Origin of the sequence: Acetobacter sacchari (assembly GCF_017377715.1) — a bacterium.
Taxonomy (GTDB): Bacteria; Pseudomonadota; Alphaproteobacteria; order Acetobacterales; family Acetobacteraceae; genus Acetobacter; species Acetobacter sacchari.
On sequence record NZ_JAFVMF010000014.1, the window covers coordinates 57,672 to 115,342 of the forward strand.

Genomic DNA, 57,671 nt, shown 5'->3' on the forward strand with positions numbered 1-57,671 from the left:
CCTCCAAGGAGACCGAGATCAACCTGCCGTTCATCACGGCGGACGCATCCGGCCCGAAGCACCTTGTCGTCAAGCTGAGCCGCGCCAAGCTGGAGAGCCTCGTCGACGATCTGATCGTCCGCACGATGGAGCCCTGCAAGGCGGCGCTCAAGGACGCAGGCGTCTCGGCTTCGCAGATCGACGAAGTGATTCTGGTCGGCGGCATGACCCGCATGCCGAAGGTGATCGAGGCGGTTAAGGAGTTCTTCGGCAAGGACCCGGCCCGCAACGTGAACCCTGACGAAGTCGTCGCCATCGGCGCGGCAGTTCAGGGCGCGGTGCTGAAAGGCGACGTCAAGGACGTCCTGCTGCTCGACGTCACTCCCCTGTCTCTGGGCATCGAGACGCTGGGCGGCGTGTTCACACGCCTGATCGACCGCAACACGACGATCCCGACGAAGAAGAGCCAGACCTTCTCGACGGCTGAAGACAACCAGAACGCCGTGACCATCAAGGTCTTCCAGGGCGAGCGTGAGATGGCGGTCGACAACAAGCTGCTGGGCAACTTCGACCTGCAGGGCATCGCCCCGGCGCCGCGCGGCGTGCCGCAGATCGAGGTCACGTTCGACATCGACGCGAACGGCATCGTGTCCGTCTCGGCCAAGGACAAGGCAACGGGCAAGGAGCAACAGATCAAGATCCAGGCCTCTGGCGGTCTGTCGGAAGCCGACATCGACAAGATGGTCAAGGACGCCGAAGCCAACGCCTCGGCCGACAAGGCCAAACGCGAGCGGGTCGAGGCGCGTAACAACGCCGAAGGTCTGATCAATCAGGTCGAGAAGTCCCTCTCCGAAGCTGGCGACAAGGTTCCCGCCGCCGACCGCGCCGATGCGGAGAGCGCCGTGGCCGCCGTGAAGTCGGCTCTGGAAGGCTCGGACGACGAGGCCCTGAAGTCCGCTACCGAGCGTCTGACCCAGACCGCCATGAAGATCGGCGAGGCTGTCTACAAGGCGGAGCAGGCCGAAACGCAGGGCGCCCCCGGCGGCGCGGCCCCGCATGCCGACGACAAGGTCGTCGACGCGGACTTCGAGGACGTCAGCGACAAGAAGTCCTGAGCGGGTTCGTCTTGATATCGACCGGGTTTCGGCCCGGTCGGCCGCCCCAGCCGACGTTCTCCGACGGCATGGTTCAAGGCGTCCGCTCCGGTCGGGGCGGACGCTTCTTTTTTATCCCGTTCAATCCCTCGCCGCCGTATCGAGCCGGAAGAGGGAGGACCCCACGAGGATCCTATGGCCACTAAACTGGATTATTACGCCGTTCTGGAAGTCACCCGAGAGGCGTCCGGGGACGAGCTGAAGAAAGCGTACCGGCGACTGGCCATGAAATACCACCCGGACCGCAACCCCGGGGACGCATCGGCCGAAAACCGCTTCAAGGAAATCAGCGAAGCCTACGACATCCTGAAAGACGACCAGAAGCGTTCGGCCTACGACCGCTATGGCCACGCTGCGTTTGAAGGCGGCGGGGGCGGGTTCGACTTCAACGGCGGCGGTGGATTCGGCGCGGGCGGCCTAGGCGACATCTTCGAGCAGATGTTCGGTGACATGATGGGTGGCGGACGTCGCGCCAAGCGTGCTGGCGCGGACATCCAGACTCAGGTCGAGATCAGCCTCGCCGAAGCGTTCGCTGGCGTGAAAAAGACCGTCACCGTCACGACCCGCGTGGTCTGCGAGGCCTGCGAGGGCACCGGGTCGAAGGACCGCGAAGCGGGTGTCGACACGTGCCCGAGCTGCCACGGCGCGGGCAAGGTTCGCGCTCAGCAGGGTTTCTTCGTTGTCGAGCGCCCCTGCCCGACCTGCCATGGCGCCGGGCGCGTCGTGAAAGACCCCTGCGTTTCCTGCCATGGCGCCGGAACGGTGCAGCGCGCCCGCACGCTTGACGTCGCTATTCCAGCTGGCGTCGAGGACGGCACCCGCATCCGTATGACAGGAGAGGGCGAGTCCGGCGGCAAGGGCGTCGCGCCCGGCGACCTATATGTTCATATCAGCGTAGCCCAGCACGAACTTTTCCAGCGTGACGGCTCAAATATTTATTGCCGCGTGCCGTTGCGCATGGCGCAGGCGGCGCTGGGCTCGGACATAGAGGTCCCGGTGATCGACGGTGGTCGCGCCAACGTGAAAATTCCGGCGGGAACGCAAAATGGCGAGCATTTTCGTCTACGCGGCAAGGGATTTTCGGTGCTTCGCTCGTCGTCACGCGGCGACATGTATATTCAGGTGTCGGTGGAAACGCCGCAAAATCTCACCAAACGCCAACGTGAACTACTTGAGGAGTTCGAGACCGAGGCGGGCGAACATGCGAAGGGTAGCCCCGAGCATGCAGGTTTCTTCAGTCGCGTGAAAGATTTTTTCGACGGAACGAAGGGCTGAATCATAGGGGCTGGAGCACATTTCGGGCGCTCCAGCCCGTATACGGCTGCAATATGCAGCCGATCTTTCAACGAAAGCCAAAAAACTTCTGATCACGGCATTCGCCAAGCAATCAACTGAATCGCGAAAGCGTCGCTACAGATTCAGCTTCAAGCGTCATCCAGGGCAAAAGCCGGTCACGGGTCGGAGGGCGGCCCGTTGCCCAACCTTTCTCGCGCTTCATGACTGGGCGGAATTCCTGCGACCGGATGCATTTCGGCATGCGCCGGATCTTTCGGCGTCCCCACGTTCTCGAGCGTCGGTTTCGCCTCTGTCTTGATCGACGGCGTCTCGGTCGCCACGCCGCCAGACGTTTCAGCCGCTTTCGACATCTGGTCCGACAGCGGATTTCTGTCGAGAACCTGCCGCGCATTCCGGGGGTAGCGGTTCATCAGGCCCAGCAACGTCCCGTTAGTCCACCCAAAGCCGATCTGCATCGGATACTCGCCACCGCCCGCGCCCCCAGTAGGACTGATCTCGGGAGCCATCACGTCGTATTTCTCCAGAAGGACGCCGCTTTTTTCATAAGTTCCGATCACGCGCGCCATCCAGCGGCGGGCGATGTCCTCCGCAAGCGCCTCTTCTCCGTATTGATTAAGCCCCTTTACCGCCATCCATTGCAGCGGCGCCCAACCGTTCGGAGAGTCCCATTGCTGGCCGCTGGTGATATCCGTCGCGACGAGGCCGCCAACCTTCAGCAGTTTCGTCCGTAATGTGTGGGCCACGGCGTGAGCCTGCTCGTCAGTCGCCAGATGCAGAAACAACGGCATAGCGGTCGCAGCTGAAAGAACCTCGGTCCGCTTCCCTTGCTTCCAGTCATAGTCGTAGAAAGCTTCGCGCTCCGGATCCCACAGATATTTCCTGATCGCAGCGACGCGCGCCTTGGCGTCAGCGCCGTAACGGATGGCCTTTCCCTGATCGCCCGCAAGTTCGTAGGCGTGGGCCAGCGTCTGCGCGAGATGCGCCACGGTGCAGTTCATCTCGATGGTCACTAGATCCGTGGTGTGGATCGTGGACAGCGTGTGGTGATCGGCGAGCCAGCGGGCAGAATAATCCCAGCCGGTTTCAGCGCCTGCGCGAAGATCTCGCCACACTTCGTGCGATGGACGAGACGTAGACGCAGCCGTGGCGATGTCTTCGGGGTAACTCTCGTCGCGCGGGGTGTCGAGATCGTCCCACGGCCTCACCATCAACGTGCCGTCAGGCAGGCGAACCGCATGCCGCCAGGCGTGGCCGGGCTCCAACGTAGAAGCTCCGTCTGTCCAGTAATCGTATTCGCGCTGCAGCTCAGGCAGAAAACGCGTGTAAACGACCTGCCCATCGTGGCCTGCCAGCAGATCCAGCATGATGGCGAAGAAAGCCGGCTGCGACCGGCTGAGATAATAGGTTCGGCTGCCGTTCGGGATGTGGCCGTAACGATCAATCAACGAGGCCAGATCTTCAAGGGTCGAGCGCATCAGATCGATCCGGCCGTCCTCGTACAGGCCGATCATCGTGAAGTAGCTGTCCCAGTAATAGATTTCGCTGAAACGCCCCCCCGGCACCACGTATTTCTTCGGCAGCGGCAGTTGGGACGACCACGGAACCTGCCGATCCGGCTCGCGGGTCAGAACGTCCCACATGCCGGAGATGTAATCCCGCACGTTTTCGCCCGGCGTACGCTGATAAGCCGCCGAGGTGAACTCCGGCGTCGTGAAATAGGTCGCGACGAAGGTCTTCAGATCGAAACCCGGCTCATCCCTCTGCTCACGCCATGCTGTCAAAATCTCCGAAGGCGGATGGTTTGGATAAGCGTCTGCGGCGGCCTTGGCGTCGGTGAAAATCCGGGCCTGACCGATCGCGGCGAACAGCCCGTCCAGCGCGATGGACGGCGGACGCAAATCCTGCTGCGCATCGACATGCGTCGTCGATTGCGGAGCGGGGATGATTGTCGGATGTATCAGCAGGACTTCGTCATCCTGAGTGGAAGGCGGCTGATTTCGACTTGAGGGAACTCCGCGAGACGAAAAGTGCGGATACGCGGAGGCAGGACCGTCTCCGGTTGCGCTGTCTTTCTCACGGGTTTGCTCCATGGGCGGCTCAACCTCGGGGGCAGTAAATGTTGTCGGGTTATTTCCCGGCGTCAGCCTGCCGGAAGCATCGTTACCATTTGACGAACGGGGCGTTCCGTTCGGAGCGACCTGTGTTTGAGAAGGGCCTGCGGACGGCGTGGCGGATACGTCGGCGCGAGAGGCGTTCCGGGCGTCGCCAGAGTCGTCTGTCGGCGCGGCGTTCGCGTATACCGATCCCAAGGTGGCGTCCAGCGCAAAAACGCCCCCGGCCAGCAGGCACGCCTGCAGGGTTGCGCGTAGCGCAATGCGGGCGGGGGATACGCATGTTTGTGAGGGAGCTGAACGTCCGAAGAGTCTGACTGTCAAAAGGACTCCTTATTCCGCCAGCCCGAACGAGAACCGAATCTTGCATGGCGAGATCTCGCCGCTCATATGCATGTTACGAAACAATGAGCCGATGATCGTAGAGTTGCATCCAGCGAGCGCCGAAAAGCCGCCGCCGGGTTCGCTTGCGCGTCTAGGAGGCGCTTTCCGCGGCAGGTCTTCCGGGATCGGCGAAAGCGGCTATGATTTGCGTTCGCCCCCCAGCCTCGGACGTCCGACGTGACGTATCGCGGCGTCGGCCAGCAGTTCGGGAGTCTCGCCTATGTCATCCGCATCTTCAAGCCCGAACCCGGATTGCGGTCGCTCCGTGAACCGAACCGACCCTCTCGGCGCGCTGGCTACGACCGACCGTCTGTTCTTCGAACGCACAGGCGCCAGACTTGATCGCTCGGCCGCAGAAGCGCTGACGGCGAGCGCGCTGGAAGGCATGGACGACGGGGAACTCTTCCTCGAATACCGGGAGAGCGAGGGCGTCTCGCTCGAAGATGGCGTCATCCGCACCGCATCCTTCAACACCAGCGCCGGTTTCGGGCTGCGCAGCGTGCTGGGCGAGGAGTCGGGTTTCGCGCATTCCGATGAAATCAGCGAAGAGTCGTTGCTGCGCGCGGGCGAGACGGTCCGCGCGGTGCGTGCAGGCCGCTCCGGCGTCCGTGCCGAGCCGCCCCGCGCCACCAATGCGCGCCTGTACAGCGAGCTCAACCCGCTGCACGACACCGATTTCAGCTTGCGCGCCGCAGTCCTGAGCGAGATCGACGCTTATGCGCGCGGCAAAGACTCCCGGGTCGTGCAGGTCATGGCGTCTCTCAGCGCCGAGTGGCAGGCGGTGCAGATCATCCGCGCCGACGGACAGCGCGTGGCCGACCTGCGGCCTCTGGTTCGGTTGAACGTCTCCGTCGTTGTGGAGAAGGACGGACGGCGCGAGAGCGGCTCCCACGGGCAGGGCGGTCGCTTCGACATCACGCGGATGCTCACGCCCGATGTCTGGCGCGATGCGGTGGACGAAGCGCTGCGGATGGCGCTGGTCAATCTCGACGCGCGTCCGGCGCCGGCCGGGGAAATGGAGATCGTGCTCGGTTCCGGCTGGCCGGGCATCCTGCTGCACGAAGCCGTCGGCCACGGTCTTGAGGGCGACTTCAACCGCAAGGGCACCTCGATGTTCGCCGGACTGGTCGGCAAGCGCGTCGCAAGCCCAGGCGTCACGGTGATCGACGACGGCACGCTGCCGGATCGTCGCGGCAGCCTGACCGTCGATGACGAAGGCACCCCGTCCGGACGCACCGTCATGATCGAGGACGGCATCCTGACCGGCTTCATTCAGGACCGCATGAACGCGCGTCTGATGGGCGTCGCGCCGACCGGCAACGGGCGGAGGCAGTCATACGCCTACTCCCCGATGCCGCGCATGACCAACACGCTGATGCTGGGCGGCGACGCGACGACCGAGGACATGATCCGCTCGGTCAAGCGCGGACTCTACGCCGTCAATTTTGGCGGCGGGCAAGTGGACATCACGTCGGGCAAATTCGTCTTCGCCACGTCCGAGGCATACCTGATCGAAGACGGCAAGGTGACGGCGCCGGTCCGTGGCGCGACGCTGATCGGCAACGGCGCGGACGCGATGACCAAGGTGTCGATGATCGGCTCCGACGTCGCGCTCGATCCCGGGATCGGCACATGCGGCAAGTCCGGGCAGGGCGTACCGGTCGGCGTCGGGCAACCGACGCTGAAGATGACGGGGCTGACCGTCGGCGGCACCGTCGGCTGACAGGCCGGCCGTCTTTCCGGTTTCCTTTCCCCTGCAAACTGTCCTGTCAGACGGGATGGCGTCGCTTCGCCGTCCCGCGTCCGGGAAATTTCTCCGCAGCCGGAGCCAAGTTATCCATGATCCATTCGCTCCCTTTTGCGCCGGATTTCGCGGCTGACAAACGGTCATGAGAGCGACGTTCAGACCAGATCGATCCTCGCCCGGCCCTGTAGCAGTCGGGCTATCGCGGTTACTCGGGGGTATCGCTATTCCAGCGACGATCCTGCTGCCGATCCTGCTGTTCCGCACGCGCGCCCTGTCGGATGCGGTAGTCTCCGTCGTCACCGTTCTTTTCGTACTGCGAAGCGCAGCTTTGCGCGACTGGTCATGGCTGCGGGCTCGCTGGCTGCAATTCGGGCTGGCGCTCTGGGGCGTGATCGTCGTGTCGTCGGTTCTGGCAGGGCCTGCGTCCTCAGCGATTCAGGGCGTCCTGAGCGTCCGGTTCTTTCTGTTCGCCGCAGCAGCCTCCTTCTGGACTCTGGCCGGGCGCAGGGCTCGCGGCGCTGCGGCAGGCGTCTGCGCGGCGCTGGCTGGCTGGACCGTGCTCGAGTGCTGGCAGCAATACCTGACCGGATACAATGCTCTCGGCTACGGCCGCTGGGGCGACGGAGCCCTGACCGGGCCTTTTCTGAAGCCGCGCGCGGGCAACGCTCTGCTGATGGTGATGTTTCCCGGCGCGATGCCGGTGGTGTTGCGGCTTTTGGCCCGTGATACATGGCGATCGAAGCTCGTCGGCCTCACGGGGCTGCTACTGCTCATCGCCAGTATGATCCTGATCGGGCAGCGCATGGCGAACCTGCTGATGGTGGCCGGGCTGCTGCTGACAGCGTTGCTCGTACGTCGCATGCGTCTGCCCGTGATCGCCGCCCTCGGTCTCGGCGTCGTCGTGCTGGCGGCGCTGCCGGTTATCTCCCCACCGACCTATAGTAAGCTGGTCATAAAATTCGCCGATCAGATCAGTCACTTCACAGCCAGCCCCTATGGTCAGATCTATACGCGCGCGGCCGTGATGGTCGCCGAGCACCCCAAGCTGGGCGTCGGGTTCGACGGGTTCCGGTTTCATTGCCTTGACCCGCAGTATTTCCATGGCCTGCCGCAGTTCGACATTCCCTTCGTCGGACCTGCGGAAAACGGCTGCAACATCCATCCGCATAATTACTATCTGCAGGTCGCGACTGCGGCAGGGCTTCCGGGGCTGACGTTGCTCATGGCGATGATCCTGTGCTGGCTGCGCCTGATCGCACGTCCGTTCCTGCCTTCACGCGGCGCAGAGCGCATGTCCAGAATCACGCCCGCCGCCGCCCCGACGCCAGAGAACGCCATGCTGCTCGTGGCATGCGTTGTGACGATCTGGCCGATCGCGAGCACCAGCGCCCTGTTTTCGCTGCCGTCGGGCGGGTGGGTGTTCCTGATCGCGGGGTGGGCGATGGCGGCGACGCGCGGCGAGACGCCGGAGCGGGCGGCGGGGAGAGTTTAGCCAAGGAAATTCGGGATGCCGCAAAAGGAGACGCCTGAGATCGGGGCGCCTGAAACCGGGTCGATGACCGAGCTCATTGCGCGGACGTATTCGCGCAGCCTGTATGTTGATGATTACGCTGTGCCGGTGGCGTTGCGATGACGGGCATATCCGGGCGCATTCGCCGGGCGGCTGAATTCCTGTTGCTGTTCGTCGGAGGGCCGCTGGCGATCCTCGCGCTTCATCGTGCGGGCGTTCTGTTCGGGCTGCTGTGGGCTGCAGCGGCTCTCGCCTGGATCAGCCAGCGCGGCGCAACAGCTCCACAGTCCGGCCAGACGCTTGGCGCCGCGTTACGAACGCCTCTGCTGCGCTTCATCGTCCTCGCGCCGCTCATTATGATCGCCGCGTGGATCTGGTCGCCACAGACCCTGTTCAGCCTCCCGCGTGAAAAGCCCGGCTTCTGGCTCGTGATCGTGGTTCTCTATCCGCTGCTGTCCGTCTGGCCGCAGGAGATGCTGTATCGATCGTTTCTGTTCCGGCGCTACGGCGGGCTGTTCGGCGGCGACAGGGGGACAATCGCCGCCAGCGCCTTGGCGTTCGGCTTCGCCCATATTCTGTTCCTTAACTGGATCGCCATAGCCATGACGACGATCGGCGGCCTGCTGTTCGCAAGAGACTATGCGCGACACCGGGATCTGCGGGTGGCGTGCATCGAGCACAGTCTCTACGGCTGCCTGATCTTCACCATCGGGCTGGGCAGGTTTTTCTATACGGGAGCAGCCTGGAAGCACGGCTGAGCCACGCGCGGCCTTCGTCGACATTTCGCTTGTCTTTGTTCTTATTTTGTTCCAAAAGAGAACAGAAGCGAACGAATAGTTAACGAGGCATGTCGCACGCAGCGGAGGCGGATGAATTCTCGCCGGACGCATTGCGAGGAGGGCTGGGCTTATGAGAGAGTCAGCGGACAGCGCAGTTATGACGCTGGAGGCGCCGAGACTGGCGGCGACGGCGCGGCCCGTCGTCGCGGTCGGGGTTCGAGGAGTGGAAATGGACAAGACGAAGGCCCTGGACGGGGCGCTTAGCCAGATCGAGCGCGCGTTCGGCAAGGGATCGATCATGCGTCTCGGGCAACGCCCGAAGGAAGCAGCCGACGTAATCTCGACCGGCTCCCTTGGCCTCGATATCGCGCTTGGCGTCGGCGGCCTGCCGCGTGGCCGTATTGTCGAGATCTACGGGCCTGAAAGTTCCGGCAAGACCACGCTCGCCCTGCACGCCATCGCCGAGGCGCAGAAGCTTGGGGGCACCTGCGCGTTTATCGACGCGGAACACGCGCTCGACCCGGGATACGCCCGCAAGCTGGGCGTCAATGTCGACGATCTTCTGATCAGCCAGCCGGACGCTGGCGAACAGGCGCTTGAAATCGCAGACACGCTGGTCCGCTCCGGCGCCATCGACGTGCTCGTGGTGGACAGCGTCGCCGCGCTCGTCCCGCGCGCCGAGCTCGAGGGCGACATGGGCGACAGCCATGTCGGCCTGCATGCCCGTCTGATGAGTCAGGCGCTTCGCAAACTCACAGGCACGGTCGCGCGCTCGAACACGCTGCTGATTTTCCTCAATCAGATCCGCCTCAAGATCGGCGTGATGTTCGGAAACCCCGAGACCACGACAGGCGGCAACGCGCTCAAGTTTTACTCCTCCGTCCGGCTGGACATCCGTCGCATCGGCGCGATCAAGGACAAGGACGAGGTCGTCGGCAACCAAACGCGCGTGAAGGTCGTCAAGAACAAGATGGCCCCGCCGTTCCGTCAGGTCGAATTCGACATCATGTATGGCGAAGGCGTCAGCAAGATGGGCGAACTGATCGATCTGGGCGTGAAGGCTGGCGTCGTCGAGAAATCCGGCGCGTGGTTCTCCTATGACAGCCAGCGCATCGGGCAAGGGCGCGAAAACGCCAAGCAGTTCCTGCGCGACCGTCCGGAAATGGCGGCTGACATCGAGCGCAAAGTGCGCGAGCACGCGGGCGTCGTGGCTGAAGCCATGATGACCGGCCCGGATGCAGACAGCGACGAAGACTAAACGCTAAGGCGGCAGGGGCTCGGAGACGTTCCGGGACCTCCGCCTCGACATTCCCTGAACAGGCGCCCTTGACGGAACGAGGCTATGTTGCTCGTTTCGTCATCGCATCATCAGGGGAAGAAGCGTCGATTATGTCTTTCGTTCTCAAGGCCTTTCAGGATCGCGAAAATACGTGGCGGGAACTGTTCCATGAACAGATGCCTGAAATGGAATTCCATAACTGGCCGGAATACGGCGATCCCGAGCAGGTGGAATATGTCGCGCTCTGGAAACCCGAAGCGGACCTGGCCACACGTTTCCCAAATCTGAAACTCGTCTTCTCTCTGGGGGCAGGGGTCGATCAGTTCGACCTGTCCACGCTGCCCGACCATGTCGGTCTGGTGCGCATGATCGAACCCGGCCTGACGCAGGGGATGATCGAATATGTCGTCGCTTTCGTGCTGTCCGCACATCGCGATCTTCCGCTCTATGCACAGCAGCAGCGCGGCCATGTGTGGCGTACGTGGCCAGAGCGGCAGGCTGCGCAAACTCGGGTCGGGATCATGGGACTTGGAACGCTCGGCGTTCCTTGCGCGCAGGCGATCGCAAACCTTGGCTTTCCAACCCTCGGCTGGAATCGTAGTCCGCGCGATATTGACGGAGTTCAGGTCTTTCACGGCGCCGACACCCTCGACGCATTCCTTGCCCAGACCGATATCCTTGTCTGCCTCCTGCCACTGACCGATGAAACCCGCGGCATGTTCAACCGGACTCTGTTCGCGAAACTCCCCGCTGGCGCGACCCTGATCAACGCCGGCCGCGGCCCTCAGGTCGTCGCCGAGGATCTCATCGAGGCGCTTGATTCTGGCCATTTGAAGTGGGCCATCCTTGATGTGACGGACCCGGAGCCCCTGCCCGAGAGCGATCCGCTGTGGGATCACCCGCAAGTCGTCATCACGCCGCATATCGCCAGCAACACCCGCCCGGACACCGGCGTCGCCAGCATCATCGCCAATATCCGCCGCTATCGCTCCGGGCAGCCTCCAGAGGGCCTCGTCGACCGCTCGAAACGGTACTGACCAACATCGTCGAGCGAGGGAGGCGCCATCGCCATTTCGTGGTAAAGGCGGCGATCCACGAAATGGCGGAGGTTCCATGGTCATCGCTTCTGCGGCGCGCGTCACGCCCCCCAACCGGCCCCTGTTTGGGCGCGTCACGCCACCCGGCTCGAAGTCGATCACGAACCGCGCGCTACCTCTGGCCGCATTGTCTGAGGGCGTGAGCCGTCTGACCGGGGCGCTCAAGAGCGACGACACGCGATACATGGCTGCCGCACTACGCCAGATGGGCGTCGACGTGGAAGAACCCGACGACACGACTTTCGTCGTCACCGGAACCGGAAACCTGAAGCGCCCCGACGCTCCGCTGTTTCTGGGCAACGCCGGCACAGCCGTTCGCTTTCTTACCGGCATAGCGCCTTACGTGCCCGGCGTGGTCGTATTGGATGGCGATGCGCATATGCACAAGCGTCCCATTGCGCCACTTATCGCCGCCCTGACTGCACTGGGCGTGGACGCCACGGCGCCAACGGGATGTCCGCCAGTGACCGTGCAGGGCTCGGGACGTCTTTCAGGTGGGCTCGTGAAGATCGACGCCGGACTTTCGAGCCAATACGTGTCTGCGATCCTCATGGCTGCAGGCAAAGCCGATGCGCCGGTCGAAATCCAGTTGCAAGGTTCTGGGCTTGACGCCCGAGGTTACGTAGATCTGACGGTGACCGCCATGCGCGCCTTCGGCGGTGCGGTGAAACAAACCGGGCTTATGAACTGGCGTGTCGAACCAGCACGCTACGTTGCATGTGATCTTGTCATTGAACCCGATGCATCCGCCGCGACTTACCTGTGGGCCGTTGGCACGCTTACGGGAGGCGTCATCGATGTCGGACTGGCGCCCGAAGCATTCTCACAACCAGATGCGCGCGCTTATGAGATGATACGAGCGTTCCCGCATATGCCGTCACAGATCGACGGCTCCCAGATGCAGGACGCAATTCCGACGCTTGCAGTCATGGCTGCGTTCAATGCAACGCCGGTTCGTTTTTGCGGCATTCGGAATCTTCGCGTGAAAGAGTGCGATCGCATCAACGCTCTTTCCACAGAACTGAACCGCATCCGTCAGGGTCTGGCGTCCGAAGAGGGCGACGATCTGATTGTAAACGGAGATCCTTCACTCATAGGGACATCGCTCCCGACGCAAATCGAGACTTACGCGGATCATCGCATCGCCATGGCCTTCGCTCTAGCAGGCTTGATGATCGAAGGAATCGAAATTCTCGATCCATCATGTGTCGGCAAGACCTACCCGGGGTTCTGGGATGCGTTACGCAATCTAGGAATCGATGTCGAGCACTAAGAGGAAACGAATTTCTGTGGAACTGGACCGTCAGAAAATCTCCGGTTCCACTGATGCTTCTTCACGTCTAACAGTGTCGCCCTCGCGCAAGAACGTGGCAATATCGTCAAGCGTGATGCAATCCAGTATCGGAGCCAGACTTAGCGCCATGTGCCGTTCGATAACGGCTGGACACTTGGCAACACGCCCGATGACTCCCGCCAACGCGAACGCCGTCTGGGTAGCGTAATCCAACACCTGAAGTTCAATCGACAACGCGTCGTTGCCCCCAGGAACCTCGATTTTACCCATCACCCCCTGCAAGCTTTCGAGCCTACCCCCAAGAGACGAGGTCAGTTGACTGATTCGCTCCAGCGCTGTACTCAAAGATACGTCAGACTCCATAATCATATATCCGCCTCATGCTCTGGAAACGGAATTTCATTTTTTCCTCTCTGATCCATCATAGTCCCGTCGCCGACGGCGTCCTGCATCCAGGCATGTTGCACCCGACCGCTCACCGGCCAAAATCTTATCCGACGTCCTTTCGACCCACCCAGACTAGACGAAACACGATTAATTCTCTCCGAAGAAAGATATTTTCGAATAGATTCGGAATTTCGGTCCTCAATATCGCGCAACAGTGGCTGTACTGTCGCGCCACCAAATACTTTACACTGCAAGTTGCCCCTGCGGGCTCCACGCAAAAGAAGGCTGTCTACCAAAAACTCCATGACGTGCAAACCAGAAGACGATGTTGCTTGCGACGAAATGAGAGCGAGATTCGGCAAGAGAAAATGATTCATACCGCCTATTTTCGCCCCCGTGTCGAATAAGCAAACAGAAACACAAGATCCCAACAGGGTGACAAGGACGTCCGCAGGATCGGAGGATACCTTGACTTCTCTCAATATGACGTCGACGATCCGACACGACATTGCACTACATGAAAGCGCGTCAGACCGTAATGACACCGAAAACTGCCTCTATTGCGGCTTTCAATTTGCCCACAGTGTAGGGTTTGGCCAACAGATTATTTACGCCGTGCTTTATCGCTTCCTGCACCAAGTCTTTGCTAGCTTCTCCTGTCAAAATAATAAAAGCGACTTTCGTCGTTTTAGGATTCGTTCTTATGTGCTTCAATAAGTCCAAGCCATTCATTTCCGGCATATTGAAATCCGAAATAATGAGGTGGGCCTGATTTTCTGAAAAAAAAATCCAGAGCTTCCTTGCCATTTCTCCGTTCAGAAACCTGGAACACTCCCAATTGGGCAAGACTATTTCTTAATAGAGTACGTATTGATGTCTGATCATCAACGATCAAGACTCGAATTGCCGACGCGGCGGGCATTATCGCACTACTCCCGGCTCAATTGAGCGAAACTCTGCCGCTACCGAAACTATCTCAGATAGAGACATCACCCGCGCCACTGCTCCCTTCTCCGCAGCCACCCGCGGCATACCATAAACGACGCAACTTGCTTCGTCCTGCCCGATGGTTAAAGCTCCAGCTTCACGCATGGCACCCAATCCGGCAGCCCCGTCAGAGCCCATCCCAGTCAAAATAATTCCCAAACTACGTGGACCAAAATTCTCTGCCGCCGAAAGAAACAATTCATCAATGGAAGGACAGTGGCCATTTACAGCCCCCCCCCGGCGCAAGGTCGCAAACAAATTTCCCCGCATTGCGATCGATTCGAAGGTGTCGATCACCTCCCGGCGCGATATAGACCGTGCCCGAACGAAGAACATCCCCTTGCCCGGCCTGCACAACCGAAACATCGCACAATCGATTCAGCCTTGAGGCAAGGCTCGCCGTGAACAGACGCGGCATGTGTTGTGTAACCACTACGGGCAGTGCGTCGACTGTCAGCGCAGGAAGAATCTCCCCTAGCGCCTCCACTCCACCGGTAGACGCGCCAATGAAAATAGCTTCTATCTCGGATCTCATAATGTTGGGTGAAGTTTCATCGCGCATTTTGGGCGCCGCGAGCGGATTTCGCCGTCGTGGTACACCAAAGGCTGCCGCCTGCTTTACGATCGGGACCAACCGGGCGTAACCAACGATACCCTCCCCCGCCAAAGGTTTCGGGAAGCAATCGAAGGCGCCCAGCCGTAACGCCTCTATCGAAAGATCAGCCCCTCTCTGGGTAAAACCCGAAACCATTACAACAGGGATGGGACGAAGACGCATGATTTTCTCGAGAAATTGCAGACCGTTCATCGTTGGCATTTCGACATCCAGCGTGATCACATCGGGCTGATCAGCGATGATCATATCCCGCGCTTCGATCGGGTCATTCGCCATCCCCGCGATTGTCACGGCTGGGTCACTCCGAAGAGCAGAAGCGATTAACGCTCTGCCCGTACGTGAGTCATCAACGACTAAAACGCGAATCGGCCTGTTCATTGTATCCTCTTGTAATAAGTATTCGGGCAGGAATCGCTCAACGCCATGGGAATCAAATGCTCTGGAATTTTTTCAGAGTGCCCAAGATATAAATATCCGCCCGGAGAGAGGCAGGGGAAAAGTCTACTCAATATCAAATTCCTTTGACCCTCCTCAAAGTATATTGTGACATTTCTACAAAATATGACTAAAAAATCTCGACTAAATGGCCAATTCGACAGGAGATTGAGACGTCGAAAAGTGACCATACTTTTCACTTGTTCCACGACAGAAAAATGATCATTCACAGGGAAAAACCATTGACTCTTCGTATCGTCTGATAACTTTTCTACTTTGTATCTAGAATATATTCCAGATTTCGCGATATCAATCATTTCCGCGCTTATATCCGTTGCCAGCACTTTTATATCCCAACTGAGAGCCTCGGGAAATGAACTCAGTATCGTCATAGCAATCGAATATGCCTCTTCGCCCGATGAGCACGCCGAGGACCATATCCTGACCGGAGCACCCCGCCGAGCGCGGGAAATTAGCTCGGGCATTATTACACGGCTCATATGCTTGAAGTGATGATTTTCCCGAAAAAAACTCGTAACATTTGTCGTGAGCACGTCAATCATTCGATCGAATTCATCAGTTCCTAGCGAGCTCGTAACAAATTTTATGTAGGTCGAGAAATTTGAAAAATTGCAAACTCGAACGCGTCTAGAAACTCGCGAATATACCAAGGTTCTATTCAATCTCTCTCTGGAATATCCACATTTTTCACAAACTATATCCTGTATATTTCTTATATCATCTGGGCAGTACGGCACATCAGAAAATTCATCTTTGAATCCAACACCGTGCCTCACGTCACCGAATCCAATATCGTCGCAGCGACCACATCCAGATTTAGAACACCCACCATTCGGTCGTTGATCGCGATGAGGCCCGACACAAAGCCTTTGTCCTTATCGGCTGCGACATTTGGAACCCCCTGAACCATAGACTTTTTAACATCGATTATATCAGAAACACTATTTACTAAAAATCCGAAAATTTTTTCTGAAATTTCAACTACCATAACAACGTCACGCCCACCGTCCTTATCTACAGAGTTACCTAGCAGATGACGCATGTTTATAACAGGAAGCACAATTCCTCTAAGATTGATCACTCCACTAACAAAATCTGGAGCGAATGGAATCGGAGTCGCTCCTAACCAACCGCGAATTTCTTTCACTTTCAATATATCAACACAATATTCTTGTTTTCCCACTTGAAAGGAGATAACTTTTTCTGACCCATCGTCAGTTTCTTGTCGTAGAAAATCTGTCATGTCGTCCACTCCGACGAGCGTTGCACGACGTTTGCGAATTCGTTCGGGTATGGTAATTTACACATGTTTTCCGAGCCTATGTGAATTATAGACGACGTGTCCAAAACCAACGCGACATTTCCGTTTCCCAAAATAGTTGCTGCTGAAATACCGCGAGTCGCACGAAAATTCTTTTCTACATTTTTGCTTACAACCTGCATCTGCCCATCTATACCGTCGGCTAACAACGCCACTCTATTTCCGTCGTCATCTTCAACAACCAGAATAACTTCACGGCCCTGGACGTTTTCACCCACTGAAAATCCTAAAACAACGCCTATATCGAGTAACGGCATAAACACGCCGCGTATGGAAAGCGCGGGAATGCCGTCTCCCATCAAAAATACATCTTCGCAATTGAACAACATCGTTTCAACTATGCATGAAACTGGGAGAATAAACGTTTGCCCACAAGAGGTGATCGCCATTCCCTCGATTACCGCGAGCGTTAATGGTAAACTCAAAAGAAATGTGGAACCGACACTTTTTTTTGAAAAAATTGCCACACGCCCCCCAACATCAAGTATCGCTCTTTTCACGACATCCATACCCACCCCTCTCCCGGACAAATCGCTGACTGTAGATGATGTCGAAAATCCTGGGAAAAATATTAGATTATCTATTTCATTCTCACTCAAATTAGCTTGAGAGTTAATAATTCCTTTCTCAACCGCGATTGACCTTACGCGCTCCCTGTTAATTCCGCCGCCGTCATCTGCCACTGTAATTATAATTCTCCCCGACTTTTGACTCGCAGATAAGCGAATTGCTCCTTCGGCGCTTTTTCCATTTTTCAACCGATCTTCCGCCGACTCTATCCCATGATCAACCGCATTTCGCAGCATATGCGTGAGAGGGTCTGTTAGCCTTTCGATCAAACTTCGATCGATTTCTGTGTCCTCACCTTCCATCGTTAGCTGAATCGATTTTCCGGTTGCGTGAGCCGCTTCACGCACAACTCTTTGCATTCTCTGAAAAACTGTGCGCAGCGGTTGTGCTCTGACAGCCATTACTGCATCTTGGATATTTCTCGTGAGTTGATCGATATCGCCTAAGGCGTTTTCTATGGATACTGGTTCTGTTCCCTCCCGATGGTTTTTCTCATACTTTTCTCGCAATGTTGCTTGGCCGATTACCAACTCGCCGACCAGATCGACAAGTTTGTCTATTCTTTCCAAATCAACTCTAATAGTTACGGAATTATTTTGAGAATTTACTTTGAGCGCGGTCGCAGCGCCTTCCGCTTTTACATTTCCTATTTTGTTATCTAAACTTACCTCAGAAAAATTTTTCGACTTTTCACTTTCTTCGCACGATGAATTGTCCTCGATAGCCTCGAATATTTCAAACCCAACGTCAAATTCGTCGCCTATTACATTATCAATTTCTGACAACTCCATGGAAACTGGAGAAAACAACGGTGCGTTTCCTCGCTCTTCGTCAGTTTCTTCTGCATCATCGTTTCGATTTTGGGTTGTATTTTTTTTTAACGAATCATCGCAATCAAGAGAATTGAGTTCTTTAATACTTTGATCCTGCTTTTCAAGCGGCTGAGCTAATCCCTCACGCTCCGCTCTTACTGAATCGCTGAGAACGTCAGTAGCTCTAAGAAATATTTTTATGACGTGAGAATCAGCATCAATCTTTCTCGATCGCAAAAGATCAAAAGCTGTTTCAAATACGTGCGCGAAGCGCACTAGGTCCGGCATCCCAAACGAGCCGGCTCCTCCTTTTACAGAATGAACGGACCTGAATGCCGCATTAATAATTTCTTCAGTAGCACCACCATCTTTGATTATTTCTAAATTTTGTTCAAGCTCACTCAGAAGCTCATCACACTCCTCGAAAAATATATTTTTTATGGAATCAAAATCGTCCATAAAATCTCTCCTATTTTTCGTCAACTATACGATTGATAGCTCGCACAAGAACTTCCGGTACAAACGGCTTAATGATCCAACCTGTGGCACCCGCATTTCGCGCAAGAATTTTTTTTCTTGACTCATTTCTGTCGTGAGAACAAGTATCGGAGTCTTTTTTGTTAAATCCAATATTCTAATATTACTTATAAATTCATACCCATCCATGCGAGGCATGTTCAGGTCGGTTATTATCGCGGCGGGAGCGCAGGCGAGAGACTTCACCAATTGAACGCCATCTAAGCCGTCGATCGCCTGCCGCACCGTATAGCCAGCATCGATTAGTATTTTATTCAGTAAATTTCTTATGGTGATCGAATCATCGACTGTGATAATAGTATTTGACATTTTGTTACTTTCCATGTATTTAAAAGTCTTCCCACCCGTCATCTGACGGTATTTTACTGTCGACATGTTTTGTTTTTTGAATATTTTTTTGTTCTATTTTATCAAAGGATACCAAAGATTTTGTTTGTTTCGTTTTCTGGCCCAGGCTACGAATATGATCCTTCATATGAAAATCACCCACGAGATTTTCAAGATCCCTCGTTTCTCTGGTAAGATTGTGGCTCGCTGCCGTTGTTTGTTCTACCATCGCCGCATTCTGCTGCGTCGTCTGGTCCATTTCCCCAATAGCCCTGTTAATTTCAGTCAAATTCTCAGCCTGCTGGTGCGCCGATGAGGAGATGTCTTCGATCAATGATGATATGGTACCTACATTGTGTGATATTTTCGATAGTGCCGCGCTTGTCTGTGTCACCAACGTTACCCCGCGGGAAACCTGACGGCCCGACAATAGGATAAGTTCCTTAACATCTTTAGCAGAGGCGGCGGAACGTTGTGCAAGCGATCTAACTTCCGTGGCAACAACAGCGAAACCGCGTCCTGCGTCGCCTGCCCTTGCCGCTTCGACTCCAGCGTTGAGCGCCAGAAGATTCGTTTGAAATGCAATTTCGTCTATAACACCCAATATATCAGCGACTTTTTTTGAGGAATCCTCTATTTCCCGCATGGCTTCTATGGTCGACTTCATCACCGCACCGGACTCTGTGGCCTCGTCACGAGCGCCGCCCGCCGCTTTTCTGGCATCAAGGGCGGCCTGCGCTGTTTTCTGAACCCCAACAGTAACTGTATTTACAGAGGCGGCTGTCTCACCAAGATTGGCAGCCTGCCTTTCAGTACGACGGGCCAGATCGTCAGACGCTAATGCAATTTCCGACGAGCCCGACGCTATTGTCGCTACGCTTGACGCAACTCGTCCAAAAATTTCGGCTAATTTATCAATCGATTCGTTAAAGATATTTTTTTGAATTTGATATTTATTATCTATAATATTATCGGAACGATATCCAAAGTCGCCAGCAGCGAGCTTCTTCATCGCGTCCACCATCTGCTCCAGAGCCTGGTTCGCTGAATCCCTTTCTTTTTCCGCTAAATCTAAACGTAGTTGAATACTATTTTTCGATACATTTTCGTTTTTCAATTCTTTTTTTAAATAATCCATGCGATCGACGAATTTCAAACTGGCGTGCTCGATGGATTGACGCAACCCCTTTATTATACCAAATTTAAAAGAAGAGGAATTAAGATTTATCGGCGATGAAACGTCTGCTTGACTGACGAATCGAATTACCTCAAGAATAGGTGACTTTACTTTTTTAACAAAAAACATAATTATAGGAAAAGTAGAAAATAAAAACAAGGCAAACGTAAATAAAATTAACAATGGAGAAAAATTTCCAATTTGTAAGCGCAAAACTATAGGAAAAATACACAAGAAAATTATCACACAACTTATGTACGCCGAAACAAAACTCTCTAAAGAAGAACGAAGCAGGCGCATTTTTTCACTTCCACTCGCGGGTCGAAATTTAAATTTTTGACTCCGCAACAGCTAACCCCCGTTCACCGGGTCCTATCAAACTCATGTAAATACCGAATTTTGATAAAAAATGGTTACCAAACGCGTTAAAGCGCCTCGATGCCCCGCGTCAACTTTTTGGTAACGTGTTCGGAATTATTTTTAAATTATGCTTTTTAAGCCGCTCTATTGTCTTTCGACAGGATTCCGACGTGAACAATTTGCATGATGACATACAACGCAAACTACAGTTCCTGGGGTTAGGCACACGCGAGTGCGATATCATTCGCTCAGCCCAACCAGACATTATGAAGGCCATACCTGCGGGCCTGGATCTCTTCTACGAAAAAATTTTACAAGTTTCCGAGCTTTCAAGTTTTTTTGAGAATTCAGAGCATATAAAATCTGCAAAGGGTCGCCAAAAGAGCCATTGGCATTCTGTCACTGACGCGAAATTTGGTTCAGATTATATTACCGCGGTTACCGCAATCGGGAACATGCACGCCAAGCTTGGATTGAATCCCGGCTGGTATATTGCTGGTTACAGTGTCCTTTTAGGAGAAGTCGTTCGTAGCGTAATCAAGGACGCGTGGCCGTCCTCTAAGCGATCCTTATTCTCTGCTCCGGCTCCGAAGAGCGGAGGCGAGGAACTGGGTGAACAGATCGCGCTGCTGATCAAGGTCGTCCTTCTGGATATGGATTTAGCGATTTCGACCTACCTGGAGAATCTGGAGGGCGCAAGAGTTCGAGCGCAGGAAGCCAGGATAGCAAGCCTCGATACACTTGCCTCTGCTTTAGATCGCGTCGCAGAGGGGGACCTCCTACTCGGCGATTATGAGGCCCTGTCACATGACGGAGGGCGTTTGGAAGGGGCTTTCGCCAACGTCATCAACGGCCTTAGCGAGATCATCCTTGAGGTGAGACATTCGTCCGAATCGGTGGAGGTTGGCGCTCGCGAAATTCGCAAAGCAAGCGAAGAGGTATTACAGAGAATTTCTGAGCAGACCACAGGTCCTCAATCGGTCTGTAATACAATTGGCCCCTTGGCGGATTCGGTAAAATCTGTCGCTCAACGAGCAAAAAGCGCCGATGCCGCTGTTTCTCTTTGCGGCCGGGAGGCACGGCAAAGCCGAACGGTAGTTGCGGAAACGATAGCAGCAGTAGATCAGATCGCCGAATCTTGCGGAAAGATAAGCCAGATAATTGGGCTCATCGAAGAAATCGCACTTCAGACCAACCTCCTGGCCTTGAATGCAGGAGTAGAAGCTTCGCGTGCGGGTGACGCCGGACGGGGTTTTTCGGTCGTCGCCAAAGAAGTCCGTGCTCTGGCGCAACGCTCGGCAGGTGCCGCAAAAGAAACGAGGGCTCTTATTACCACTATCGGCGAGGATGTCACAAAGGGCGTGAAGCTGGTGAACGAAACCGGTGTTGCGCTCGAAAGTATTTCCCGATCTGTTGTGGACGCTGGAGGACTGGTCGGCGAAATCGCCGAGGCAGCCGAAGAGCAGGCCCTCAGAATTGACGAAATCAATGCCGGGGTAGTTACGCTGGAACGCGAGATGAGAAGTAATGCAGCCATGATGCGGCGAACCACAGGAGTAAGCCACGAGCTGGCGAGAAACTCGACTCACCTGATGCAGCTGGTCATGAACTTCAAGGTTCATGACCAGAAGCGACGACAGCGCGTTTCCACGGGACGAGAACAGGTGGCGACGTTCCCACCGTAGGTTACAAAAGCCACCGGCTTCCTGTTGGCCTACGACGAATTCAGGATCGGCGAAGGCGATGTCGTTTAAGAGAAAATCCTCTATCTGATGTGGCGAGCAGGCCCTTAAAACGGCGCAATTTCATCTCACCAACCACCAATTGCACGTCTTCGGTCTATCAGTTCCCTTTAGGCGCTGCGTCACGATATTTGTCCCAATGCATGGCCAGCTCCCTGACCACCACCGAGCCGACCTGGTATGCGGCGTCAAGCGAAGGGAGGAAGCCGGAGAAACCTGACTCATGCGCCTCCTCAGCCAGCAAATCGGCTGCGCTTTTACCCGGCGGGGGCATGTCGTAGTTACTTGCCGTGCGCAGAATCAGGACGCGGTTGATATCGACTCGCCCAGCTCGGGCCTGCGCCGTCAGGGCCTGCATGAAGCCAATATCTTCTTCTGCCGTGGTGGCGAATACACCTTTGCCTTCAGTCCAATATGCTACCCAGCGCTCCGCCCAGGCGTTCATGCGCGCGCCAATCCAGAATGTCTCGGACGAAAGAGTGTCGCCCAGCATGACCTGTGGAGGCTTCTGAGCGTGCGCATAACCGCGATACCGCTCCCGGCTCGCCCGTAAACCGTCCGTATCCTGCAGCGCCACGTCGCGCGTCAAACCATAAGCCCACGAGACCAAAGCGGGGTCCAACGTGTATGCCATGTCACCCCATTGAGAATGCAACGGTGGCGTCGGTTTGTCCGTCGGCGTCGCACCCATCACTGGGGTGAAACCGTCCGGCCAGCTTTTCGGTATCTCCCGGGCGTCAATCAGATGCGCGAGACCGCCATTGATCACGCGCGGCGCCCAGACAGCCGACCCCACCGAACCGAATTTCGGATCGATGCCTCCAATTCCCGCCAACACGAAATAGGTCTTTCTCAAATCGAAACGCGGATCGAGCACAAGCGCGGTCATCGCGGACGCCATATGCTCAGGCCCCTCTCCAGTGACAACGCCCAACACCTGAAGGTCTGGATTGTAGCGCATCAGGCCATGATCGGTGCCGGGCGCAGCCAGTTCCTGACGGAGCGGCAGTTTTTCGACCCATGTCTGAAATTCTCCAGGCACATCGCCCGAATCCTTACCGATCTCGAAAGTCGTCACCACGACGACGCGAACCGGAAGCTGAGGCTCCGTGGCGCTTGCGACGGATGAAACTACCGCTGACAACGCTGCGGCGGAAAAAAGAGCGGCACGAAAACGCATGGGACAAAACCTTTGTCGAGCAGGACGGATCAGAGCGGTTTTTCAGCAGCCACGTTGTGTTCGAAACGAATAAAATCGCCCTCCAGAGCCCATTGCAGGCGCGCCTTCTCGCTACTGGCGAGCAAATCGTGACAAGGCCCGGCGGCGGCATCGGAACCGGGCGCGATACCCGCGCACGCGCTCTCGATCCTGAACGGCGTCGTTTGCGCCCAGAGGCTCCGCCCCGGCGCGAAGGCGTGCTCCAGCCCCGTCCGGGAAAGGTCGCGCAGGTTGGTGTAGGAGAGCGGGTACGTGAGGGCCGCACGCAGATATTCGTTCGTCAGCGATCCCCGCGACACGCCTTCGTCATCCGTGGACAAAGCGACCGGAACGTCATGCGCCCGGTAGGTCATGAAAGGGTGCGCATCGCCGCGCACGCCGAGAATCTGATCGTTGCTGGTCAGATTGATCTCGACCATGACGCCATGCTGCGCCAGTTCAGCCAGCAAACCTTCCGGATCGCGTTCCGACAGAACATCAACGCCGTGACCGATGCGACTGGCGCCAGCGACCTCAACGGCTTGACGGATATGGTCGCGCAAACCTTCCGGGGGCACGAGACCGCCCGTCAATTCGCCCGCATGTAAAGACAGCTTCACCGTGGGATGACGGGCGGACAGGAAGTGGAACATGCGCATGTGCAGCGCGTAATCGCGCATGGCGACTGGGTTGTCTTCCGGCGCGACGATGTTGATCCCGACAAAACGCGGATCGGCCTCCGCCAACGCATATCCAAAGGCGATCTGGCTAAACACCATGCCGGGCGGAAGGACGCGAACCGTTTGATACAGGTAACGGGCGCTGACGCCACATCCCGGCGCAGCGTCTGGCGACCCGCAGCGCATGATCTGCCGCGCGCCCGCCTCCATCTTGTCGGTCTCCGCGCGGGCTGCAGAAACGAGCGCCGCAAACTTTGGCGACACCGAGGCCAGTGTGCTGTTTAACCCGCCGTCGTCCGTGACCTGCGCATTCGCGCCGAGGCCCGCGACCGGCATCAGTTGCGGCGAGATCATCAACTCGACATACTGGACGTGGTCCATGGCCGCCTGGTTCAGCGCATCGGCGAGCATATCGGGCTCATGCGCGTACGTGGCTGGCATGAACCGGTCGAACGTTGCGAAGAAATGATCATGCCCCGACCGATCTTCCGGGGTCGGCACGAAGTCCCGCATCGACAGGGCGTCAATGGAACGTGCGTAGAGTGCTGGATTTGCAATCACGGCGGCGGCTGGCAGACCATCACTTTTGGCGTCATGGCCGCCAGCGGCGCAATGCGCGGAAGTGATCGCGCCGCCAGCCGACACGCAGAGCTGGTCGCGCGCCGCCCAGTCGAGCATGTGCTCGGCGTAGATCGCACCGACGAGATGATTGTGCAGGTCGGCGCCTTTGGGAAACGCCTGCAGGAAAGGACGCAGGCGGGCAGGGTTCGTGCGGATCTCGTCAAAACGCGACGCTGTTACGTCGAAATCGTGATCCACCGACGAGACCGCCGACGCAGGATAAGCAGCGTGAACATCTGCCGCCGCTGCAATGTGAGCGAGCGTTGCAGAGAGAACGAGGGCGGAAAGCGAGCGTCGGATCGTCATGGCAGTATCGTGTTCTCTCCCGCACAGCTTGGCAATGCTGATCGAGACAGGCCGCAGCTTGACGGCGAGGGCTGGTTCGGCTGCACCTTACACCACCACCATGACGAACGAAGCGCCTGCCGCTATGGGCGCCGATTGCGAAAGGTTACACCCCTTGCCCCGGCTCATCATCCCGACGACCGCTCCCTTCGACCATGAACCCGATCAACGGCATCGGAACGGAAGACGCGTGAGCCCGCGGCTGGCGCTTCTTGCCTGCGCCGCGCTGGTCGCGACCGCATGCCCGGAGCTTTCGGCGCGCGCAGCGGATCAGACGCCCCCCGGCGCTCCTCCGCCTGAACCTTCACGAATCTTCGCGCCGCTCGCCTCCCCTCAGCCGGTCAACGCCTACCGGTCCGGCTCCGGCGCTCCCGGCCCGCTGGCATGGCAGAACGGGGCCGATTACGACATCAAGGTGTCGATCGACCCGACCAACAAGACCGTCACCGGCAGCGAGGTCATCACTTACACCAACAACAGCCCAGGCGATCTAGACACGCTGTGGGTGCAGCTCGACCAGAATATCTACAAGGAAGGCGCCCGTGCGGATTTCTCGTCGCCCGAACGGCACGCGAACCACACGGACGGTTTTTCCATTGAAAGCGTCTCAGTCGGCGACGACGGGCATACGACCCCGATTCAGCCCCTCGTCTCCGACACCCGCATGCAGACACCGTTGCCCCAGCCTCTCCCCAAGGGCGGCAAGATCAAGCTCCGTATCGCCTGGCACTACACCGTGCCGGGTCCGTGGGGCGGTCGCACGTCGGTGACGCCCAGCAAGAACGGCGACATCTACGAGATCGCCCAGTTCTATCCCCGCATGGCCGTCTACGACGACATTCGCGGGTGGGACACAGCGCCCTATCTCGGTCAGGAATTCTATCTCGATTACGGCGATTTCGATTACAGCGTGACGGTCCCGGCGAACTTTATCGTCGTTGGCTCCGGCGCCCTTGCCAACCCTGCCGAGGTCCTGTCGCAGGAGCAGCGCGACCGTCTGGTGACGGCGTCGAAGAGCGACCAGCGCGTGATGATCCGCACGCAGGCTGACGTAGAAGCCGCAATAGCGCCACCGCCTGCTCCCGTCGCGGCGACTCCGTCTCCTGCCAAACCGGACGCAAAGGCCGACGCCAAACCTGACACGGCCCCCGCGACCAAGACGTGGCGCTTCCACATGAGCGATAGCCGCGACGTCGCGTTCGTCGCCTCAGCCGCGCTTCTGTGGGATGCGGCGAAGCTGGACCTGCCGCCCGTCGCGCCGGCGCCGGGCAAACCTCCTGCGCCACGCCTCGCCATGTCGGTCTATCCGGTCGAGGGCATTGGGTCGCACGGGTGGGATCGCTCAACCAGTTACGTCAAGCACGCCATCGAATATTTCTCCGAAAAGTGGTACCCGTATCCTTGGCCAAACGCCATCAACGTCGGCGGCCATGGCGCGGGCATGGAATATCCTGGCATCGTCTTCGACGGCATGCAGGATCGCGACCCGATGCTTTTCTGGATCACCACGCATGAACTCGGCCACGGCTGGTTCCCGATGATTGTCGGCTCGAACGAACGCCGCAATGCGTTTATGGATGAAGGTTTCAACACTTTTATCGACGCCCTTGCGTCGGATCACTTCAACCACGGCGAATTCGCGCCAAAGCATGATTCTGAATACGCGCCGGATACAGGCAAACCGGCCGACGACATCATCAAGGTTCTTAAGGATCCTGACGCCCCGGTCCTGATGGCGCCCAGCGACGTGGTGTCGGAAAAATACCGTCATCCCGTCACCTACTTCAAGGCCGCTTACGGTTTGACGTTGCTGAGAGAACAGATTCTCGGTCCTGACCGTTTCGACCGTGCGTTCAGACGCTATATCTCGCTTTGGGCGTTCCACCACCCCACGCCATCCGATTTTTTCCGTCTGATGGACAGCGAGGCGGGCGAGGATCTCTCATGGTTCTGGCGGGGCTGGTATTTCAACAACTGGGCGCCCGACTACGCCATCAAACAGGTCAGCTACGTCGATGGGGACCCGAAGAAGGGGGCTCTTGTTCAGGTCGCCAACCACGGATGGTTGCCTTTGCCTGTCGTACTGCAGATCACCTGGGCGGACGGAAGCTCCGCACGTATGACGCTGCCCACGGAAACATGGATGCTGCGCAACGAAATCACGCTGCAAATCCCCGGCTCACAACAGATCCGCACTGCGGTTCTCGATCCGGACCGCGCCATTCCCGACGTCAATCGTGCGGATAATTCATACGGCGCAGTCCCGACCGCGACGCCTCAGCAGCACTGAGGCCGCAGACAAACCAAGCGGAGACGCTCAGATGGCGGCGACGCAAACGCCGCCGTCCGAGCACCCTCCACCATATTCTGTGAGTCACAAGAGTGATGTCGGATGTGTCTCCGCCCAAGGAGATGCACTCTGAGAGGAGATGGTTTTTTCAGACGACGAAAGTTCTTTTTAAAATCTAGGCACTTCATAAATTTCTCGTCGACGCAGAGCCCCCGTTCACCACCGGAAAACCGCGCCTACTCTGCGACAGACTCCTTGCAAATTACCAGGCGATCTCGAAAACAACATGACAAATCATAAGAAAATCCATTCCTTCCGATCAATCGTCCAATTAGCGATCCCATAGTGTCTTACCGAGCGAGCATGCGATCTCCTCCCGCCCTCAGTCCGTTTTTGGATTTTAGAAGACAGCCGCACTACTCGACGGAAACCATGACCATCATACTGGCTCACCCCCATGGATCCGACTCATTGCCTGAGCACACGCCGCCATCAAATCGATTTAGAAAGTTTTTTGTTTTTCAGAAAATAATCAAAAAAATCTAGCCCATTTCAGCGTTTCCGAATTCCTGCAACACTTTCATGATCGCTTTACTATCCGTTTCCGCCAACACGCGGCGTCCGAGGCGCACGCACTCTTCGTAACGCACGGAGCGGATGACCTGTTTTACGCGCGGCACAGCCGAGGCCGTCATCGACAGCGACCGTAACCCCAGCCCGACCAGCAAAGGCGTGAGAATAGGGTCGCCAGCAATCTCTCCACACAGGGAAACAGGCGTGCGATGTTGCAAGGCGGCGTTCACCACGTCCGCGATCATGCGCAGCACGGCAGGATGCAGCGCGTCATAAAGCGACGCGACATCGGCGGACGCCCGGTCGGCCGCCAGAGCGTACATGGTGAGGTCATTGGTTCCGATAGCCAGAAAATCGGCATGCTGCGCGAGCGCGCCCGCCGTAAGAGCTGCGGCAGGAGTTTCGATCATGGCGCCGAACGGCGGCAGGGTTTCCGCGAGGGCGACCCCTTTGCGCCGCAGCCTGCGGGCCACTCGCTCGTAAATATCCCGCGCAGCGGTGATCTCTTCCACAACCGTCACCATCGGCAACAGGACCTGCAACGGGCCAACAGCAGACGCGCGAAGGATCGCGGCAAGCTGGGTCTCCAGCAGCGCCGGATGCTTCAGCAACAGGCGTATTCCCCTCAACCCGAGCGCCGGGTTCGCCGTCTCACCCAACGTCGACAGCCCCGCCCGCTCCAGCGCCTCGCTCGGTTTTTCACCGCCCCAGTCGAGCACGCGGATCGTGGTCGTGTCCGCGCCCATCGCCTCCACCAGACCAGCGTAAAGCTCGAACTGCGTCGTCTCATCCGGTAGTTCTTCGGAGTTGATGAACAGAAACTCCGTGCGCAGCAGACCGATCCCCGCGGCACCGGATTGTGCAATCAGCGGCAGTTCTGCGGGCAGTTCCAGATTGGCCTGCAACAAGACTTTCTCGCCGCTCGCCAGCTTGGACGAAAGTCGACGCATCCGTCCAAGCTTCTGCCGTTCCTGCGCGTAGGCTGCGACAGCCCCTCTCGCCTCCACAAGAGTGTCGCTGGCCGGATCGACGACGACACGCCCGCGATCTCCATCGACCACCACCTCCGCGCCACCAGACACCGCGTCGAGCGCCCCCGCTACGGCGAGAACGGCGGGAATGCCCAGCGCCCGAAGCATGATTGCCGTATGGCCGGTCGCGCCGCCCTCTTCACTGACGACGGCGGCGACCCGCGACGGGTCGATCAACGCAGCGTCAGAGGGGCGCAACGATTCAGTGACCAGAATCGCGCCGTCGGGCATGCCCCGCAACGTCAGAAAAGGCGTACGCGTCAGATTGCGCAGAAGACGACGCCCGATTTCGCGAAACTCGTCAGCCCGTCGCCTTGCCGCAGCGGCATCTTCGCCACTACCCGCTCTTGCGCCCTGTGGGGGATGCGACGCCTGCGCAAGCGCCTCCGTTTCCTCAAAGACCGCGGCTTCTGCAGACAGGCCTTCCGCGATGCGCCGCGTCACCCCGCGTTGCAAACGCGACGGCCCCAGCATCCGCCGATAGACGTCAAGCAGAGAACCGATTTCGAACTGACTGTCTTCAGGCAATAACGCCAGTCTCGCCTGTAGTTTTCCGAGTTGCGAGATCGACCGGATGACGGCGTCGCGGAAACGCTCCTCTTCCTCTTCCCGGTTAAGCGAACTTAATCGCTCCCGCAGATCAGGCTCCGGATCCTCCCGAACGACAAACGCCGGTCCGATCGCAACGCCGACACCAATCGACTCGCCGGTCAGAACCTGCTCGGTTCTGGTCTCCAGCGAATGCGGGCGCTCCTTTGTGTGAGCCCGCCGACCGCTATCCGCTGTCGCCCGCTCCGTCCCTTGTTTCGAGTGTTTCATGGCCGTGATCTGTATTTGTAACGCCATGTTGCGCCAGACGCCGCGCGCCTGTCTACAGGGTCAGTCGTCTTCGCCGAAGCCACTGGCAATCAACGCCACCAACGCATCCAGTGCGGCCGATGCATCAGGACCGGTGGCGCGTAACTGAATTTCGGCGCCCTTACCGGCGCCAAGCATCATCAGTCCCATGATCGACTGGCCGGGAACGCTCTCCTGTCCATAATCGACCGTGACTTCGGCACCGAAGGTCTCCGCAAGAGCGACAAAGCGGGCTGACGCGCGGGCGTGAAGACCTTTGGCGTTGACGACGACAACGGATCGCGTCGCGTCGCCCACCCCGCCATCGGGCATCATCCAGCCTTACGCGCGACAGACCGCAGCGACGGACGGAGAACCGCCCCTGCGTCGGGTGATTGTTTCGCGGGCTGCTGCTGAGCGCAATCGGCCACAACGGCCACCTGCTCAGCGGGACCGTCCGAAACGAGCCTGACCGTCGCGCTCTCCGCGCATCTCCGCGCGCCTTCCAGACATTGCTGCGGCAGGTGAGACGAACACGCGATGTATTTGTGGGCCGCCTGCTCCGCCAGCGTCGTGCATTCAGTAAGGTTACGGTGGTCGCGCATCTTGGCGAGCTTCACCAGCATGGGCAGGTTGGCGCCGCCCAGAACCTCAATTTTACCCGCGCAGCTCATCGCAACCGCAAGATTGGACGGCGTGCTGCCGAGCATGTCGGTGACCAGCACCACCCCATCGCCAGTGTTCACGTCGTCTACACGCGCGCTCAGCTCAGCCCGACGCGCCGCCAGATCGTCATCCGCGCCAACGCTGACCGTCGCGATCTGCGTCTGCGGACCGACCACATGCTCCATCGTCTCGCGCAGGGCCACGCCAAGAGATCCTTGCGTGACCAAAACAATACCGATCATGCGTTTCCTTGCGCTATGCAACGTAATGCGTCTGTTCCGGACGAAGCACGCCGCGACCCGCGCGTCAATCGCTCGGCAGAAGCGGTTGCAGACTCGTCATGCCTCGATGCGACGTCGGCGCCAGCCGAGGGAGCGGCCTCTCCGGACGCACGATCTGTAGACGGCGCATCGCCAGCGCCCGTTTCATGCGCATCTGAAATTCCGTCCGTCGGCTCGCGCGCCCAGCGCCAACCGCCGCTCGTGCCGCCCACGCCCAGTCGGGCAAGTTCGCGATGCGCCACCGCTATGGGCCAGTCGCCGGTCGCAAGCCCCTCCGCCTCCCCTTCTGCGGCGCGGCACACGCCCTCTTCCGTCAAACGGCGCGCCAGCGCCTCCACCAGCGTCACGGAGCGATGTCGACCGCCACTGCACCCGATGGCGATCGTCGCGTATTTCTTTCCCTCACGCACGAAGCGCGGCAGGACCAGCTTCAGCATCGCCTGGATCTGGGCGAGAAAGGGCTCGTAATCCGCATCGGCGCGCACATAGTCGACCACGGCCTGATCCAGACCAGTCATCGGCGCCAGAGCCGGATCGTAGTGCGGATTACGCAGGAACCGTGCATCGAACACCATGTCCGCTTCACGCGGCAGGCCAGACGGATAGGCGAACGACATCAGGATGACCGTCAGGCCCTCATCCGGCCCGGTCAGCCAGGCGCCGAAACGCGCCTCCACCAACCGGCGCAATTCGGGGGCAGACAGGTCGGACGTGTCGATGACCAGATCGGCGCTGCCACGCAGCCTCGCCGTAAGGGCGATCTCCGCCTCGATGCCTTCCTTCACGCTGCCATGCGGCGCCAGCGGATGACGGCGCCGAGTAGCCGTATAGCGACGCAGCAACGTCGCCTCTTCGGCGGCCGCATAGATCAGTTCCGCATGAAGATGAGGATTGACGCGAAGCCGGGCCAGCGCCTCCAGCACGGCGGTCGCATCGAACCCGCGCGTACGGGAATCGACGCCGATAGCGATCGGGCGATCCGCACGCGCCACGATGTCGTCGAGCATACCGAGCGGGGGATTGTCGATCACTTCGTGACCCAGATCCTCCAAAATCCGCAGGATGGACGACTTTCCCGCCCCGGACAGACCGGTGACGAGAAGAATCTGACGCGGCGTAACGCTGTCTTCAGAAGGGCTAAGTGTCACCATGGAACCGAAAAGGCGCCTTGTGTGATGAAAATGGACAGGCCCAGAAAGTAGCGACTGTGGCCCAGAGCAAAGACGGGGCACGGGCGAACCTGTGCGCTACCCTCGCTTTCGCGCGCATCATATCAGTACGTCCCCACAAAGTGGCAACATTTCGTAGCCTTCAGATATCGCCAAGCGACATAACCCCAATGCGACCACGGAGTGGCGCGGGCGCCACGCAGTCCAGCGCGACGTCGATCCGCGCGACGGCGGAAGCGTGAAACCCGTTCAACCGCAAGAGCGGCAACCCGCTCGGCTCATGCGTCTCGGGCTCCGGGGACCGTTCCGAGGCCATTGCGGTTTCCTCGCCTCCAGACGCGATGAGCGCAACCGCGAGATACGCGCGCACGCGCTCAACAAACGGCATGCGCACCAGCCCCCACCCCCGAACCTCGACCATCCCCCGCAATGGCGCCGGTGCGCAGGCCACCCCGTCTGCGAGTAACACCCGATCATCGGCGACAAGGTCGTACCCTGCATGAACGAGACGAAGAAGGAGGTCCGATTTACCAGCCCCGGAAGGCCCGAAAATCAAAACCCCAGCGCCATTTCTCGCGGCGCAGCAGGCGTGCAGCGAACGAGAGGCGGGTGGGGCGGCGGCCTGTCCGCCCGGGGTGAGCATTACCATCCGGCAACGTCTTTCGTTTTGCTCGCTTCACGATTATGACCACATTGTGGCGACGCCGGAAACCCGGCTGACGCGAGACGTTTTTGCGAGACGCGCCCCGCGCCTCGAACAGTCAGGGGAGAGCGCAGAGCGTGAATGCCGGCTCGATCATAACGCCAACCGACACCGGCGCCTGCCGGCGCGCCGCGCAATGACCGTGGTATGCGAGCAGGAGCGCGACGGCATCAGCCTCCGGCGCGTTAGAGGCTTCGACCGTCACGCCGACCACTTCCCTCCGCGCATGAGCGAGCAACTCCGTCTCGCACTCTCCGCCGGACGGGCGGCGCTCGCCGCCCGCGGCGCATCAATGACCGACGTGGTCAGGGTCATCTATCGCGTCAAGGAAACCGACGGCCTCCCGCATTGTGCGCCATTTCTGTATGGCGCGTTCGGTGAGAGGCAGCCGATATCAACCCTGCTTGTCGTTCCCGAGTTCGAACGGCCTGACGTCGAGATTGAGATCGACCTGTTCGTCCATCTGCCTGTGCGCACCGCGCTCCTATAAACGCCGCAGGCCCGTGCAGCCGGTGTGACCGCTATCTGCGGACGATCCCGCAACAGAGCGCTTTATCGCACCGCCATCAGACGCTACGTTGAAAACTCCGAGTTTTCTGGCCTGACGGATTGCTTCATTGTCGTTTCCTCCAAACGTCTCCACCGAGCAGCCCACGTCGCAGAAAGATATCGCCGCACGTGCGCAACTGGACCAGTTACACAAAATCGAGCACGCCCTAGCCGAAGCGAACGCCACAATTGCAAGCCTGCAGCGGCAGATCGATTCCTTCGAAAACAGCACATTCTGGCGCATCACCTACCCAGCCCGCATCGCCCTGAAGCGAGCGCCAAGGCTGGCTCGGCTGATGCGCTTGTCCCTCAAATCGGTGTGGTGGGTCGTCAGCGGACAATTTCCCGCCCGTTTTCGGCTTTACCGTCTCAGCCAGGCGCAACTCCATAAGTCGCGCGCCAGCGCCGAACTGGCAGCGCCAGCAACGACCGCGCCTGACGCCGTTGGCGTTGCAGAGCTGGTCAACGCACCCCATACACTGCAGCCTGGCGCGGGGGCCGCGTCCGCCCTACCCACCTCCGACGCGTCCGAGTCAAAACCTCCGGCGGCCAGCGTTCTGGCTGTTTCGTCCCCGCCGATGGATTTTCAACCGACGCGCCCGCTGTTTTTTCCCCGGCATGCAGAGCCGGTTCTCAGCATCGTCATTCCGACCTACGGGCAGGTTCCGGTCACGCTCAGATGCCTGCAATCGATCGTCGATAATCCTCCGACCGCACCCTATGAGGTGATCGTGGCCGAGGACGCGTCGGGAGATTCCGCAATCACCCGGCTAGCGGAAATTCGCGGCCTGATCCTGATCGAGCAGCCCCGAAACCTCGGTTTCCTGAAAAACTGCAACGATGCGGCGAAGAAGGCGGCGGGACGTTACCTCCATTTCCTGAACAATGACACGGAAGTCCTGCCGGGAGCGTTCGACGCGCTGGTGACGAGACTGGAGGCAGACCCCACAATCGGCATGACAGGGTCGAAACTGCTGTTCCCCGACGGGCGGCTGCAGGAAGCGGGCGGCGTCATCTGGAACGACGCCTCGGGCTGGAATGTCGGACGAAACGACGACCCGGAACGCGCCGCCTACAACTGGCCGCACGAGGTCGACTACATCTCCGGCGCATCGATTCTCGTCCCGCACGACCTGTTCGAGACGCTCGGCGGTTTCGACGAGACATTCGCGCCTGCCTATTACGAGGACACCGATCTCGCTTTTCGCGTAAGGCAGGCAGGCTACTGCGTTATTTTCGAGCCAAAGTCGCGCGTGATCCATCATGAGGGGCTATCCCACGGCACGGACGAGGCAACCGGAGTGAAAGCCTATCAGGCGCGCAACCGCGAGATCATGCTGACACGGTGGAAAGATACTTTGGAGGCCGATCACTTCTCGCCCGGGACGCATGTCTTGCGGGCGACTGCGCGTGGGCGTCACCGTCGCACGATCCTGATCGTCGACCACTATGTGCCTGAGCCCGACCGGGACGCCGGTTCGCGCGCCACGATGTGCGTTATCCGCGCCCTGCTCGACGCCGGATGGCTGGTCAAATTCTGGCCGCACGCGCCGCGCGCCCGCACGCCCTATTCCCCGGCCCTGGAACACTTGGGGGTGGAGATACTGGACTACACAAGCCCGCAGGAATTTCCTGAGTGGATTGCGGCGAACGGCGCGGATCTGGACCACGTCATGCTCATGCGCCCTACGGTGGCGCGCTGGTACATGCCATATCTGAAGACATCCCCCCGACCGTTTCTGTCGTTTTATGGCCACGACATCCATTTTCTACGGATGATGCGGGAGGTCGATCTGACTGGCGACGATACATCTCGTCGCAATGCCGAAGACATGCGCGATCTGGAAATCGATCTCTGGCGACAGGTCGACTCAATCATCTACCTTGCGGAATACGAAGCCGCTCTGGTGCGCGAAATCCTGCCCGATGCGCCCGTCCATGCCGTGACGCCATTCTGCTTCAGGGACAGCCATCCCGCCCGCGCGCCAGCGAGCGGAGCGACGATCCTGTTCGTCGGCGGCTTCGCTCATCCACCAAATATCGACGCGGCTCAATGGCTGGCCGAGGAGATCATGCCCCGCGTGCTCGCCGTCATGCCCGACGCGCGACTGATTCTGGCCGGATCGAAACCCGCGCCTGCGGTCCTTGCGTTGGCGAGTGAGCGGGTGAGGGTGACCGGATATGTCACTGACGAAGAACTGGAGGCGCTGTATGCAAGCGCTCGCGTGGCCGCCGCGCCACCCCGCTTCGGCGCGGGCGTGAAGGGAAAAGTGGTAGAAGCGCTACACCACGGTCTGCCTCTGGTTACGACGCCAACCGGCGCCGAAGGAATTCCGGGCATTCACGACGTGAGCTCCGTTACCGACGATCCCGAGGCCTTTGCAAACGCCATCGTCTCGCTTCTGCGCGACGATGCGCTGTGGCGGGAGCGCTCGGACCGGGGCAGAGCGTTGATAGAGACCCAATTCTCTCCACGCACGCTGGAGGAAAGCCTCTTACGGGCGCTGGGAGAAGGGGCTGCCGACCGTTCCCGCTAATCAGCACGTTCTCCCGTCTTTTCGTTCCACAAGCCCTGCAGGGCCATGCGAACAAAAAGCTAACATTCGCCCTGTAAAAATCTGGTAGCCCCCCTATATTCGACGGTCGGAACGACAGGACGACTGACGGCACGATGACGAAGCAGACAATTTCCAGCCACGCCATCCGGGTCAAGGGCGCGCGTGCCCACAACCTGAAATCCGTGGATGTCGAGATTCCCCGCGACAAGCTGACCGTCATCACCGGCCTTTCGGGGTCTGGCAAATCGTCGCTCGCCTTCGACACGATCTACGCTGAAGGGCAGAGACGCTACGTCGAAAGCCTGTCCGCCTACGCGCGGCAATTCCTCGAATTGATGGGCAAGCCGGACGTCGACTCGATCGACGGGTTGTCGCCTGCGATTTCCATCGAACAGAAAACCACGTCCAAAAATCCGCGCTCAACCGTCGGCACCGTCACTGAAATTCACGACTACATGCGCCTGCTGTGGGCGCGCGCAGGCGTGCCGTATTCGCCCGCGACCGGCCTGCCGATCGAGGCGCAAACCGTGAGCATGATGGTCGATCGCGTGATGGAGATGGCGGAGGGTACGCGGCTGATGCTGCTCGCCCCGGTCATCCGGGACCGCAAGGGGGAATACCAGAAGGAAATCGCCGAGCTTCAGCGCAAGGGCTTTTCCCGCGTCAAGGTCGACAGCGAACTGTATGAGATCTCCGAAGTCCCGAAGCTGAACCGCAAACTGCGGCATACGGTCGAAGCGGTGGTGGACCGTATCGTCGTGAAGCCGGGCATTGAAAGCCGTCTGGCTGACAGCTTCGAAACCGCGCTCGGCCTGTCAGACGGGATCGTCTACGCGGAGGAAGTCTCGCGCGACGCCGCGGTCGAAGGCGCACGCACTGTGTTTTCCTCGCGCTTCGCCTGTCCCGAAAGCGGCTTCACTCTGGAAGAGATCGAGCCGCGCCTGTTTTCCTTCAACGCGCCACAGGGTGCCTGCCCGACCTGCGACGGCATTGGCACGGAGACCTATTTCGATCCGCATCTGGTCGTGCCGGACGAAGGCCTGTCGCTGACGCAGGGAGCCATCGCCCCGTGGCGCAACGCGCAGAACGATCTGTTCGAACAGACCCTGGCCAGCGTCACGGCCCATCTGGGCGTGGACATGACGACGCCATGGCGCAAACTGCCGGAGACGGCACGGACGGCCATTCTCGAAGGCACGCCGGACGACGTCGTCTTCACCTATCGTGACGGCCGCAAGGCCTACGCCGTCACCAAGCCGTTCGACGGCGTGCTGGCCAATCTGCGCAAACGGCTGGCGATGACGGACAGCGTATGGGCGCGGGAAGAGCTGACTCGCTATCAATCCGACAAGCCATGCCATGTCTGCGACGGTGCGCGGCTCAAGCCGGAAGCGCTCTGCGTGCGGGTCGCGGGCTTCAACATCGCGCAGGCGTCCGACCTGTCCATCCGCAAGGCGCTTGAGTGGTTCGACAACGTACTGCCTACGTTGACGCCGCAGCGCGCGGAAATCGCGAGGCGCATCCTGCGGGAAATTGTCGACAGACTGAAATTCCTTGTCGACGTCGGCCTGGATTATCTGACGCTTTCACGGGGCTCCGCCACCCTGTCCGGTGGCGAAAGCCAGCGCATCCGGCTGGCCAGCCAGATCGGCTCGGGCCTGACCGGCGTATTGTATGTGCTCGACGAACCGTCGATCGGTCTCCATCAACGCGACAACGAGCGTCTTCTCGGCACGCTGGAGCGGTTGAAGTCGCTCGGCAACACTCTGATCGTCGTGGAACACGATGAAGACGCGATCCGCAGCGCCGACTGGCTGATCGACATGGGGCCGGGCGCGGGCGTCAATGGTGGACGCGTGATCGCCGCAGGCACGCCGAAGGAAGTGGCGGAATCCCAAGACAGCCTGACCGGCGCCTACCTGTCCGGCCGCAGGCAGATTCCCGTTCCGGCTCAACGCCGACCGTTCGACAAGAAGAAGGTCGTCACCGTCCGCGAAGCGACCGGCAACAACCTGAAGACCGTAACAGCCAGTTTCCCGCTCGGCACGTTCACGTGCATCACCGGCGTCTCGGGCAGCGGAAAATCCACGCTGGTCATCGACACGCTCTACAAGACCCTGTCACGTAACCTCATGGGATCCGGGCAGTCGCCCTCGCCGTGCGCGGGCGTCGACGGCATGGAGTTGCTCGACAAGATCATCGACATCGACCAGTCGCCGATTGGCCGCACCCCGCGCTCCAACCCCGCGACCTACACCGATCTGTTCGCGCCGATCCGCGACTGGTTCGCTGAATTGCCCGAGAGCCGGGCTCGCGGCTACAAGCCCGGCCGCTTCTCCTTCAACGTGAAGGGCGGACGTTGTGAAGCATGCCAAGGCGATGGCGTGCTCAAGATCGAGATGCACTTCCTGCCGGACGTGTTCGTCACTTGCGACGCCTGCAAGGGCGCGCGGTACAATCGGGAAACTCTGGAGGTGAAGTTCAAGGGCAAGTCCATCGCCGACGTGCTCGCCATGAGCGTTGACGAAGCCTTGCCGTATTTTCAGGCTCAACCCCGCATCCGCGAACGGCTGGCGATCCTGCAACAGGTTGGTCTCGGTTATGTAGCGCTAGGCCAGCAGGCGACGACGCTCTCGGGCGGCGAGGCCCAACGCGTGAAGCTGTCCAAGGAACTGGCCAGACGCGCCACCGGCCGCACAATGTACATTCTCGACGAGCCGACCACGGGGCTGCACACGGAAGACGTACGCAAGTTGCTCGACGTGCTGCACGCGCTGGTGGAGCAAGGCAATACTGTTGTCGTGATCGAGCATAATCTCGAGGTCATCAAGACGGCGGACTGGATTCTGGATATCGGGCCGGAAGGCGGAGATGGCGGCGGCAGGATCGTCGCCGAAGGCACGCCCGAGACTATCGCCGCCTGCGCCGAGAGCCATACGGGGCGTTTTCTTGCGCCTTTGCTCAGGGCCACAGGACACCCTGAGGCTGCTACAAAAGTCTCCGGCAAAGGCAAGCCGCCTCGCAAAACCCCCGAGCGGTCAAAGGGAGGCGCCTCGAAGGCAAAACGCGACGCCACTGTCAGCTGACGGCGGACGTCTGAATTACTGCCACTTGACCTCAATGCAGAGGCAGCTCTTCAGACATCTATGCTGCCGATCAACCGCGCCCGCTCAGACGATCTCGCCTAACCGGAGCCGCTTTGGTGCAACAGGCGACAGCGTCTTTCACGGCGCGCCTACACGACGAAAAGGAAACGTTGACGCGCCTGATTGCGGCTTAGGTTTGCATCAAAAACGCCCCCTTCGACAAAGGGCCGTCAAGTCGATTTTTGTCAGACGGCGCTTTTTCCGAAACTCATGACGTTCTTGACTTCGGAAGATTCGGAACGACATCATCTATAGTTTTTGATGGATAAGAATCCCCTTACTCATCCATGAATTTTCTTCAAGCAGAATTACGCGAAAGAAAAATTGATACCAAAAGAGTATATTTTAAAAATCTTCGACAGTCTCAAAAATAAGAACGCACGAGAGAGAAACCCAATCCTGTAACGACCATCTACCCTGAAACAGCGCGCGGCAAGAACACGCCCATCTAAACGACCAGATTGTCGATGAGCCGAACCCCATCAAGCCAGGCTGCCGCCAACACCCTGAGAGAGGCGCCTGACTTCTCTGCGGGCGTCAAGGTCGTTGCTTCGCACACGTCAAGATAATCGATACTTTCGAAGCCGGAATCACGCAGTATTTGTATTCCCACATCAAGCGCAACGTCTCTCTCCGCACCGCTTCTTACAGCATCTGCGACCTTCTGCATCGCTGAGTATAACGCAGGCGCGCGCCGCCGGGCGTTCTCTCCCAGACGCCGATTCCGTGACGACATGGCGAGGCCATCAGCCTCACGCAGCGTCACGCACCCCTCAATGCGTATCGAGTGGTTGAAATCCTTCACCATACGGCGAACGATCTGCAACTGCTGCCAGTCCTTCTCGCCAAAAAATGCGATATCGGCCTTCGATATATTGAAAAGCTTCATCACCACGGTCGCCATGCCGTCGAAATGCCCCGGACGATGCGCGCCTTCCAGCCGCTCAGACAGGCCGCCCACGCGGACGTTCGACACGAAACCTTCAGGATACATCTCGGTAATAGAAGGAACAAACACGGCGTCCACCCGATCCAGCAAGGCGACGTCCCGATTTTCGCTCCGAGGATAGGTCTCAAGATCAGCTGCATTGTTGAACTGCGTCGGGTTGACGAAAATCGACACGATCACGCGATCGCACTGTTCGCACGCCCGCTTCACCAGAGAGAGATGTCCGTCATGCAACGCTCCCATTGTCGGCGTCAGGCCGATCGTCGCGCCTTCAGCTTTCCATGCGACGACCTGGGCCTGTAAATCGGAGATAGTACGAAAAATCACGCTCGCTCTCCGAAACTATGTTCTTGAGACGGAAACTGTCGGTTACGAACCTCTTCGGCGTAGACGCTGATCGCCTTCTCCGCCTGCACGGCCAGATTTGCATAACGTTTGACGAATTTCGGCCGAAAATCAGCAAACAGACCCAACATGTCGTCTACGACCAGAATCTGGCCGTCGCAATCCGGCCCCGCTCCTATCCCGATTGTGGGACAGGCGACCGTCGACGTGATCAGATTTGCGAGAGAATGTGGAATTTTCTCAAGAACGACCGCGAAGGCGCCAGCCTCGCTCACAGCGCGCGCGTCCGACAGCACACGCTCCGCATCCGCATCGCGCCCCTGCACCTTGTAGCCGCCAAGCGTATTAACAGATTGCGGCGTAAGGCCAATGTGTCCCATGACCGGGACGCCACGTCGCACCAGAAAATCTATGGTCGTGGCCATGTGGACGCCGCCCTCCAGCTTGACGGCGGCGGCTCCGGTTTCAGCAAGAATCCTCGCGGCGCTCCTGAACGCTTGCTCTGGACTCTCTTCGTAAGTTCCAAAAGGAAGATCGACGACACAGAGCGCATGCGACAAGCCGCGAACGACGGCTTTACCGTGCAGAATCATCATATCCAGCGTGACGCTCAGCGTCGACGGAAGGCCATGCAGGACCATGCCCACACTGTCGCCGACCAGCGCGACGTCACAATGGGCGTCCACCAGCTTTGCGATCGGCGTTGTATAAGCCGTGAGGCATACGAGAGGTTCTCTCCCCTTTCGCAATCTGATGTCCGTGGCTGTCAGAGTTTTGTGCGATACATTGACGCTCATTGTCTTAACTTTTGTTGCGTGTCGCGGCCTGTATATCCGCAGGAACGACAAATCGCCACCCGGCGCGCTGGAACTGGAGCGACCCCGCGAGGTTCGCGTCTCGCCGCCGGTCCGAACACGCCGATTGTCGCGCGTCCGGATATCTCTGGCCATCAACGTCGACCGGATGTCAGGCGTATACAGGGAAAGCAGCTTACCGCCGCAGCGTCATCTCTTAAAAACGAAGCTTTTCCCTGACCCGCGCTCGTCCACCTGCCGCGCTGAGACCCAACGCCGTCCTGTTGTTTCGGGGTCTTCAGACGTGGAGATCACTATACCGTCAGACAGAACATCTCGCGTTCAGAAGTTGCGCTCAGCGCATTCCACGCCAGCCACCGCCAAAACAGCAGTCCAGGTCCAAAAATCTGATTTACACAGGATAAGCGCGGCGGCCCGCACATGGACAATCCCTGATCAGATGCGCCTCTTTGACCGGACGCCCGTACCTTGTGTCCCCGGAAGCATTGCGCCCGCCTGCGGCGACGCGACGTCATATTCGATAGACGGGGACCCTGCGCCGTCGAGGACATTATCCGATCAGGCGGCATCGGTTGATTGAATAAAGAGGCTCTCTAAAACAACAAGCCAGAGCCTTATCCGTGAATCCCTGTGAACGGATAAGGCCCTGGCGCTACAATGCCGAAACCGGACTCAGCGCCTTTTCGAACATCTCGGTACACGCGTCCCACGTAAACCGTTCGGCGTGGGCGCGGCATGCGCCTCGATCAGCGTTCAGAGCGGCCAGGCATGCGGCGCGCAAGTCCGCGCCCACCGCGCCCACACGACCGCCAGTCCCAGCCAGAATATCGCGCGGGCCAGTGACGTCGTAGGCCGCGACCGGCGTGCCGCAGGCAAGCGATTCAAGCAGAACGAGACCGAACGTGTCGGTCAGGCTGGGAAACACGAAAACGTCCCCCCCGGCATATGCTGCGGCCAGAGCCCCCTCGCTGAGCCTTCCCGTAAAGAACGCCTCTGGAAAACGGTGTTGCAGCGCCGCGCGTTGCGGCCCGTCTCCCACCACCACCTTCGATCCGGGAAGATCCAGTGAGAGGAACGCTTCGATGTTCTTCTCCACCGCAATGCGGCCGACATGAACAAACACCGGTCCCTGAACGCCGAGTTCGGTCTTCCAGTCCCGGCGCGGTTCGGGAGAAAACCGGGCAAGGTCGACGCCACGCGTCCACGGCTTCAACTTGGTGAATCCACGGGCGGCGAGATCTTCCCGCAGGCTCTCCGTGGCGACGAGCGTCGCCTCCGCCGCGTTGTGAAAACGTCTGAGAAGGGCGTAGGAGAGGCCCAGACCGATTTTCGCGCGCGCCTGCACGTATTCCGGGAAACGTGTGTGGTAGGAGGTCGTGAACGGCATTCCCCGCTTGCGCGCCCATCGCCACGCCGCCCAGCCTATCGGGCCCTCGGTCACAATATGCAGGGCCTGCGGGCGGAAGGCTCGCGCCATCCGATCGAAACCCGGTCCCGGCCAGACTGCGAGACGAATTTCCGGGTAAGTCGGGCAAGGAACGGACCGAAACCGGTCAGGTCCCAGCACCTCGACCTCGTGCCCGCGCGCGCGCAGTCCGTCGATTACCGTGGTCATGGTGCGCACGACGCCATTCACCTGCGGCTTCCAGGCGTCTGTTGCGACAAGGATCCTCAAGGGACCTGCATTCACGCCGATCACGCCAGCAGCGAAGCCTTGCGCGCAGCGACCACGCCGACCGTCGCAGCCTGCGCCATATCCGGTTCCGGACAAAGCCCACCCCGTGCCCTCCGACCACTCTCGGAACGGGAAGAGGCACTCGGAGAGCCGTATGACGCGCGCATATGCGAGCTCCAGTCGATCAGTGAGAAACGCCCCTGTCGGTCCTCGACCAACGCGGTGCAGCTTTCCACCCAGTCCCCGGTGTTCATGTAAGTCACGCCGCCGATATCGCGGATTTCCGGGTTATGGATATGTCCGCAGATCACGCCGTCGGCGCCACATTGACGCGCCTCGCGCGCCAACGCTTCCTCGAAGCGATCTATCGCCTTCACCGCGCCTTTGACGCGCTTCTTGGCCCAGGCCGAAAAAGATCGGTAAGGCAGCCCCAGACGGCGCCGCGCTCCGTTGATCCAGCGATTGAGCGTCAGCGCCGCCGTATAGGCGTGATCGCCGAGCACCGCGAGAACCGGCGCATAGCGAACGACGCTGTCAAATTCGTCTCCGTGGATCACCAGATAACGTCGACCGTCGGCGGCAATGTGCTCGGCCTTGGGACACAGACGGATCGACGCGATCTCCAGTTCCATCGGCAGCCAAGCCCGGAACATTTCGTCATGATTACCGGGGATGTAGATCACTTCCACGCCCCGCCGGGCGAGGCGGAGGATCATGCGCAACAGTTCGTCATGCGCTTCATCCCAGTGCCAGGAGCGCCGCAACCTCCATCCGTCGATAATATCGCCGACGAGATAAAGCTTTTCGCAGTTCACGGTTTTCAGAAAGTCGACGACCAGGGCTGCGCGGCTGCCCTTGGTGCCAAGATGTATGTCCGAGAGAAAAACCGCGCGATAAGACGCCTGGCCGGAGAGGAGAGTATCGAAGCTCATGGCGCCCCGCTTTCATCATGTCGCGACTGATGGTCCGTGACCTTCTCATAAGCGATCCGCGCCGCGCCGCACGTGACAGTTTGATGATTTCAGAACGGAGTTCCCTGATTGCATTGGCGTGACGTCCGACGCGGCCTAATGTTCGTGGCAGAGGAGGGGAAATCCCCCATGAAAGACACGAATGTTTGTCATCCATAATCCGACCGCCGGGCGACGGAACACGCGCAAGCTGTGGGCCGTTCTCGACTGGCTGGTCAATCATGGCGCGCCGGTCAAAATCCTGGAGACCCGACACAGCGGCCATGCGACCGTGCTGGCGCGGGAAGCCGTGGCGAGCGGCGCGGACATGGTGGTCGCCGCTGGCGGGGACGGCACGATCGCCGAGACTGTCGCCGGGATGATTGGCGGGCAGGCGCGGCTGGGCGTCATCCCTCTGGGCACGGCGAACGTGCTGGCCCACGAATTCGGCCTGCCGAACCACCCGCGCGAACTCGCCACGATCCTCTCCTCCCCTCGCAGCGCGCCTCTCTGGCCCGGCGTAATGCGATCGCCGACATCGACGAAGCTCTTCGTCCAGATGGTCGGAGCGGGCTTCGACGCTCACGTGGTGCACAACATCGATCTTCATACCAAACGCCGTATCGGCCGTGGCGCCTATGTCCTGCAGACCCTCCGGGAGTTGCAGCGCTACCAGTTTCCCGATTTGACGATCCGGCTGGACGGGGTGAAGCATCGCGCCGCCAGCGTCATCGTCAGCAAGGGGCGCTTTTATGGCGGTCCCTACATACTGGCGCCGGACGCGCGGCCGGGCGAGCGAGGCTTCACCGTGGCGCTGTTCCGCGACGGCGGCCCGCTCTCCGCATTGCGGGCAGGGGCCGCTTTGCCGCAAGGGCGTATGGGCGCGTTACCGGGCGTTTCGTTGCTACACGCCTCGCACGTGGAGATCGGCGGACCGATCGGGCTGCCGGTGCAGGCGGATGGCGATCCTGCCGGGATATTGCCGCTCAGCGTCTACGACGCCGAAGGGCCGATCCTCGTCGCTGCATCCCCACAGGCAAAATACCGGCGCGGGGAGGCTGTGTTGTTTGACTCCGCATCGACCCCGCAGCAGCAAGCCGCTCAATAAGCTTGAAGATGCTATCTACCGTGTTTACGGCACAGACAACTCATATAACCGAAGTTCCGAATTCGTTAATTTATCGTGCCACACGCGCCGCGGTTAATTAAGCTTGCAATCATATATTTTCAGGAAATTTTATCGATTATTACACTGGTAACGTAATCTTTTTCTCAAATCATTGACGATGATAATTTTTCTTGTTTTGTTTAATTAAGTTTACACATTAAGTAAAATTATGGTGACACATGGAACTTCCACCCGAACTTGTTCAAATTTCAGGCGGGGACGTAGAAATTTGGGGTTATTATAACCCGGTGAAAGCACGCGACGTGGTAGAATCCGTAAGGAAAATTACCAACGCTCAGACAGACAAAGAAAAAAAGACGATTCTGCATATCATGTCAGGGACGCATGGCGCATGTAACCAGCGCATCGGCGCGGTAAACCCACAAGCAGCCGAAAGGCAGTTCTATAAGGAGGACAAAGCGCTTCGCGGCAAACAATCGGAGAATGTTACGGTCGAAGTTCATGAGTTCAACACGGAATTTCTCATCAAGACGAGGTCTCTTGTAAGAATTAAAAATCCTTTTTCAAGCTCAAAATACAAAGAGGACAAATTAGCTGGAACAACACATTCAATGTCAACGTTGAATAGAAAACTTCGCCTTCTGGTGGAAAAGAACACCGATTGCAAACATATATTCCTTTTAGCCTATTGCTGCAGCGCCGGAGAGAAATTGTCTGCTCCATGATTGAATAAACGCACATAAGTATTCCCAGTATTCAATTTTTTATATCCCACTTCATGCCTTGATTCTATTTTCGCTGCGTTCTCGTACACCCACGAAGAGCAGCGCCATATTGTCTGCCCCTCATGGACATAAACTCTTGCCGACCGTGATCAGAGGCGCTTCGGAAACCCCGCTGCAAGGTGGTCAATGAACGCCCGCACGGCCGAGGGTAGCCCCCTGCGCGTGGTGAACACGAGATGCACAATCCCGTTCGGCCCAGTCCACTCAGGCAGCACAGGCACAAGGCAACCGTCAACCAGCGCTTCGCGAACGAAATGATCCGGCAGCCACGCAACACCAAGGCCCGCAATCGCGGCGTCGCGCACCATGGTCATATCCTGCGAGCCAAACCGAGGCGTTCGACGAATTTCGTGCGTTTCACCATTCTCGTTCATCAACGGCCAGACGCAATCGGTCACCTCGTCACTCGTTGTCAGCAACGGTGCGGTCGCAAGGTCCGACAGGGCGCGAATGCCCGCGGCTACACGGGGATGCGCCACGAGGACACGCACGGAGCGACCCAACGTACGCATGGTCATTGCCGCATCCGACGTCAGCGCAAGACGGACACGCAGCGCGAGGTCGATGCGTTCCTTAACGAGATCAACAGGTCGATCCACCGCCAGAAGCTGTAGCCGCACCTTCGGGTAACGGCTCAGAAATCCGGTGATCAGATCTCCAATGACGGAGACCATCCCGGTGGGGCAACTGAATCGGACAATGCCTGCCGGCTCGGCCTGGGCGGCGCTGATGATCGCCTCCGCTGCATCCGCCTCGTCCAGCATGAGGCGACAGCGCTCATAAAATGCCTGCCCGAGTTCCGTGATGCGAAAACGGCGGCTCGAACGCTCGATCAACCGTGCGCCAAGCCGGGTCTCCAGATCCGATATACGACGACTGAGTTTGGATTTCGGCTCGTGCAACGCGCGCGATGCTGCGGAAAACCCACCATGCGTCACCACCGAGACGAAATATGCATGATCGTTGAGATCGCGCCGTTCCATCGTTCCTCTTTCTGAACGCTGTGTGCCGATATCACCGTCTACAGCATTTATCGTTGCGGTGTCATGTCTCTCTCACCGACGCACTAAACGCGTCTCGAACAGGGAGCAAAACAATGGTTTACGGATTTGATGGCAAAGTGGTGGTCGTGACCGGCGGCACAAGCGGCATCGGCCTGGCCACAGCCAAGGCGTTCGCCAAAGAAGGCGCATTCGTTTTCATTACGGGCAGAAGGCAGGATACGCTCGACGACGCCGTGGCCCAGATCGGCGGCAAGGTCACCGGCGTTCGCGGCGACATGAGCAATCTGGAAGACATCGACCGCCTGTATGATGCGGTCCAGCAGAAGCATGGACAAATCGACGTTATTTTCGCCAACGCTGGCGGCGGAACGTTCGCGCCTTTGGGAGAAATCACGGAAGAACACTACCAGTCTACCTTCGACAGCAACGTCAAGGGCGTGCTCTTTACGGTGCAAAAAGCGCTCCCTCTGTTGCGCGATGGCGCTTCGATCGTGCTTAACGCCTCAAACGTCAGCGCTGCTGGCACCCCCGCTTTCAGCATTTATTCGGCGACCAAGGCGGCAGTACGGAGCTTCGCACGCAACTGGATGCTCGACCTCAAGGACCGGCATATCCGCGTCAACGCAGTGAGCCCGGGAGTGACCGACACGGCAGGACTGAACCACCTTTTCGGCAACGGCGAACAGGCCGAAGGAACCAAAACCTACCTCGCCAGCCTGATCCCGTCGGGACGCGTCGCCCAACCCGAAGAGATCGCACGCTCGGTGCTTTTCCTCGCGTCTGATGAAGCCAGTTTCATCAACGGCATTGAACTTTACGTCGATGGCGGTCAAAAGCAAATCTGAACGTCGTCAGGTCCGCGCGGCGTCCTCCCGAACAAACATGCAGCGATGTTCGAATGAGCGCCGCGCGGTCGGATTATCAGACGTCTCAAGCCGCGGCATAACGCCTGCGCCTAGAATTTTCGGAGATGATCATGTCTTTCGTCACGACCAGGGATGGCGTCGAAATCTTCTACAAGGACTGGGGGCCGAAGGACGCCCGTCCTATCATGTTCCATCACGGATGGCCGCTGTCATCCGATGACTGGGACGCCCAGATGCTGTTCTTTTTGCAGCACGGCTTTCGTGTGGTTGCACATGACCGCCGCGGGCACGGACGCTCGACACAGGTGTCTGATGGTCACGACATGGACCACTATGCGGCCGACGCTTCTGCTGTCGTGGAAGCGCTGGACCTGCGAAACGCCGTGCATATCGGCCACTCTACAGGCGGGGGCGAGGTTGCGCGTTATGTAGCGAGACACGGTCAGCCCGCCGGACGCGTCGCCAAAGCGGTTCTGGTCAGCGCCGTTCCGCCCCTGATGCTGCGCACTGAAGCCAATCCAGAAGGCTTGCCTATCGAAGTGTTCGACGGATTTCGCTCGGCTCTTGCTGCAAATCGGGCTCAATTTTTCCGCGATGTGCCTGCTGGTCCGTTCTTCGGATTCAACCGCGCAGGAGTTGAGCCGCAGGAAGGCGTCATCCAAAACTGGTGGCGACAGGGCATGATGGGCAGCGCAAAGGCCCATTACGAGGGCATCAAGGCGTTTTCCGAGACTGACCAGACCGAAGACCTGAAGGCCATTACCGTGCCGACGCTTGTCCTGCATGGAGAAGACGACCAGATCGTGCCGATTGCCGACGCGGCGCTCAAGTCGATCAAACTGCTGCCAAATGCCAAGCTCAAGACCTACCCCGGTTTCCCGCACGGGATGCTGACAGTGCATGCAGATGTGCTCAATGCGGATCTGCTGGCCTTCATCAAAGGCTGACTTCCCGATGCGGCCACGGTAAATCTGCAGTGGCCGCATTGTCCTAAAGCTTCATCGGCGACACCATGTCGCGCCCGCCATAGCGTTATCGCACTGGAACCGCCCGTAAAACCGAGCCCCCAATCTGACATGCTCTGACCAAAGCAACGCTCAGCGCTGCGAGTGACGGAATGTCCCCGACAACAATACCGCCGCTTCCAGGACACAACGCTTGTCATTCAGAAATGTCTTTTTGACTAACGCTTCCTTCTTCAATCACACCTGAGCGATAATATTTGGAGACGAACACATTGAGCGTATTCTTGATTTGAATGTCGATTAACTTACGCTCTCAGCGCTACGGTTCATATTCATCATCAACATCGATGCATACAGATTATTATTTCATATTTTTTCGCGTTTTGCTTCGAGGATGCTTGGCAGACGTATTTCAATCCAGTCCGCAAGCGCAGACACCTTCTCCGCCGCTTCCTGCCCCAACGGCGTAAGGCTGTATTCGACATGTGGCGGCACCACATGAAACGCGACGCGATCAACAAGACCATCGCTTTCCAGCCACTTCAGGGTCTGAGCCAACATGCGCTCGCTCACGCCACCAATAAGGCGGCGTAATTCACCGAACCGGTGGGTTCCGTTTTGCAGCGCAATCAGAACGAGAACGCCCCAACGGCTGGTCATATGCTTTAGCACCTCGCGTGAGGGACATTGAGCGGCCATAAGGTCGCCTCGACGCAATTGCTCCGACAGAGAGGCTCGCTGAGTTTTCGAATTTTTCTTCATACTTACTTTTATGTACGTACTTACTAATCAGAAGCAAAGATCTTATGTCGTGATGTGTCACGGACCATAATCAGAGAGAAATGTCATGGCCATTGCGATTACCGGTGCGAGCGGTCAACTCGGGCGGCTTACACTCAAGGCCCTCATAGGCCGAGAGATCGGAGAACACATCGTCGCCCTGGCGCGCGCACCTTCAAAAATAGAGCTTGAAGGCGTCGAAAAACGGGAATTCGATTACTCCAGAATCGACACGCTCGCACCTGCTCTGAAAGGTGTAGAGACGTTGGTCCTGATTTCATCAAGCGAAATCGGGCACCGTGTCGTTCAGCATCGAAATGTCATCGAAGCTGCAAAGATCTCTGGCGTCCAGAATATTCTATATACCAGTGTGCTGCACGCCGATACGTCGCTTTTGTCGCTGGCAGATGAACATCGCAAAACCGAGGTCGACCTCGTATCGTCTGGCTTGTCTTTTACGATCCTCCGCAATGGCTGGTATACGGAAAATTACGTCAGTTCTGTCGGAGCCGCTCTCAAGGCAGGCGCATTTATCGGGAGCGCCGCAGGCGGCCGGATCTCATCCGCCGCTCGTGCCGATTACGCAGAAGCGCTTGCAGCCATCGCCACAAACAAAGGTCACTCCGGGAAAATCTATGAATTGGCGGGCGACAACGCCTGGACGCTTTCTGATCTGGCGGCAGAAATCTCGCGACAGACTGGAAAGGAAATCCCATATCGAAATCTGCCTGAATGGGAATACGCCCAAGCTCTTATTGGAGCAGGCCTTCCCGCTGATCTGGCGCATTTCATAGCGGGTTGCGACACCGCCGCCTCGAAAGGCGCGCTTTTCGATGACGGGCTTCAGCTCTCCGCCCTGATCGGGAGACCAACGACGTCTCTTTCTGAAAGCGTCGCTCTTGCGCTTAAATAATCTCTCTATCGATATCAAACGCCGCGACGATTTGTGAAGAGAGCACCCGCCTGTCGCCGCGCCCTCATAAACGACAAAAAATCAACCACGCTCAAAGGGGGAGCGTCCCCCCTTGAGCGGGAAGATGTCACCCGGCCTCGTCCACAAGCTCCTGCCGATACTTGTCCAGAGAACTTGCCAAATCCGGCTCCATCGTCGGCGTCTTCTGCCCCAGCTTCTCCATCGTGTCGATAATCGCGTGAATGACCACAAGCCGCGCAAACCATTTGCGGTTGGCGGGGATTACGAACCATGGCGCGTGATCACACGACGTATGGCGAATCGCCTCTTCATAAGCGTGACGATAGTCTCCCCAAAATTCACGCTCTTTCATGTCTGCGCTTGAGAATTTCCAACGCTTGTCCTTCAGGTCAAGACGGCGGAGCAGCCGCTTGCGCTGCTCTTCACGCGAAATGTTGAGGAAAAACTTCAGCACGACGGTCCCCTGCCGAGACAGGTAGTGCTCAAAATTTCGGATATCGTCGAAACGCCCCTGCCAGAACTCGGGCGTCCCGACCTCTCCCGGAAGGTGTTCCCTCTCCAGAAGCTCCGGATGCACCCGCGTCACCAGAACGTCCTCGTAGTGGCTGCGATTGAAGATGACGATACGGCCGGCGGACGGGCCGGCGATGTGAATGCGCCACAGGAAACCATGTAGAAGTTCCTGCGGTCCCGGTTGCTTGAAGGAAGAGACCGTGACGCCCTGCGGATTTACGCCCGACATCACGTGTTTGATCGTGCCGTCCTTGCCGGACGTGTCCATGCCCTGAAAGACGATCAGCAGCGACTTCGTCCCGTTGGCGTACAGCAGGTCCTGTAGATCTGCGAGGCGCTTTTTGGCGACCTTCATCAGCGCCTTGCCTTCGGACTTGCTTAGCCCGATGTCGGCCTTGTCCTTCGGGTCGTATTTCGACAGGTCGAAATTCGCCGCGTCGTCGACGCGGAAGCGCCGCGTCAGGATAGTCTGGAGGTCGGCGCTCTGCTTCATGACACGTCCCCTTGCAGTAACTTCAGGCGGCAGTTTTGAATGGGGTCAGCCGACCCCGCGCTTTACGGCGAGACCCGCCGACGCCTGACACACCGGCATCATCTCGATGCGGTTGATGTTTACGTGTGCAGGCAGGCGCAGCGTCCACGAAACCGTCTCCGCGATATCCTCAGGCAGGAGAGGCTGCGTGTCGCGATAAACCTCCGCCGCTTTCGCGTCGTCGCCAAAGCGGACATTGCTGAATTCGCTGCCGCCACACAGACCTGGCTCAATATTCGTCGCCCGCACTCGCGTTCCCAGCAAATCGCTACGGAGGTTGCGCATGAACTGCGACACGAACGCCTTTGACGCGCCATAGACATTGGCGCCTGGATAAGGATACGTCCCGGCCGTGCTGCCGATCGAGACGACATGCCCATGGTTGCGCTCTGTCATTCCCGGCAAAAGCGCGCGCGTGATTTCGACCAACCCGGTGACGTTGGTTGCGATCATGGTCTCCCAGTCGGCTATATTCGTCTCCTGCGCGGGGTTCAGGCCGAGCGCCAGTCCGGCGTTGTTCACCAACACGTCGACGCGGCGCCATGCTTCCGGAAGACTGTCTGGCAACGCCCGAAGCGCCTGCGTGTCCGTCATATCGAGTTGAAGCGGGAGGAAGGCATCGCCCAGCGCATCCTGCAACGCGACCAGACGCTCCTTGCGACGCCCTGTCCCGATCACCCTGTATCCGTCACGGACCAGGCGTTCGACGATCGCCTTGCCAAACCCCGCGGTGGCGCCCGTCACCAGAACCGTATCGCTCATCGCACTTCTCCCCAGACTGCTGTGCGTTTCATTCCCTACACGCCGCATTAGCCGAGGTTGGGCGGCGTGTTGTCAAATAGCCCAGTGAGCCCCATATCCATTGAATGGCTTCTGCTCCGACCGAAACGATCTACACGAATTTCCGCGACGCCCCCCTGACGGGGCGGCTTCTGGTCGCGACGCCTGCATTGTCGGACTCAGATTTCGCCCGCAGCGTCATCTACATATGCGCCCACTCTACAGAAGACGGCGCAATGGGGATCGTGGTCAATCGGCGCCTGTCCCAACCGGCGTTCGACGATCTGCTTCTTCAACTGGACATAGCTCCAGCTCCTCCGCGCCGACGCGTCTCGCTGTGCGCTGGCGGACCCGTGGAATCCATGCGCGGTTTCGTCCTGCACTCCTCCGACTGGAGCGGGGACGGCAGCATGACGGTCGACGAAGGCGTGTCCCTGACGGCCAGCCTCGACATCCTCAAGGATATCGCCGCCGGGTCTGGCCCGCGCGACGCACTGCTCGCCCTTGGACACGCAAGCTGGGCGGCGGGACAGATCGAGGAGGAAATCGCCCGTCACTCCGCATGGCTGGTGGCCCCGGCGACACGTGACATTCTTTTCGGCGTCGATCACACGGGCAAGTGGCGCAAGGCTTTGGCGGGGATCAACATCGATCCGCTGCGACTGGCGCCATTTGTTGGCAACGCTTAGGACGTTCTTCTGGCGGCGTATTCAGACGTAGATTCGGTGTGCGGCCTCACAGAACTGGAAACTTAAGAAAGTAGAGGCGACGACGACGCCCTCTCACGCATAACTGATGATCGTTCTCATAGTTAGGACCCTATGGAAAACGCTCGGGCTGTTGCCGTGCGCAGGCTCCAGACGTCAAAATCGAGCCTATCCTTGGCTATCTCGCACCAACACCAGACTCCACGCATTCAACTTTTGTTATCGTTCAAAATTTTTCAAAAATGATATTGCGAATCATTCGCGATCAATCGTAACGTAATGCTGCAGGTTGTTTCTATGTGTTGCGCATGGCGATCGGTAGATTCTCCGGCGCCCTGCATTTTTTAAACCAAGGATAAATTACATGAGGCTTTTAACTCTCGACGAATTTAATCAGGTAGCGGGGGGCGCGCCCCCTCCTCCACCCGGCGATGAGCAGATTGAAGTCCGGGGGACAGGTCCATACGCTCCTGGCGGAATTACGGGCGTAACTTTGGGGGGCTTAACTCCAGTAGGGGGAGGAGGGGAGGCCATGGTTACGGAGCGTGGACTTCTGCCGCGTGGGGGCGGCTTTCCAATGCTTTATTTGGTTCCGGTCAAACCACCATTACTGACCCATCTGGTCAGATCTCGGATGCGGTGAAGGCGTGCATGCAAAACGGAGGAAGCACTGCAACGTTCACTGGAAGTTCCGGCGGGATGACCATAGATGGCAGGGTTATTTCTGGATCTGGGAATAGCGCCGTATATCAATTCACTTGTCACAAGTGAAACTTGTTTTCCTGATATGTATAATGTAGAAATAGTGTGCAAGATTCTTGTAAAGCCATTGTGGAAACTCGAAATGGCGGGTTTTCATGAAGCGCCGTATGTATTCAGGCTATGGGTGGAGTTGCTATCAACCCACTTTTATCCATGGCGGACGGTTTACAGGTGGTTTCGCAAGCTGCTTTCTGCGTCAGACTATGCAAGACGTTAAAATTATGCGCAACCAAAAGCGGACGGCTAGCAAAGCCTCTCAAGCAGGTCGCCTCCGCGACAATCAAAACATCATGGTTCAGGATGCAGAGGTCCAGATTGTGACGCAGGCAAGAGAGATCATCGGCCACACGCGCCATATGGAAGTTGATATAGTTGCCCGTCGCTCTTAATCGAATTCACCCTCACAGATCTTTCAGCAGTTGGCCATATGAGCGTCGACGCTAACCGCGAATAGGTTATCTGGTCGCAGATAAGTCCCACGATCGATCGCAAGTGATGAACAGCATTACCTTTTCGTATATACGGTTGAGCTCATACTGCGGTCATATGCGACACGAGCTCGCCCCCCGCTCGTGGTCATGGGTGATTAAACAGACATTCGGCAAGATGATGCGCGGACACCGTGACCCAGATTGCTCTGGACAAAATCACACTATATAGAGGTTTTTTTCTTTAATATACAAAACGAATAAGAAATTTAATCGAGGATTTATTATGAGGAAAAAGTTTATAATTTCTTTAATTATTACCAGTATTTTTATAATAGTTTTATTTTCGACTTATAAGGCGGTTTTTATTGATGCAGATTTTGTTTACGGACGATTTTGGGTTACATTAAATGAAAATTACTATAAAATCAATAATGATAACTTCAATTTCTCAGATATTGAGAATAATTTTCGTCCAAAAAACAAAAATTCAGAATATTTATATGATTATTCTTTTAGTAATATACTGAACATTATGCCTTCTTCCCATTTTTATATCACCCCACCGCCGTCTGTTGTTTCAAAAACTGGGAAAATAATATTTGCATCAACTGGAATGGATATAAGCCCATCTAATTTAATTTGCTCGGGTGTCGTAATTTCTTCTTTTCGTTCAATAATTAGACCACAAATAATCGGCGTGGACAAACAGAGTCCTCTTTCCGGACAGGGGATTGGTCTTGGTTGGCGCTTTGTTGCCGCGGAGACATCAGAGAACGACTCTTCAAATATAATTTTGACATTATATGACAATGGGGGGAAAATTCGAAAATTTCATATAAGAAAAAACCCATACATATTGTCAGATATAGAAAAAATATATTCAGAAATGAGATACAACTTAAATCCGGACAGGAATATCACCTTACCAAATTTAGGAATTATCTCCACATCCGGCCGCGACGCCCAACTTCCAGAAGTATCGTATATTATACCAAACAGCCAAGCGGTAAATGAGCGTGTATCAATCGGTGATAAAGTCAAATTTCTCGAAACCGTCAATGGCGGCAAAGAAACACATATAGTTTTTACAAAAAAAACAAATGAAGAAATAAAGATGAAAATAAAAAACTCGTGCGTGAAAGATGGATTGTTCGGAAAAAGGGATATTAAGGTCATTAATAAAAATATCTCGTATGTTAGGTTTGATCGATTTGATAAATACTCTTTAGATTGGTTGCAAGAAAATGTTAAATACCTCTCAAATGACATAATCATTGATTTTAGGCGCAATCGGGGTGGGTTGATTTCTGTATTAGAAAACTTTTTGGGCATGTTTTTAGGTCCAGATAAAAATATAGGTTCTGATATCAGAAGGTTCACTACTATAACAGAAAAAACGCCATCAGATTCGCAGAAGATAAATTCTGGGAGGATAGTCATCTTGTTAGGAAAAGCTACTGCAAGTTCTGCGGAGATCGCATCTGACATATTACGTTTATATAGAGGAGCTATTATCGTTGGTGAAACGTCAAGTGGTCAGGTTCTGACTTCGAGTTCTTTCTCTCTTCCAGATAATGGTAAAGTTGTATTGCCAATAGGAGAGTATCGAGATCCTTCTGGTATGACGCTTGAAGGGGTGGGCGTGTCTCCAGATCAAGTGATAAATTCACAGAATGCCGACCAAAAAGAGACGGATTTTTATTTGGAATTATCTAAATTATATTTAACAAAATAGTTTTTTAGTTTGCTGTTTTCTGCAAAAATAAACACCACGAAAAATTGCCGACCTCTGACGTTTCTGCGACTGGTTACTGGAGTGACGTTAAGCTGCGCCAGGAACTGCATGAGTTGGTTGCTTTCATGGTCCCAGCTTCCAATAATTTCGCCCATTTTCTTCCGTCATTCTCGCAACAAATTATCGCCGCACCTGAATTCAACGACTGGCTTCGCCGCCAGACAAAGCCAAACAGGCTGCCCCTGCCGTCATACGCGGCACGCACCTCTCGATTTTGTTCGCCGCGAGGTGCATGTCATCGATCATCATGCGTTCCGTCCCTCTGGCTGGTTGGACAGCGTCGTCCCAGTCCGAACAAAGACGCGTCGCCGACGCAGGTCTTGCCACAATCAGTTGAGCGACAAGGGGCAGTCACGCCGGAAACACCCCGCCAGTGCTTTGCTACACAAGCCACCTGACAGCGTAGGTAGACGCCCTTCTCGGCACGGCGAGCCCTTCTCTCATGAAAGCCGCAGGCCGCGCACCCTCGGCTGAGAGAAACGCATCGAACGACGTCCTGTTTAATCTACATCAGGAATTGGAAGCCGAAGCCGGGCGCGACGAAATCTCCGGCTGTGCGCGCGAACACGTCGATCAGAGCTTTCGCCGCTCCTATAAAATTCACCGCGGCAGCGACACGCGCGCGCCCAATCCTTGCAACTCCTTCAGCAAGATCAACCGACGCTGACCCGCGACGTTTGCAGATACACGGCCATACCCCGTTCATTTCCCGCTCTACGACAACGCATCGCAATATACGCTCCCTCTGCGATGATATACGCTCCTCCTACCGAACGACGCCTGCAGCGTCGCCGTCACTCCTGAGCGTTGAAAGGATTAACCGATGAAACTGAGCGCACGGAACCAGATCAAGGGGACCATCTCCAAAATCGTCAAAGGCGCCACGACGTCGCATGTCACGATCGACATTGGCGGCGCTTCCGTCATGGCGTCGATCACCAACGAAGCCGTCGAGGAGCTCGGCCTGACGGAAGGGGCGGCTGCGTTCGCAGTCATCAAGGCCTCGGACGTCATGGTGGCCGTCGAATAGCCGCGGTCGCCGCCATCAGAATGAAGGTCGTGTTCGCCGAACACGCAGGGCTCTCCTGATCAGGGCACTGTGATAGGGGCGATAATCGCACGGGGCCATGAGAGGGGAGGGCCAGGAGCTGCGTGCGGAAAATTCGCTTGCACGCATTTCGTTGCGATTTTAGCATGACTATAAAGTGTGATCGAAACCCTCATGGCTTCGCGCCTGATTTGCTGCGGCCAATGAAAATCTTGTGGAGCCAGGTATCCAGCAGGTTTTCTGAATCGAAACTACCTGCGTAACGGAAAAATCGCCTGGCAGGGTGGAGAACCGAATGACTTTGCCTGCGTCGGACGACATGCCGACCGCCAGAAAATGGCCCAGCATCAGTCGCCGCGATTTTATTAACGGCGTCGCAGCCATCGCCACCGCACCATCGATACCGGGCCGCGCTGCGGAAGGCGGAATTTTTATCCCTCCGCCGCAAGAAACAGGCCTGCGCGGCAGCCACCCGGGCGCGTTCGAAGCCGCGCATGCGTTGCGAGACGGCGCGCTCAAGCCAGAAAGCGTTCGTGACACAGGCGAACTCTACGATCTCGTGATCGTCGGCGGTGGGTTGAGCGGCCTTGCGGCGGCGCATTTCTTTCGTCGATACGCGGGAACTGACAAAACCGTTTTGATCGTGGAGAATCACGACGATTTCGGCGGTCATGCAAAACGTAACGAATTTGACGTTGACGGACACAAGATTGTTCTCAATGGGGGAACGCTGGAGATCGAGTCTCCCGAGCGCTACAACGAATGGGCGCGTTCGATTCTGAACGACATCGGTGTCGACCTCTCCGCTTACGAGCGCGAAAACGCCCCTCAGGACTCTCTTTATGAGACTCTTGGCATGAAGCCCGCATTTTTCTTCGATCGCGAAGGTTGGTCCGCGGATCGTATGGCTCGCAGAGGTTCACGTCGCGACGCGCCTTGGCCGAGCCTCGACGCCGCAGCGATCGCTCAGGCGCCGCTCAGCCCCCGCGCCCGGAAGGACCTTGAGCGCCTGTTGGCGAGGACGCAGCCGGACTACATGCCCGGCGTCGCCGTCGCAGAAAAAAAGAAACGGCTCGCGACGCTTGCCTACGATAGATATCTGCTGGACTACGTAAAGGTCGACCCCACTGTGGCGCGCATGTTTCGCAAGGCTGGAGCGGGGGTCTTCTGCGTCGGCGCGGACGCCATGCCCGCCCTGTTCGCCTGGGCGATGGGATATCCCGGTTTCTCCGGCCTTGGTCTGGGCGTCATGCCCGAGGGCCTTCTCTCCGATCTGCCCGGCGGCGAGCATGGACGCCAGACCGAGACCGATCGCTCCGTTCATTTCCCTGACGGCA

50 protein-coding genes and 1 pseudogene (2 of these 51 cut by a window edge) are annotated in these 57,671 nt (G+C 57.8%); 25 read left to right on the forward strand and 26 right to left on the reverse strand.

Annotated elements, in window-relative coordinates; genetic code table 11:
- On the forward strand, positions 1-1,094 hold the 3' portion of the coding sequence (dnaK, locus tag J2D73_RS13440) for a molecular chaperone DnaK (protein ID WP_207882034.1). The gene continues 808 nt to the left of window position 1, outside the view; the window shows 1,094 of its 1,902 coding nt (coding positions 809-1,902); its start codon lies beyond the left edge, outside the window; it ends in the stop codon at positions 1,092-1,094.
- A 174-nt stretch (positions 1,095-1,268) separates the two neighbouring features.
- Positions 1,269-2,408 (forward strand): molecular chaperone DnaJ, encoded by a 1,140-nt coding sequence (dnaJ, locus tag J2D73_RS13445; RefSeq protein ID WP_207882035.1) that lies wholly within the window; start codon positions 1,269-1,271, stop codon positions 2,406-2,408.
- Between the two features lie 176 nt (positions 2,409-2,584).
- Here the strand turns inward: dnaJ and treF are convergent, their stop codons facing one another.
- On the reverse strand, positions 2,585-4,519 hold the full coding sequence (treF, locus tag J2D73_RS13450; protein WP_207882137.1) for an alpha,alpha-trehalase TreF: 1,935 nt from the start codon (positions 4,517-4,519) through the stop codon (positions 2,585-2,587).
- 625 nt (positions 4,520-5,144) lie between these two features.
- Here treF and tldD point away from each other — a divergent pair.
- From tldD to J2D73_RS13480, 7 genes are all read left to right on the forward strand, one after another.
- Positions 5,145-6,647, forward strand: a complete 1,503-nt coding sequence (gene tldD / locus J2D73_RS13455) for a metalloprotease TldD (protein ID WP_207882036.1) — start codon at positions 5,145-5,147, stop codon at positions 6,645-6,647.
- Between the two features lie 166 nt (positions 6,648-6,813).
- Positions 6,814-8,163: an O-antigen ligase family protein gene (locus J2D73_RS13460; protein WP_207882037.1), complete on the forward strand. Its 1,350-nt coding sequence runs from the start codon at positions 6,814-6,816 to the stop codon at positions 8,161-8,163.
- 15 nt (positions 8,164-8,178) lie between these two features.
- Positions 8,179-8,304 carry a hypothetical protein gene (locus tag J2D73_RS21045; RefSeq protein WP_279380930.1) on the forward strand — a complete coding sequence of 42 codons (126 nt, stop codon included), beginning with the start codon at positions 8,179-8,181 and terminating at the stop codon, positions 8,302-8,304.
- A complete protein-coding gene (locus J2D73_RS13465; RefSeq protein WP_207882038.1) occupies positions 8,301-8,939 on the forward strand; it encodes a CPBP family intramembrane glutamic endopeptidase in 639 nt (212 codons plus the stop codon). The genes J2D73_RS21045 and J2D73_RS13465 overlap by 4 nt, the downstream gene beginning before the upstream one ends.
- A gap of 250 nt (positions 8,940-9,189) precedes the next feature.
- A complete protein-coding gene (gene recA / locus J2D73_RS13470) occupies positions 9,190-10,218 on the forward strand; it encodes a recombinase RecA (RefSeq protein WP_026397918.1) in 1,029 nt (342 codons plus the stop codon).
- A 131-nt stretch (positions 10,219-10,349) separates the two neighbouring features.
- A complete protein-coding gene (locus tag J2D73_RS13475) occupies positions 10,350-11,276 on the forward strand; it encodes a 2-hydroxyacid dehydrogenase (RefSeq protein ID WP_207882039.1) in 927 nt (308 codons plus the stop codon).
- Positions 11,277-11,352: 76 nt separating this feature from the next.
- Complete coding sequence (locus tag J2D73_RS13480; RefSeq protein WP_207882041.1) at positions 11,353-12,609, forward strand: 3-phosphoshikimate 1-carboxyvinyltransferase; 1,257 nt, start codon at positions 11,353-11,355, stop codon at positions 12,607-12,609.
- A 30-nt stretch (positions 12,610-12,639) separates the two neighbouring features.
- Here the strand turns inward: J2D73_RS13480 and J2D73_RS13485 are convergent, their stop codons facing one another.
- The 10 genes from J2D73_RS13485 to J2D73_RS13525 form a co-directional block, all read right to left on the reverse strand.
- Entirely contained in the window at positions 12,640-12,999 is a 360-nt protein-coding gene (locus J2D73_RS13485; RefSeq protein ID WP_207882043.1) for a hypothetical protein, read from the reverse strand.
- Positions 12,996-13,394, reverse strand: a complete 399-nt coding sequence (locus J2D73_RS13490; protein WP_207882045.1) for a chemotaxis protein CheD — start codon at positions 13,392-13,394, stop codon at positions 12,996-12,998. The genes J2D73_RS13485 and J2D73_RS13490 overlap by 4 nt, the downstream gene beginning before the upstream one ends.
- A gap of 151 nt (positions 13,395-13,545) precedes the next feature.
- Positions 13,546-13,824, reverse strand: a complete 279-nt coding sequence (locus tag J2D73_RS13495) for a response regulator (RefSeq protein ID WP_243429946.1) — start codon at positions 13,822-13,824, stop codon at positions 13,546-13,548.
- A gap of 114 nt (positions 13,825-13,938) precedes the next feature.
- Complete coding sequence (locus J2D73_RS21050; protein ID WP_279380934.1) at positions 13,939-14,274, reverse strand: CheB methylesterase domain-containing protein; 336 nt, start codon at positions 14,272-14,274, stop codon at positions 13,939-13,941.
- Positions 14,207-14,998 (reverse strand): chemotaxis protein CheB, encoded by a 792-nt coding sequence (locus J2D73_RS13500; protein WP_279380931.1) that lies wholly within the window; start codon positions 14,996-14,998, stop codon positions 14,207-14,209. The genes J2D73_RS21050 and J2D73_RS13500 overlap by 68 nt, the downstream gene beginning before the upstream one ends.
- Complete coding sequence (locus J2D73_RS21275) at positions 14,995-15,852, reverse strand: CheR family methyltransferase (protein ID WP_207882047.1); 858 nt, start codon at positions 15,850-15,852, stop codon at positions 14,995-14,997. The genes J2D73_RS13500 and J2D73_RS21275 overlap by 4 nt, the downstream gene beginning before the upstream one ends.
- A complete protein-coding gene (locus tag J2D73_RS13510) occupies positions 15,849-16,319 on the reverse strand; it encodes a chemotaxis protein CheW (RefSeq protein ID WP_207882049.1) in 471 nt (156 codons plus the stop codon). The genes J2D73_RS21275 and J2D73_RS13510 overlap by 4 nt, the downstream gene beginning before the upstream one ends.
- The gene (locus tag J2D73_RS13515; protein WP_207882051.1) at positions 16,316-18,238 is read right to left on the reverse strand and encodes a chemotaxis protein CheA; all 1,923 of its coding nucleotides are present in this window, start codon (positions 18,236-18,238) and stop codon (positions 16,316-16,318) included. The genes J2D73_RS13510 and J2D73_RS13515 overlap by 4 nt, the downstream gene beginning before the upstream one ends.
- A 24-nt stretch (positions 18,239-18,262) precedes the next feature.
- Positions 18,263-18,625, reverse strand: coding sequence for a response regulator (locus J2D73_RS13520; protein WP_279380932.1), 363 nt, complete (start codon positions 18,623-18,625; stop codon positions 18,263-18,265).
- 19 nt (positions 18,626-18,644) lie between these two features.
- Positions 18,645-20,120, reverse strand: a complete 1,476-nt coding sequence (locus tag J2D73_RS13525) for a methyl-accepting chemotaxis protein (RefSeq protein ID WP_207882053.1) — start codon at positions 20,118-20,120, stop codon at positions 18,645-18,647.
- A gap of 230 nt (positions 20,121-20,350) precedes the next feature.
- Between J2D73_RS13525 and J2D73_RS13530 the strand changes: the two genes are divergently transcribed.
- Complete coding sequence (locus J2D73_RS13530) at positions 20,351-21,865, forward strand: methyl-accepting chemotaxis protein (RefSeq protein ID WP_207882055.1); 1,515 nt, start codon at positions 20,351-20,353, stop codon at positions 21,863-21,865.
- A gap of 157 nt (positions 21,866-22,022) precedes the next feature.
- Here J2D73_RS13530 and J2D73_RS13535 read toward each other — a convergent pair whose 3' ends face one another.
- A complete protein-coding gene (locus J2D73_RS13535; protein WP_207882057.1) occupies positions 22,023-23,102 on the reverse strand; it encodes a purine nucleoside permease in 1,080 nt (359 codons plus the stop codon).
- A gap of 29 nt (positions 23,103-23,131) precedes the next feature.
- The gene (locus J2D73_RS13540) at positions 23,132-24,727 is read right to left on the reverse strand and encodes an adenosine deaminase family protein (RefSeq protein ID WP_207882059.1); all 1,596 of its coding nucleotides are present in this window, start codon (positions 24,725-24,727) and stop codon (positions 23,132-23,134) included.
- Positions 24,728-24,761: 34 nt separating this feature from the next.
- Here J2D73_RS13540 and J2D73_RS13545 point away from each other — a divergent pair, with 34 nt between their 5' ends.
- Complete coding sequence (locus tag J2D73_RS13545; protein ID WP_243429947.1) at positions 24,762-27,056, forward strand: M1 family metallopeptidase; 2,295 nt, start codon at positions 24,762-24,764, stop codon at positions 27,054-27,056.
- 542 nt (positions 27,057-27,598) lie between these two features.
- Here J2D73_RS13545 and ptsP read toward each other — a convergent pair.
- The 5 genes and pseudogenes from ptsP to J2D73_RS13570 form a co-directional block, all read right to left on the reverse strand.
- Complete coding sequence (gene ptsP, locus J2D73_RS13550; RefSeq protein ID WP_207882061.1) at positions 27,599-29,479, reverse strand: phosphoenolpyruvate--protein phosphotransferase; 1,881 nt, start codon at positions 29,477-29,479, stop codon at positions 27,599-27,601.
- A 60-nt stretch (positions 29,480-29,539) separates the two neighbouring features.
- The gene (locus J2D73_RS13555) at positions 29,540-29,833 is read right to left on the reverse strand and encodes an HPr family phosphocarrier protein (RefSeq protein ID WP_408736846.1); all 294 of its coding nucleotides are present in this window, start codon (positions 29,831-29,833) and stop codon (positions 29,540-29,542) included.
- Complete coding sequence (locus J2D73_RS13560; protein WP_207882063.1) at positions 29,830-30,405, reverse strand: PTS sugar transporter subunit IIA domain-containing protein; 576 nt, start codon at positions 30,403-30,405, stop codon at positions 29,830-29,832. The genes J2D73_RS13555 and J2D73_RS13560 overlap by 4 nt, the downstream gene beginning before the upstream one ends.
- A 179-nt stretch (positions 30,406-30,584) precedes the next feature.
- Positions 30,585-31,595 (reverse strand): annotated as a pseudogene (rapZ, locus tag J2D73_RS13565) (RNase adapter RapZ); the annotation flags it as partial.
- 160 nt (positions 31,596-31,755) lie between these two features.
- On the reverse strand, positions 31,756-32,262 hold the full coding sequence (locus tag J2D73_RS13570; RefSeq protein ID WP_207882067.1) for a hypothetical protein: 507 nt from the start codon (positions 32,260-32,262) through the stop codon (positions 31,756-31,758).
- 190 nt (positions 32,263-32,452) lie between these two features.
- Between J2D73_RS13570 and J2D73_RS13575 the strand changes: the two genes are divergently transcribed.
- The 3 genes from J2D73_RS13575 (at position 32,453) to uvrA (ending at position 38,509) form a co-directional block, all read left to right on the forward strand.
- Positions 32,453-32,806, forward strand: coding sequence for a RidA family protein (locus J2D73_RS13575; RefSeq protein WP_207882069.1), 354 nt, complete (start codon positions 32,453-32,455; stop codon positions 32,804-32,806).
- A gap of 127 nt (positions 32,807-32,933) precedes the next feature.
- On the forward strand, positions 32,934-35,402 hold the full coding sequence (locus J2D73_RS13580; protein ID WP_243429948.1) for a glycosyltransferase: 2,469 nt from the start codon (positions 32,934-32,936) through the stop codon (positions 35,400-35,402).
- A gap of 134 nt (positions 35,403-35,536) precedes the next feature.
- A complete protein-coding gene (gene uvrA, locus J2D73_RS13585) occupies positions 35,537-38,509 on the forward strand; it encodes an excinuclease ABC subunit UvrA (RefSeq protein WP_207882073.1) in 2,973 nt (990 codons plus the stop codon).
- Between the two features lie 508 nt (positions 38,510-39,017).
- Here the strand turns inward: uvrA and panC are convergent.
- The 4 genes from panC to J2D73_RS13605 all read right to left on the reverse strand — a co-directional run bounded on the left by panC (position 39,018) and on the right by J2D73_RS13605 (position 43,285).
- The gene (gene panC, locus J2D73_RS13590; protein ID WP_207882075.1) at positions 39,018-39,845 is read right to left on the reverse strand and encodes a pantoate--beta-alanine ligase; all 828 of its coding nucleotides are present in this window, start codon (positions 39,843-39,845) and stop codon (positions 39,018-39,020) included.
- Positions 39,842-40,660: a 3-methyl-2-oxobutanoate hydroxymethyltransferase gene (gene panB / locus J2D73_RS13595; protein WP_207882077.1), complete on the reverse strand. Its 819-nt coding sequence runs from the start codon at positions 40,658-40,660 to the stop codon at positions 39,842-39,844. The genes panC and panB overlap by 4 nt, the downstream gene beginning before the upstream one ends.
- 670 nt (positions 40,661-41,330) lie before the next feature.
- Positions 41,331-42,353 carry a glycosyltransferase family 4 protein gene (locus J2D73_RS13600; RefSeq protein WP_207882143.1) on the reverse strand — a complete coding sequence of 341 codons (1,023 nt, stop codon included), beginning with the start codon at positions 42,351-42,353 and terminating at the stop codon, positions 41,331-41,333.
- A gap of 20 nt (positions 42,354-42,373) precedes the next feature.
- Positions 42,374-43,285 (reverse strand): UDP-2,3-diacylglucosamine diphosphatase, encoded by a 912-nt coding sequence (locus J2D73_RS13605; protein WP_207882079.1) that lies wholly within the window; start codon positions 43,283-43,285, stop codon positions 42,374-42,376.
- A gap of 181 nt (positions 43,286-43,466) precedes the next feature.
- On the opposite strand from J2D73_RS13605, the gene J2D73_RS13610 reads away from it, so the two are divergent.
- The gene (locus J2D73_RS13610; protein ID WP_207882088.1) at positions 43,467-44,411 is read left to right on the forward strand and encodes a diacylglycerol/lipid kinase family protein; all 945 of its coding nucleotides are present in this window, start codon (positions 43,467-43,469) and stop codon (positions 44,409-44,411) included.
- A gap of 239 nt (positions 44,412-44,650) precedes the next feature.
- Positions 44,651-45,157: a hypothetical protein gene (locus J2D73_RS13615; protein WP_207882090.1), complete on the forward strand. Its 507-nt coding sequence runs from the start codon at positions 44,651-44,653 to the stop codon at positions 45,155-45,157.
- Positions 45,158-45,306: 149 nt separating this feature from the next.
- Here J2D73_RS13615 and J2D73_RS13620 read toward each other — a convergent pair whose 3' ends face one another.
- The gene (locus J2D73_RS13620) at positions 45,307-46,200 is read right to left on the reverse strand and encodes a LysR substrate-binding domain-containing protein (RefSeq protein ID WP_207882092.1); all 894 of its coding nucleotides are present in this window, start codon (positions 46,198-46,200) and stop codon (positions 45,307-45,309) included.
- A 113-nt stretch (positions 46,201-46,313) separates the two neighbouring features.
- Here J2D73_RS13620 and J2D73_RS13625 point away from each other — a divergent pair, with 113 nt between their 5' ends.
- Entirely contained in the window at positions 46,314-47,066 is a 753-nt protein-coding gene (locus J2D73_RS13625) for an SDR family NAD(P)-dependent oxidoreductase (protein ID WP_207882094.1), read from the forward strand.
- 131 nt (positions 47,067-47,197) lie between these two features.
- Positions 47,198-48,034: an alpha/beta fold hydrolase gene (locus tag J2D73_RS13630; protein WP_207882095.1), complete on the forward strand. Its 837-nt coding sequence runs from the start codon at positions 47,198-47,200 to the stop codon at positions 48,032-48,034.
- A 384-nt stretch (positions 48,035-48,418) separates the two neighbouring features.
- Here J2D73_RS13630 and J2D73_RS13635 read toward each other — a convergent pair whose 3' ends face one another.
- The gene (locus J2D73_RS13635) at positions 48,419-48,712 is read right to left on the reverse strand and encodes a winged helix-turn-helix transcriptional regulator (RefSeq protein WP_243429949.1); all 294 of its coding nucleotides are present in this window, start codon (positions 48,710-48,712) and stop codon (positions 48,419-48,421) included.
- A gap of 187 nt (positions 48,713-48,899) precedes the next feature.
- Between J2D73_RS13635 and J2D73_RS13640 the strand changes: the two genes are divergently transcribed.
- Complete coding sequence (locus J2D73_RS13640) at positions 48,900-49,745, forward strand: SDR family oxidoreductase (protein WP_207882097.1); 846 nt, start codon at positions 48,900-48,902, stop codon at positions 49,743-49,745.
- A gap of 127 nt (positions 49,746-49,872) precedes the next feature.
- Here J2D73_RS13640 and J2D73_RS13645 read toward each other — a convergent pair whose 3' ends face one another.
- Positions 49,873-50,772 carry a PPK2 family polyphosphate kinase gene (locus J2D73_RS13645; protein ID WP_207882098.1) on the reverse strand — a complete coding sequence of 300 codons (900 nt, stop codon included), beginning with the start codon at positions 50,770-50,772 and terminating at the stop codon, positions 49,873-49,875.
- A 45-nt stretch (positions 50,773-50,817) separates the two neighbouring features.
- Complete coding sequence (locus J2D73_RS13650; RefSeq protein WP_207882099.1) at positions 50,818-51,573, reverse strand: SDR family NAD(P)-dependent oxidoreductase; 756 nt, start codon at positions 51,571-51,573, stop codon at positions 50,818-50,820.
- Positions 51,574-51,677: 104 nt separating this feature from the next.
- Between J2D73_RS13650 and J2D73_RS13655 the strand changes: the two genes are divergently transcribed.
- The 6 genes from J2D73_RS13655 to J2D73_RS13680 form a co-directional block, all read left to right on the forward strand.
- A complete protein-coding gene (locus tag J2D73_RS13655; protein WP_207882100.1) occupies positions 51,678-52,280 on the forward strand; it encodes a YqgE/AlgH family protein in 603 nt (200 codons plus the stop codon).
- 875 nt (positions 52,281-53,155) lie between these two features.
- Positions 53,156-53,449: a hypothetical protein gene (locus J2D73_RS13660; RefSeq protein ID WP_207882101.1), complete on the forward strand. Its 294-nt coding sequence runs from the start codon at positions 53,156-53,158 to the stop codon at positions 53,447-53,449.
- A gap of 325 nt (positions 53,450-53,774) precedes the next feature.
- Positions 53,775-55,226: a S41 family peptidase gene (locus J2D73_RS13665; RefSeq protein WP_207882103.1), complete on the forward strand. Its 1,452-nt coding sequence runs from the start codon at positions 53,775-53,777 to the stop codon at positions 55,224-55,226.
- Between the two features lie 502 nt (positions 55,227-55,728).
- On the forward strand, positions 55,729-55,953 hold the full coding sequence (locus tag J2D73_RS13670; protein ID WP_207882105.1) for a hypothetical protein: 225 nt from the start codon (positions 55,729-55,731) through the stop codon (positions 55,951-55,953).
- Between the two features lie 156 nt (positions 55,954-56,109).
- Positions 56,110-56,316 (forward strand): TOBE domain-containing protein, encoded by a 207-nt coding sequence (locus J2D73_RS13675; protein ID WP_207882107.1) that lies wholly within the window; start codon positions 56,110-56,112, stop codon positions 56,314-56,316.
- A gap of 313 nt (positions 56,317-56,629) precedes the next feature.
- Positions 56,630-57,671, forward strand: the 5' portion of a protein-coding gene (locus J2D73_RS13680) for an NAD(P)/FAD-dependent oxidoreductase (RefSeq protein ID WP_243429950.1). 962 nt of this gene lie beyond the right edge of the window; only the first 1,042 of its 2,004 coding nucleotides appear in the window; the start codon lies at positions 56,630-56,632; the stop codon falls past the right edge of the window.

Coding starts and splice junctions, on each gene's coding strand:
- J2D73_RS13475 (WP_207882039.1), top strand. CDS start 10,350: ATGTCTTTCGTTCTCAAGGCCTTTCAGGATCGCGAAAATACGTGGCGG.
- J2D73_RS13640 (WP_207882097.1), top strand. CDS start 48,900: ATGGCCATTGCGATTACCGGTGCGAGCGGTCAACTCGGGCGGCTTACA.
- J2D73_RS13460 (WP_207882037.1), top strand. CDS start 6,814: ATGAGAGCGACGTTCAGACCAGATCGATCCTCGCCCGGCCCTGTAGCA.
- uvrA (WP_207882073.1), top strand. CDS start 35,537: ATGACGAAGCAGACAATTTCCAGCCACGCCATCCGGGTCAAGGGCGCG.
- J2D73_RS13655 (WP_207882100.1), top strand. CDS start 51,678: ATGGCTTCTGCTCCGACCGAAACGATCTACACGAATTTCCGCGACGCC.
- J2D73_RS21045 (WP_279380930.1), top strand. CDS start 8,179: ATGCCGCAAAAGGAGACGCCTGAGATCGGGGCGCCTGAAACCGGGTCG.
- ptsP (WP_207882061.1), bottom strand. CDS start 29,479: ATGAAACACTCGAAACAAGGGACGGAGCGGGCGACAGCGGATAGCGGT.
- J2D73_RS13605 (WP_207882079.1), bottom strand. CDS start 43,285: ATGAGCTTCGATACTCTCCTCTCCGGCCAGGCGTCTTATCGCGCGGTT.
- J2D73_RS13535 (WP_207882057.1), bottom strand. CDS start 23,102: ATGCGTTTTCGTGCCGCTCTTTTTTCCGCCGCAGCGTTGTCAGCGGTA.
- J2D73_RS13485 (WP_207882043.1), bottom strand. CDS start 12,999: ATGATTATGGAGTCTGACGTATCTTTGAGTACAGCGCTGGAGCGAATC.
- J2D73_RS13510 (WP_207882049.1), bottom strand. CDS start 16,319: ATGACAGATTTTCTACGACAAGAAACTGACGATGGGTCAGAAAAAGTT.
- J2D73_RS13650 (WP_207882099.1), bottom strand. CDS start 51,573: ATGAGCGATACGGTTCTGGTGACGGGCGCCACCGCGGGGTTTGGCAAG.
- J2D73_RS13675 (WP_207882107.1), top strand. CDS start 56,110: ATGAAACTGAGCGCACGGAACCAGATCAAGGGGACCATCTCCAAAATC.
- J2D73_RS13465 (WP_207882038.1), top strand. CDS start 8,301: ATGACGGGCATATCCGGGCGCATTCGCCGGGCGGCTGAATTCCTGTTG.
- J2D73_RS13620 (WP_207882092.1), bottom strand. CDS start 46,200: ATGGAACGGCGCGATCTCAACGATCATGCATATTTCGTCTCGGTGGTG.
- J2D73_RS13555 (WP_408736846.1), bottom strand. CDS start 29,833: ATGATGCCCGATGGCGGGGTGGGCGACGCGACGCGATCCGTTGTCGTC.
- J2D73_RS13660 (WP_207882101.1), top strand. CDS start 53,156: ATGAAGCGCCGTATGTATTCAGGCTATGGGTGGAGTTGCTATCAACCC.
- recA (WP_026397918.1), top strand. CDS start 9,190: ATGGACAAGACGAAGGCCCTGGACGGGGCGCTTAGCCAGATCGAGCGC.
- J2D73_RS13635 (WP_243429949.1), bottom strand. CDS start 48,712: ATGACCAGCCGTTGGGGCGTTCTCGTTCTGATTGCGCTGCAAAACGGA.
- J2D73_RS13570 (WP_207882067.1), bottom strand. CDS start 32,262: ATGGTAATGCTCACCCCGGGCGGACAGGCCGCCGCCCCACCCGCCTCT.
- J2D73_RS13665 (WP_207882103.1), top strand. CDS start 53,775: ATGAGGAAAAAGTTTATAATTTCTTTAATTATTACCAGTATTTTTATA.
- J2D73_RS13560 (WP_207882063.1), bottom strand. CDS start 30,405: ATGATCGGTATTGTTTTGGTCACGCAAGGATCTCTTGGCGTGGCCCTG.
- J2D73_RS13630 (WP_207882095.1), top strand. CDS start 47,198: ATGTCTTTCGTCACGACCAGGGATGGCGTCGAAATCTTCTACAAGGAC.
- J2D73_RS13520 (WP_279380932.1), bottom strand. CDS start 18,625: ATGTCAAATACTATTATCACAGTCGATGATTCGATCACCATAAGAAAT.
- J2D73_RS13610 (WP_207882088.1), top strand. CDS start 43,467: ATGTTTGTCATCCATAATCCGACCGCCGGGCGACGGAACACGCGCAAG.
- tldD (WP_207882036.1), top strand. CDS start 5,145: ATGTCATCCGCATCTTCAAGCCCGAACCCGGATTGCGGTCGCTCCGTG.
- J2D73_RS13625 (WP_207882094.1), top strand. CDS start 46,314: ATGGTTTACGGATTTGATGGCAAAGTGGTGGTCGTGACCGGCGGCACA.
- J2D73_RS13645 (WP_207882098.1), bottom strand. CDS start 50,772: ATGAAGCAGAGCGCCGACCTCCAGACTATCCTGACGCGGCGCTTCCGC.
- J2D73_RS13490 (WP_207882045.1), bottom strand. CDS start 13,394: ATGAATCATTTTCTCTTGCCGAATCTCGCTCTCATTTCGTCGCAAGCA.
- J2D73_RS13545 (WP_243429947.1), top strand. CDS start 24,762: ATGCTGATCGAGACAGGCCGCAGCTTGACGGCGAGGGCTGGTTCGGCT.
- J2D73_RS13575 (WP_207882069.1), top strand. CDS start 32,453: ATGACCGTGGTATGCGAGCAGGAGCGCGACGGCATCAGCCTCCGGCGC.
- J2D73_RS13525 (WP_207882053.1), bottom strand. CDS start 20,120: ATGCGCCTGCTTCGTTCTTCTTTAGAGAGTTTTGTTTCGGCGTACATA.
- J2D73_RS13540 (WP_207882059.1), bottom strand. CDS start 24,727: ATGACGATCCGACGCTCGCTTTCCGCCCTCGTTCTCTCTGCAACGCTC.
- panB (WP_207882077.1), bottom strand. CDS start 40,660: ATGAGCGTCAATGTATCGCACAAAACTCTGACAGCCACGGACATCAGA.
- J2D73_RS13480 (WP_207882041.1), top strand. CDS start 11,353: ATGGTCATCGCTTCTGCGGCGCGCGTCACGCCCCCCAACCGGCCCCTG.
- J2D73_RS21050 (WP_279380934.1), bottom strand. CDS start 14,274: ATGCGGGGAAATTTGTTTGCGACCTTGCGCCGGGGGGGGGCTGTAAAT.
- J2D73_RS13515 (WP_207882051.1), bottom strand. CDS start 18,238: ATGGACGATTTTGATTCCATAAAAAATATATTTTTCGAGGAGTGTGAT.
- J2D73_RS13615 (WP_207882090.1), top strand. CDS start 44,651: ATGGAACTTCCACCCGAACTTGTTCAAATTTCAGGCGGGGACGTAGAA.
- J2D73_RS13495 (WP_243429946.1), bottom strand. CDS start 13,824: ATGGCAAGGAAGCTCTGGATTTTTTTTTCAGAAAATCAGGCCCACCTC.
- treF (WP_207882137.1), bottom strand. CDS start 4,519: ATGGAGCAAACCCGTGAGAAAGACAGCGCAACCGGAGACGGTCCTGCC.
- dnaJ (WP_207882035.1), top strand. CDS start 1,269: ATGGCCACTAAACTGGATTATTACGCCGTTCTGGAAGTCACCCGAGAG.
- J2D73_RS13500 (WP_279380931.1), bottom strand. CDS start 14,998: ATGAACAGGCCGATTCGCGTTTTAGTCGTTGATGACTCACGTACGGGC.
- J2D73_RS13670 (WP_207882105.1), top strand. CDS start 55,729: ATGAAAGCCGCAGGCCGCGCACCCTCGGCTGAGAGAAACGCATCGAAC.